The organism is Agrobacterium sp. T29 (genome assembly GCF_006970545.1).
Taxonomy (GTDB): domain Bacteria; phylum Pseudomonadota; class Alphaproteobacteria; order Rhizobiales; family Rhizobiaceae; genus Agrobacterium; species Agrobacterium leguminum.
Genome location: NZ_CP040641.1, coordinates 1,722,274 through 1,779,431, shown reverse-complemented (window position 1 = coordinate 1,779,431; position 57,158 = coordinate 1,722,274). Strand labels below are relative to the sequence as shown.

General features: G+C 61.8%; 54 protein-coding genes (1 of these 54 running past the window's edge). 23 read left to right on the top strand and 31 right to left on the bottom strand.

What is annotated here, in order from left to right:
- Positions 1–1,693 carry the 3' portion of a condensation domain-containing protein gene (locus FGF54_RS23240; RefSeq protein WP_142781301.1) on the top strand. 1,145 nt of this gene lie to the left of the window's left edge, so only the last 1,693 of its 2,838 coding nucleotides appear in the window; its start codon lies beyond the left edge, outside the window; the stop codon is at positions 1,691–1,693.
- 305 nt (positions 1,694–1,998) lie between these two features.
- Here the strand turns inward: FGF54_RS23240 and FGF54_RS23235 are convergent, their stop codons facing one another.
- Both FGF54_RS23235 and FGF54_RS23230 read right to left on the bottom strand, forming a co-directional pair.
- Entirely contained in the window at positions 1,999–3,345 is a 1,347-nt protein-coding gene (locus FGF54_RS23235) for a condensation domain-containing protein (protein ID WP_142781300.1), read from the bottom strand.
- Positions 3,346–3,405: 60 nt separating this feature from the next.
- Positions 3,406–7,854 carry an amino acid adenylation domain-containing protein gene (locus FGF54_RS23230; protein WP_142781299.1) on the bottom strand — a complete coding sequence of 1,483 codons (4,449 nt, stop codon included), beginning with the start codon at positions 7,852–7,854 and terminating at the stop codon, positions 3,406–3,408.
- Between the two features lie 81 nt (positions 7,855–7,935).
- Here FGF54_RS23230 and FGF54_RS23225 point away from each other — a divergent pair, with 81 nt between their 5' ends.
- The 6 genes from FGF54_RS23225 (at position 7,936) to FGF54_RS23200 (ending at position 15,328) form a co-directional block, all read left to right on the top strand.
- The gene (locus tag FGF54_RS23225; protein ID WP_142781298.1) at positions 7,936–9,111 is read left to right on the top strand and encodes an isochorismate synthase MenF; all 1,176 of its coding nucleotides are present in this window, start codon (positions 7,936–7,938) and stop codon (positions 9,109–9,111) included.
- An 18-nt stretch (positions 9,112–9,129) separates the two neighbouring features.
- Positions 9,130–10,755: a (2,3-dihydroxybenzoyl)adenylate synthase gene (locus tag FGF54_RS23220; protein ID WP_142781297.1), complete on the top strand. Its 1,626-nt coding sequence runs from the start codon at positions 9,130–9,132 to the stop codon at positions 10,753–10,755.
- Positions 10,756–10,850: 95 nt separating this feature from the next.
- Positions 10,851–11,720, top strand: a complete 870-nt coding sequence (locus FGF54_RS23215; protein WP_142781296.1) for an isochorismatase — start codon at positions 10,851–10,853, stop codon at positions 11,718–11,720.
- Positions 11,721–11,733: 13 nt separating this feature from the next.
- Positions 11,734–12,489, top strand: coding sequence for a 2,3-dihydro-2,3-dihydroxybenzoate dehydrogenase (dhbA, locus tag FGF54_RS23210; RefSeq protein WP_142781295.1), 756 nt, complete (start codon positions 11,734–11,736; stop codon positions 12,487–12,489).
- 84 nt (positions 12,490–12,573) lie between these two features.
- Positions 12,574–13,287, top strand: coding sequence for a 4'-phosphopantetheinyl transferase (locus FGF54_RS23205; protein WP_142781294.1), 714 nt, complete (start codon positions 12,574–12,576; stop codon positions 13,285–13,287).
- A gap of 127 nt (positions 13,288–13,414) precedes the next feature.
- Entirely contained in the window at positions 13,415–15,328 is a 1,914-nt protein-coding gene (locus FGF54_RS23200) for a PhoX family phosphatase (RefSeq protein ID WP_142781293.1), read from the top strand.
- A gap of 105 nt (positions 15,329–15,433) precedes the next feature.
- Here FGF54_RS23200 and FGF54_RS23195 read toward each other — a convergent pair whose 3' ends face one another.
- The 14 genes from FGF54_RS23195 to FGF54_RS23130 all read right to left on the bottom strand — a co-directional run bounded on the left by FGF54_RS23195 (position 15,434) and on the right by FGF54_RS23130 (position 26,934).
- Entirely contained in the window at positions 15,434–16,129 is a 696-nt protein-coding gene (locus FGF54_RS23195; RefSeq protein ID WP_305765078.1) for a cytochrome c3 family protein, read from the bottom strand.
- A gap of 2 nt (positions 16,130–16,131) precedes the next feature.
- Positions 16,132–16,623: a nitrate reductase cytochrome c-type subunit gene (locus tag FGF54_RS23190; RefSeq protein WP_065655264.1), complete on the bottom strand. Its 492-nt coding sequence runs from the start codon at positions 16,621–16,623 to the stop codon at positions 16,132–16,134.
- Positions 16,593–19,097, bottom strand: coding sequence for a periplasmic nitrate reductase subunit alpha (napA, locus tag FGF54_RS23185; protein ID WP_078053271.1), 2,505 nt, complete (start codon positions 19,095–19,097; stop codon positions 16,593–16,595). The genes FGF54_RS23190 and napA overlap by 31 nt, the downstream gene beginning before the upstream one ends.
- Positions 19,072–19,359 carry a chaperone NapD gene (locus FGF54_RS23180; protein ID WP_003520944.1) on the bottom strand — a complete coding sequence of 96 codons (288 nt, stop codon included), beginning with the start codon at positions 19,357–19,359 and terminating at the stop codon, positions 19,072–19,074. Before FGF54_RS23180 ends, napA begins: the two co-directional genes overlap by 26 nt.
- Positions 19,352–19,852, bottom strand: a complete 501-nt coding sequence (locus FGF54_RS23175; protein ID WP_142781291.1) for a ferredoxin-type protein NapF — start codon at positions 19,850–19,852, stop codon at positions 19,352–19,354. The genes FGF54_RS23180 and FGF54_RS23175 overlap by 8 nt, the downstream gene beginning before the upstream one ends.
- Positions 19,853–19,859: 7 nt before the next feature.
- Entirely contained in the window at positions 19,860–20,045 is a 186-nt protein-coding gene (gene napE / locus FGF54_RS23170) for a periplasmic nitrate reductase, NapE protein (protein WP_031234042.1), read from the bottom strand.
- Positions 20,046–20,246: 201 nt separating this feature from the next.
- Entirely contained in the window at positions 20,247–21,434 is a 1,188-nt protein-coding gene (locus FGF54_RS23165) for an NnrS family protein (protein ID WP_142781290.1), read from the bottom strand.
- Entirely contained in the window at positions 21,431–22,183 is a 753-nt protein-coding gene (locus tag FGF54_RS23160) for an ATP-binding cassette domain-containing protein (protein WP_142781289.1), read from the bottom strand. The genes FGF54_RS23165 and FGF54_RS23160 overlap by 4 nt, the downstream gene beginning before the upstream one ends.
- The gene (locus tag FGF54_RS23155; protein ID WP_125146449.1) at positions 22,180–22,989 is read right to left on the bottom strand and encodes an ABC transporter permease; all 810 of its coding nucleotides are present in this window, start codon (positions 22,987–22,989) and stop codon (positions 22,180–22,182) included. Before FGF54_RS23155 ends, FGF54_RS23160 begins: the two co-directional genes overlap by 4 nt.
- A gap of 5 nt (positions 22,990–22,994) precedes the next feature.
- On the bottom strand, positions 22,995–23,978 hold the full coding sequence (locus FGF54_RS23150; RefSeq protein WP_142781288.1) for an ABC transporter substrate-binding protein: 984 nt from the start codon (positions 23,976–23,978) through the stop codon (positions 22,995–22,997).
- Between the two features lie 148 nt (positions 23,979–24,126).
- Entirely contained in the window at positions 24,127–24,510 is a 384-nt protein-coding gene (locus FGF54_RS23145; RefSeq protein ID WP_142781287.1) for a hypothetical protein, read from the bottom strand.
- The gene (locus FGF54_RS23140) at positions 24,507–25,445 is read right to left on the bottom strand and encodes a U32 family peptidase (protein ID WP_142781286.1); all 939 of its coding nucleotides are present in this window, start codon (positions 25,443–25,445) and stop codon (positions 24,507–24,509) included. The genes FGF54_RS23145 and FGF54_RS23140 overlap by 4 nt, the downstream gene beginning before the upstream one ends.
- A 5-nt stretch (positions 25,446–25,450) precedes the next feature.
- Positions 25,451–26,428 carry a peptidase U32 family protein gene (locus FGF54_RS23135; RefSeq protein WP_065655256.1) on the bottom strand — a complete coding sequence of 326 codons (978 nt, stop codon included), beginning with the start codon at positions 26,426–26,428 and terminating at the stop codon, positions 25,451–25,453.
- Positions 26,419–26,934: an SCP2 domain-containing protein gene (locus tag FGF54_RS23130; protein ID WP_142781285.1), complete on the bottom strand. Its 516-nt coding sequence runs from the start codon at positions 26,932–26,934 to the stop codon at positions 26,419–26,421. The genes FGF54_RS23135 and FGF54_RS23130 overlap by 10 nt, the downstream gene beginning before the upstream one ends.
- Before the next feature lie 149 nt (positions 26,935–27,083).
- Between FGF54_RS23130 and FGF54_RS23125 the strand changes: the two genes are divergently transcribed.
- From FGF54_RS23125 to FGF54_RS23115, 3 genes are read left to right on the top strand one after another with little or no spacing between them, the layout of a single operon-like run.
- Positions 27,084–27,434 (top strand): DUF488 domain-containing protein, encoded by a 351-nt coding sequence (locus FGF54_RS23125; protein ID WP_142781284.1) that lies wholly within the window; start codon positions 27,084–27,086, stop codon positions 27,432–27,434.
- 55 nt (positions 27,435–27,489) lie between these two features.
- The gene (locus tag FGF54_RS23120; protein ID WP_168208222.1) at positions 27,490–29,004 is read left to right on the top strand and encodes a UbiD family decarboxylase; all 1,515 of its coding nucleotides are present in this window, start codon (positions 27,490–27,492) and stop codon (positions 29,002–29,004) included.
- Positions 29,001–29,591, top strand: coding sequence for a UbiX family flavin prenyltransferase (locus tag FGF54_RS23115; RefSeq protein WP_142781282.1), 591 nt, complete (start codon positions 29,001–29,003; stop codon positions 29,589–29,591). The genes FGF54_RS23120 and FGF54_RS23115 overlap by 4 nt, the downstream gene beginning before the upstream one ends.
- Before the next feature lie 4 nt (positions 29,592–29,595).
- On the opposite strand, the gene FGF54_RS23110 is transcribed toward FGF54_RS23115, so the two are convergent.
- The gene (locus FGF54_RS23110; protein WP_142781281.1) at positions 29,596–30,273 is read right to left on the bottom strand and encodes an NnrU family protein; all 678 of its coding nucleotides are present in this window, start codon (positions 30,271–30,273) and stop codon (positions 29,596–29,598) included.
- A gap of 12 nt (positions 30,274–30,285) precedes the next feature.
- On the bottom strand, positions 30,286–30,441 hold the full coding sequence (locus FGF54_RS23105) for a hypothetical protein (protein ID WP_003504656.1): 156 nt from the start codon (positions 30,439–30,441) through the stop codon (positions 30,286–30,288).
- Between the two features lie 137 nt (positions 30,442–30,578).
- On the opposite strand from FGF54_RS23105, the gene FGF54_RS23100 reads away from it, so the two are divergent.
- The 8 genes from FGF54_RS23100 (at position 30,579) to FGF54_RS23065 (ending at position 37,309) form a co-directional block, all read left to right on the top strand.
- The gene (locus FGF54_RS23100) at positions 30,579–31,112 is read left to right on the top strand and encodes a cytochrome c oxidase subunit 3 (protein WP_142781280.1); all 534 of its coding nucleotides are present in this window, start codon (positions 30,579–30,581) and stop codon (positions 31,110–31,112) included.
- 4 nt (positions 31,113–31,116) lie between these two features.
- Positions 31,117–31,407 carry a hypothetical protein gene (locus tag FGF54_RS23095; protein ID WP_142781279.1) on the top strand — a complete coding sequence of 97 codons (291 nt, stop codon included), beginning with the start codon at positions 31,117–31,119 and terminating at the stop codon, positions 31,405–31,407.
- Between the two features lie 165 nt (positions 31,408–31,572).
- Positions 31,573–32,025 (top strand): cytochrome c, encoded by a 453-nt coding sequence (locus FGF54_RS23090; protein ID WP_142781278.1) that lies wholly within the window; start codon positions 31,573–31,575, stop codon positions 32,023–32,025.
- 24 nt (positions 32,026–32,049) lie between these two features.
- The gene (locus FGF54_RS23085) at positions 32,050–33,396 is read left to right on the top strand and encodes a nitric-oxide reductase large subunit (RefSeq protein WP_142781277.1); all 1,347 of its coding nucleotides are present in this window, start codon (positions 32,050–32,052) and stop codon (positions 33,394–33,396) included.
- Positions 33,397–33,462: 66 nt separating this feature from the next.
- Positions 33,463–34,275: a CbbQ/NirQ/NorQ/GpvN family protein gene (locus FGF54_RS23080; protein ID WP_142781276.1), complete on the top strand. Its 813-nt coding sequence runs from the start codon at positions 33,463–33,465 to the stop codon at positions 34,273–34,275.
- Between the two features lie 72 nt (positions 34,276–34,347).
- Positions 34,348–36,246, top strand: coding sequence for a nitric oxide reductase activation protein NorD (locus FGF54_RS23075; RefSeq protein WP_142781275.1), 1,899 nt, complete (start codon positions 34,348–34,350; stop codon positions 36,244–36,246).
- Between the two features lie 145 nt (positions 36,247–36,391).
- On the top strand, positions 36,392–36,697 hold the full coding sequence (locus FGF54_RS23070) for a DUF2249 domain-containing protein (protein ID WP_003504642.1): 306 nt from the start codon (positions 36,392–36,394) through the stop codon (positions 36,695–36,697).
- Positions 36,698–36,775: 78 nt separating this feature from the next.
- Entirely contained in the window at positions 36,776–37,309 is a 534-nt protein-coding gene (locus FGF54_RS23065; protein WP_142781273.1) for a DUF2249 domain-containing protein, read from the top strand.
- 86 nt (positions 37,310–37,395) lie between these two features.
- Here the strand turns inward: FGF54_RS23065 and FGF54_RS23060 are convergent, their stop codons facing one another.
- The gene (locus FGF54_RS23060; RefSeq protein ID WP_142781272.1) at positions 37,396–38,628 is read right to left on the bottom strand and encodes an NnrS family protein; all 1,233 of its coding nucleotides are present in this window, start codon (positions 38,626–38,628) and stop codon (positions 37,396–37,398) included.
- A 236-nt stretch (positions 38,629–38,864) separates the two neighbouring features.
- On the opposite strand from FGF54_RS23060, the gene nirK reads away from it, so the two are divergent.
- The 3 genes from nirK to FGF54_RS23045 all read left to right on the top strand — a co-directional run bounded on the left by nirK (position 38,865) and on the right by FGF54_RS23045 (position 41,883).
- On the top strand, positions 38,865–40,007 hold the full coding sequence (gene nirK, locus FGF54_RS23055; protein ID WP_142781622.1) for a copper-containing nitrite reductase: 1,143 nt from the start codon (positions 38,865–38,867) through the stop codon (positions 40,005–40,007).
- A gap of 107 nt (positions 40,008–40,114) precedes the next feature.
- Positions 40,115–41,032: an SUMF1/EgtB/PvdO family nonheme iron enzyme gene (locus FGF54_RS23050; RefSeq protein ID WP_142781271.1), complete on the top strand. Its 918-nt coding sequence runs from the start codon at positions 40,115–40,117 to the stop codon at positions 41,030–41,032.
- A gap of 149 nt (positions 41,033–41,181) precedes the next feature.
- On the top strand, positions 41,182–41,883 hold the full coding sequence (locus FGF54_RS23045) for a Crp/Fnr family transcriptional regulator (RefSeq protein WP_142781270.1): 702 nt from the start codon (positions 41,182–41,184) through the stop codon (positions 41,881–41,883).
- 58 nt (positions 41,884–41,941) lie between these two features.
- Here FGF54_RS23045 and FGF54_RS23040 read toward each other — a convergent pair whose 3' ends face one another.
- From FGF54_RS23040 to FGF54_RS22990, 11 genes are all read right to left on the bottom strand, one after another.
- Positions 41,942–42,337 (bottom strand): cytochrome c family protein, encoded by a 396-nt coding sequence (locus FGF54_RS23040; protein ID WP_142781269.1) that lies wholly within the window; start codon positions 42,335–42,337, stop codon positions 41,942–41,944.
- A gap of 69 nt (positions 42,338–42,406) precedes the next feature.
- A complete protein-coding gene (locus tag FGF54_RS23035) occupies positions 42,407–42,967 on the bottom strand; it encodes a gluconate 2-dehydrogenase subunit 3 family protein (RefSeq protein ID WP_142781268.1) in 561 nt (186 codons plus the stop codon).
- Positions 42,967–44,652: a GMC oxidoreductase gene (locus tag FGF54_RS23030; protein WP_142781267.1), complete on the bottom strand. Its 1,686-nt coding sequence runs from the start codon at positions 44,650–44,652 to the stop codon at positions 42,967–42,969. The genes FGF54_RS23035 and FGF54_RS23030 overlap by 1 nt, the downstream gene beginning before the upstream one ends.
- Positions 44,653–44,801: 149 nt before the next feature.
- Entirely contained in the window at positions 44,802–45,656 is an 855-nt protein-coding gene (locus FGF54_RS23025; protein WP_168208221.1) for a sugar phosphate isomerase/epimerase, read from the bottom strand.
- Between the two features lie 129 nt (positions 45,657–45,785).
- Complete coding sequence (locus FGF54_RS23020; RefSeq protein WP_142781265.1) at positions 45,786–46,955, bottom strand: Gfo/Idh/MocA family protein; 1,170 nt, start codon at positions 46,953–46,955, stop codon at positions 45,786–45,788.
- A gap of 11 nt (positions 46,956–46,966) precedes the next feature.
- On the bottom strand, positions 46,967–48,016 hold the full coding sequence (locus FGF54_RS23015; protein WP_142781264.1) for a sugar phosphate isomerase/epimerase: 1,050 nt from the start codon (positions 48,014–48,016) through the stop codon (positions 46,967–46,969).
- A 33-nt stretch (positions 48,017–48,049) separates the two neighbouring features.
- Positions 48,050–49,072, bottom strand: a complete 1,023-nt coding sequence (locus FGF54_RS23010; RefSeq protein WP_035226958.1) for a LacI family DNA-binding transcriptional regulator — start codon at positions 49,070–49,072, stop codon at positions 48,050–48,052.
- 3 nt (positions 49,073–49,075) lie between these two features.
- Positions 49,076–50,044 carry an ABC transporter permease gene (locus FGF54_RS23005; protein WP_142781263.1) on the bottom strand — a complete coding sequence of 323 codons (969 nt, stop codon included), beginning with the start codon at positions 50,042–50,044 and terminating at the stop codon, positions 49,076–49,078.
- A gap of 1 nt (position 50,045) precedes the next feature.
- On the bottom strand, positions 50,046–50,990 hold the full coding sequence (locus tag FGF54_RS23000; RefSeq protein WP_046800969.1) for an ABC transporter permease: 945 nt from the start codon (positions 50,988–50,990) through the stop codon (positions 50,046–50,048).
- Entirely contained in the window at positions 50,987–52,480 is a 1,494-nt protein-coding gene (locus tag FGF54_RS22995; protein WP_142781262.1) for a sugar ABC transporter ATP-binding protein, read from the bottom strand. The genes FGF54_RS23000 and FGF54_RS22995 overlap by 4 nt, the downstream gene beginning before the upstream one ends.
- A 103-nt stretch (positions 52,481–52,583) precedes the next feature.
- The gene (locus tag FGF54_RS22990) at positions 52,584–53,606 is read right to left on the bottom strand and encodes a substrate-binding domain-containing protein (protein WP_003522041.1); all 1,023 of its coding nucleotides are present in this window, start codon (positions 53,604–53,606) and stop codon (positions 52,584–52,586) included.
- A 304-nt stretch (positions 53,607–53,910) separates the two neighbouring features.
- On the opposite strand from FGF54_RS22990, the gene FGF54_RS22985 reads away from it, so the two are divergent.
- Together FGF54_RS22985 and FGF54_RS22980 are read left to right on the top strand one after the other, a co-directional pair.
- A complete protein-coding gene (locus FGF54_RS22985; RefSeq protein WP_059761005.1) occupies positions 53,911–54,306 on the top strand; it encodes a cupin domain-containing protein in 396 nt (131 codons plus the stop codon).
- Between the two features lie 157 nt (positions 54,307–54,463).
- Complete coding sequence (locus tag FGF54_RS22980) at positions 54,464–55,423, top strand: LysR family transcriptional regulator (RefSeq protein WP_142781261.1); 960 nt, start codon at positions 54,464–54,466, stop codon at positions 55,421–55,423.
- 142 nt (positions 55,424–55,565) lie between these two features.
- Here FGF54_RS22980 and FGF54_RS22975 read toward each other — a convergent pair whose 3' ends face one another.
- A complete protein-coding gene (locus FGF54_RS22975) occupies positions 55,566–56,816 on the bottom strand; it encodes a Zn-dependent hydrolase (protein WP_080853656.1) in 1,251 nt (416 codons plus the stop codon).
- Positions 56,817–57,158: the final 342 nt, after the last annotated feature.

Genomic DNA, 57,158 nt, shown 5'->3' with positions numbered 1-57,158 from the left:
CAGCCATCTCGAAGGCGGCGCGGATTTTTCCGGCATCGCCCCTCAAAACGCCGCGACAGCACCGCAGCAGGCGGCCCTTTCGCCCGCTGCTTCCGGTGAGAACGACGACGACACCGTCGCAACGATCCTTGCGGAATTCCGTGAAGCGCTCGTCTCGCCCGACATGGGGCCGGATGACGATTTCTTCGATTTCGGCGGCCATTCGCTGATTGCGACGCGTATCATCGGACGTCTTCTCAGCAATCACGGCATCGAGCTGCGCTTCAACGACCTGTTCAGCTACCCGACCGCCGCTTCGCTCGCAAAACAGGCGACCCGGCTCGAAACCGCAGCACCCGCACAGGCCGAAGCGACGGCGAGCGGCTCGCTCACCGCACCGCTTTCGCTGGCGCAGATGTCGCTCTGGAAGGCCTATGCCGCCTTCGGTTTCGGCGAAATCTTCAACATTCCCTTCGCGCTCGATTTCCTCGATCCCGTGGATGAGAATGCCTTCGAATGCGCCTTCCTCGATATCATCGAGCGCCATCCCGGCCTGCGGACCCATTTCTACGTCGAAGACGATACGGTTCTGCAAAAGATCGTGCCGATGCACGATCTGCCCGGTTACAAATGGTTCTGGACCAGCGAAGAAAGCCAAGGTGTGGACCGGCACGCGGAGGCCGGCTGGCGGTTCGATCTTGCGCATGAACTGCCGATGCGGCTGCGCTTCCTTAAGGATGCGCAGACCGGCCGTCAGGTGCTTTCCTTCCTTTTCCATCACATCGTACTCGACGAATGGTCGGTGAACCTGATGATGGACGAGCTGACCGAAGCCTATCGGGCAAGGGCGGCGGGCAAGGCCCCTGTCTTTGCCACCAAGCCGGCGCCCTTCCATGAATTTGCGAGAAAACAGGTCGCGTCAGGCGTCAATGCCGGCCACCTTGCCTATTGGACCGATATGCTGCGGGATGCGCCGAAAGGCCTTACCCTCAACGGACAGGACGGCACGCCGCACGAGGCATCGCAGGACGAAGCACCGGCAGGCGGCTGGATCGAGTTCAAGCTGGAAAAACATGTCAGCGACGGGCTTTACGCCATTGCCAAGCAGAACAGCGCATCGCTGTTCAACGTGGTTTACGCCGCCATTGCCGCATCGCTGCGCCATCTCGGCGGGTTGAGCGATCTCGTGGTCGGCACCTCGGCTTCGGGCCGCACCGATAGCGGTTATTTCGATACGATCGGTTATTTCACTACGGTTGTCGCCCATCGCGTGCGTTTCGGTGAGACCATGACCGTCGGCGACCTGATTTCCTCGGTGAAGAACACCATCAACGGCTCGCTGGAACATAGCGAAATCCCGATCGATCTCGTCGAGGAAGCGCTGGGCATGACGCCCGGCCGCGATCATCTGTTCGAGGTCTTCATCCAGATCCACGCCAAGAACAAGCTGAACGGCACCCTTGCCGGGCCGGATGGCAAGCCGGTGGAGTTCCGCCAGATCGATCCCGACAAGCATGAATCCATGCTCGGGCTGCAATTCGAGGTGATGGAAGAGACGATCGGCGGCGAGCGTTCCATTCGCGTGCTGATGAGCTACCGCTCGGACCGCTACGGACCGCAGGACGTCGAGCGGCTGCGCAACACCACCAGCGGCGTCTTCAGCCGCTTTGCCGAAGCCGGCGCTTCGAGCCGCGTGCTGAAAACGCTCGCCTGAGCTGGAATTGGGCAAGAAAAACCCGGCTTCGCCTTAGCGGAGCCGGGTTATTTTTTTGCCTATGAACGCTGATGAGAATGTATTGGCGCGGCCCCTGCATCCGCACGCAGTCACCCCGGGCTTGGTCCGGGGTCCAGTGCGATCAAGTCCTTGATCGCGAGAGAGGCCTTTCACGGCGCAGACGCGCCGTGGCTGGATGCCGGATCTAGTCCGGCATGACGGAAAAGGGATTGTCCGTCTTTATCGGCAACGTATGCCCGGCCTCACACCCTGAAGCCGGCCTGGCATTCGCCCACAGTCACCCCTCAAACCGCCAGACGGAACGCCGTGGACGCCTCCGCCGCCGCAAGCGTCAGCGCCTCTTCGCGTAGCATGGCATTGAGGAACAATGGCAACTCCTCGCGGTAACGGGCGAAATCCTCCGCTTGCGTCAGCGCTGAATCCGCATCGATATGCAGGTTCAGCTCGCTGCCGTCATCCTCGCCACGGAAGGTCAGGTTGAACCCGTCGCCGGGACCGTTGGCAAGGATGTGCCTGATAACAGTGAGCCCGGTAAAGACCGGCGCGCTGAAGGGCAGGACATTGATGAGCGGCGAGAAGAAGAAGCGCCGGCCCTTCGGGATTTCCCGGTCGGCGGCGATCTGCTCGATGCGGTAGCGGCCATGCAGGCGCTGCTTTCGCAGATTGGCGGCGTTGCGCGTCAGAAATGCGCCGAGGCTCTCTCCCGGCTCGATGGTGAGATGGAAGGGCAAAATATTGACGAGCATGGCCGGCATATGCGCGCCGACGCTGCCCCAGCGGCTCATGAAGGGCAGCCACAAGGTCAGCACATCGCGGTCCGGCCGCGGCAGGACACGGTGGAGATAAAGGCCGGAAAGCAGCACCAGAAGGTCCGGCCAGCCGATTTCCATTGCGCCCGCCACCTGTTGCAACCGCGTGCTGAAACCCTGCGGCAAGGCCGCGTCCGTATGCAGGCCGCCGCCGCCATAATCCTCGCAATCCTTGTCCAGCACCGGCAGATCGGCGGGTGCGGCAAGATAGGCCGCCCAGAAATCGCGGTCCTTTTCAAAACGCCGGCTTTGCTTATAGGCATCCTCTTCGGCAAGGAAATCGCCGAAGGGGTGGAAATCCGGACCCGCTTCGCCCTTGCCGCAATAGTGCCCGTAAAGCTGACCGCAGCGCTGCTCCACCAGCGTCAGGCCATAACCATCAACGACGATATGATGGGCGCGGATATACCAGAGGTAACGATCGTCGGCGATACGGTAGAGCAGCTGCGCCGAAAGCCTGTCGGTTCTGAGATCGAGCCTTGCTTCCACATCCGCGTTCATGCGCCGCAGCGCCTCTTCCAGGGGAGCGGCATCGCCGCGAAGATCGACAAGCTCCACCACCGGGGCATGGCTTGGGTCGCAGCATTGCTGCGGCGTCTCGCCGTCGTCGCCGATGCGGAAACGGATCGACAGGACTTCGGATTCGCGCACGGTGCGTTTGATCGCCTGAAGAAGAGCGCTTTCATTCACCGCGCCGGAAAGATCGATGTAATGGGCGACGGTGGAAACCGGCTCGTCGGGATGGAAGGAAAACTCCTCCCAGAAATCGAGTTGCGGCTGCGTCAGTGGAAGCCAGCCGCCGGCAGGATCGATATGCGCCATCTGTTTTTCCTTGCACAATTTCCGTTATCGGGCGCGAAGTGCCGCCCGAAATGATTGGGTTCACGCCGCCCGGGCGGCCAGGAGCGAAGTCACCTGTCTGGCGTTGCGGCACCGCAGAAGCTGCTGCGGTGTGAGCTCCACGCCGAAGGCAGTGCGGATTTCAGCCGAAACGGTTTTCAGATGCGAAGGCAGAAGACCGAGCGCCAGCAGGTCGCTGTTCGCATCCACATTCGCCGGTTTTTTACCCAGCACGCCGAGATAGATATCCAGCACCCGGCGGTCGCCCTGATCGACGGCGGGAGCAGCAGGGGCGGAGATTTTTGCCGGTTCCGCAGCACCTGTCAGCAATTCGCGGGCGCGACGGCGATCCGGCTTGCCATTGGCCGAGAGCGGCAGATCGTCGACCTTGAGAAACCGGCCGGGCACATGCGATTCCGGCAGATGCTGGCGGGCAAAATTGCGCAGATCGGCGGTCGAGAGTTCAAGGCCCGGCGCAACGACGTACAGCACGCCGATGGCCGCCTCGCCCTTTTGTTCGACGCCGTAATCCACCACCAGAACGCGCTGGATGGAAGGATGGCGGATAAGCTCGTTTTCCACATCCGGCAGCGAAACGCGCACGCCGCGCACCTTGACGTAACCATTGACGCGGCTGGCAAACATGATCTTGCCATCCGGCCGGTAACGGCCCCGGTCTCCGGTGCGGAAGGCGCGCACGGGGTTTCCTTCCGGATCGGCAACCGTCACGAAATCCGTCTGGGTAATCGCGCCATCTTCTAAATAGCCGATTGCCACATTCACGCCGGCCGTATGGATGCGGCCGACGACACCGGCCGGGCAATGGCCGCCCTGATCGTTGAGGACGAAATAACGATTGGCGGGCAGCGGGTGGCCATAGGGCACGGCCGCCACATCTTCGGCAGCGATCTCGTGCCAGATGCTCCAGATCGTGGTTTCCGTCGGCCCGCCGAGCGATATCAGCCGCAGGCCGGGCTTCAGCCGGCGAAGCTCTTCGACGATCATCGGCTTGATGTAATCGCCGCCCTGCGCCACGAGCCGGAGCGAAGCAAGCTGGTCGCCACGGCGGCAGGAGAGAAGCATTTCGAGGATGGCCGGCACCGAGCACCAGAGCGTGACGCCATGTTCGGCCACCAGCTCGTTCCAGCGCACCGCATCCTTTTCCTCTCCCGGTTCCGGCAACACCAGGGTCGCTCCCGCGACGAGCGCGCCGAAAACATCGAAGACGGACATGTCGTGATGCAGCGGCGTGACGGAGATGAACACATCGCCATCCGTCACCGCCCATTCCGCAAGCGTACTGCCAACGACATTGGCCGTGGCGCGGTTGGAAAGCACGACGCATTTCGGTTTGCCCGTCGTGCCGGACGTGTAGAGATAATAAGCAGGCTCCTCGCTTCGGGAAAGCGCCGCCACCTCCGCCATGGTAACGGGTGCGCCGGCCGGTGCGGGCGCGGACAGAAGCGCCGCCGGATCGACAGCGTCGAAACCCTGCGGAACGCTGCGGGCGACGATGATCGCCGGGCGGCAATTGGTCAGCAGGTAGCGCAGGCGATCTTCCGGCGAGCCGGCATCGACCGGCACCCAGACCGCACCCATCAACGCCGCGGCGAGCGTGATGGCCGTATGTTCCGGGCTGCGCGGCAGGCACACGGCCACGACATCGCCACGGCCGATGCCGCGCGCCCTGAGGCCCGCCATCGCCCCTGCCACCATCTGACCGAGTTCGCCATAGGAGATACGTCGCTTGCCGCTGACGAGCGCCGTGCGCGACGGGTCGCCCTCGAAAAGATGGCCGGCGATCCGTTCCAGAAATGGCGGGCAGACGAAGTTTCCTTCGTCGCCGTTCAGCCGGTAGTGAGACAGGTCGACAATATCGCGTGCGTTGAAGGAGAAAGCGCCGCTATCGGCGATCGCGACAATCGCGCGCTCGATGGCCGCGAGAATATCCGCCACCGTCGCCGCATCGATCGCCTGCTCGGCATAATCGATATCGAGCACGAGATCGCCCTGCGGATTCTGCGAAAAGCGGAAATCCAGCGCCACCTGCGGCGTCTGGGTAAGCCCGCCGGTCCATTGCATCGTCGATTCGGATGAAAGCGTCGGCCAGGTCAGACCGTTGGTGATCACCACCGGCAAGGCGAGCCCGCCCGGATTGGCATTGAGAAGCACACGATTGAGATCGATACCCGAAAAGGCGAGATGGTTCAGCCCTTCCAGCACATCCGTCTGGAGGCCCGCCGCCCGCTCCGCAAAGCTATTCTTGGCCGCATCCCATTGGACGGCGATGAAGCTGGAGCGGTTGGCGAAGGCGCCTTCCACCTGCGGCGCGACGGGAATGCCGACGACGAGCGCGCCTTCGTTGAGCCAGAGCGAGAGCACATCGAGGATAACGGCCGTCAGCGCCGAATTTTTGAACAGCCGCTCTTTCGCACCGATGCGTGAAAAGGCGGTGAAACGCTGTTTTTCGACAGTCAGGCTCTGGCGGCTGTAACGCGAGGTGGGAATGGTTTCGAGCGGTGCTTTCCACGGCAGTTGCGAGGGCACCTCGGCATCTTTCAACTTTTCAGCCCAATAGGCGGCATCCCCGGAACGGGCCGCCGAAATATCCTCCTTCGGCGTTCCGACCGTTACGGCGGCTTCCGGCGGCACGACGCCTTCGAAGAGTTCCGCCGCGAGACTGGCAATGGCCCGCCCATCAAGGATAAGCGCGTCGAAACGCAGGAAGACCACGATCTTATGCCCCGTCGGCCCGGCATCCGGCATAAGAAACACCGTGACCTGCCATGGCGAGGCTGCGAGATCGAAATGTGCATGGGAGAAATCCCGTCGCACCGCGTCGATCCTTGCCTCGGCTTGCGGAACAGACAGGGCCGAAAGATCGACGAGATCGAGATTGATCTTCGGCTCATCGGAGACCATCTGCACCAGCCGTCGCTCATCGATGCGAGTGCGCAGGCTTTCATGTCTCGCGACCATCGCGGCAAGCCGCGACCGCAGCAGTTCCGGGTCGATATCGCCGCGATATTCGCGGAACTCCTGCATCGCCACGCCGCTCAGCGGCAGATGGGTGCCGCGCCCGAGCAGATAGGCCTGTTGCAGGGGTGAGAGGGGACGTTCCATGGGTTTTCCTTTTGCCTCGGCTGCCGTTTCCGGCCGCTGCGCGACCAATCGCGCCACGCTTTCGCAAACAAGATCGGGGCTTTCGGCAATCCGGCGAAGAAGAGCGACGTAGGTTTCGAACAAGGCGCGCAGCCAGCGTTCCGGCAGCACATCGAGCCGCACATCCCAGTTGATCAGCAACCCGCCATCCACCGCCGCCACCTGCGCATCCAGCGCCACCCCCGGCCCCTGCGAGACGGTGTGGACCATCGGACCGAACACCCGCCCGATCCTTTCCGAAAACAGCTCCCCACCCGGAAGATCGACCCCAGCGGTGAAAACCACCGGCGAGGTCTGCAAACCACCGCGCTGGCGGGAGAGATCGCGCATGACGCTGACACCCGGATAGGACTGGTGCGCGAGAAGCCCGTTCATCTCATCGAACAGCCGACCAAGCAGCGCCTCGAGCGTTTCTTCAGACCTGATGTCGACGCCGAGCACGAGCACGTTGGAAAATTCGCCGACGATCTCATCGACCCCTTGCACCAGCGGCGCGCGCCAGAAACCCGGCACGGAAAGCCGGAATTTTTCCGCCCCCGACGCCTGCGACAGCGCCAGTGCGAAAACGCCGAGCAGAAGGGTCGATGTCGTCACGGAAAAACGCCGCGCTGTCCGCTCCAGGCTGCTACGCTCGGCCGCAGAAAGCAGCGTGGCGAGCCGGTCCGTGTGAACGGCGCGCGAGGGGTCATCGGACAGAAACGGCAGCGGCGGAGCGTCCGGAACATCGGCAAGCCGTTGCCGCCACCACAGGCGGTCCCTTTCGCGCAAGCCCCTCAAGTCCGGATCGAACATGAGACGTTCCGCCCAGTCGAAAAACGACGGGGTCACTGATTCGAAAGTCCGGGTTTCGTCCGCGCCTGACGCCGTCTCGTAAAAGCGGGCAAGGTCTTCCATCACGATCCGCACGCTGGCCGGATCGACGGCCAGCATGTCTGTGTCCACATGCAGACGGCAACGTCCCTCCGGCAACAGGCTGAGCGAGATCGCCGCCGGTGCGGCAATGCGTAGATCGGCCCAGCGATGGCTCCATTCCTCGCGCTTCGCCTCAAGACGGCGTGCAAGCGCCTCCGAATCGAGCGCGGCCATGTCCTCCACATCGAGGCGGAGCGGCCGGCCGGCAGGATCGACGGACTGATCGCCTTCAGCATCGATCCTGAGGCTCAGCATGGGGTGACGCCGGCAGAGCCTTTCCACGGCAACGGCCAGTTTTTCCGCATCCACCGCCTGCCCGTCGAATTCGAGGTAGAGATGCGGCGTAACTTTCCCGAGTATTCCATCCGCCTCGCGGCCGACCCAATAGGCCACCTGCATGGGGGTTAAATTTAGCATGTGAATTTGAACCGGTTGACAAAACATGATTAGCATACTCAAGTATAAGCCATCGTCAACCACTCGCACAGGAGGCATCCCATGAAAACGGGAGCACTCAGGACGAATGACGTCGAATCCGACGAAATTACTGAATTTAATAGAGAATTTCTGTTTACTTCCGGCAGCGGGCAATTGCGCGCCAAGGGCATTCGCGAAAAGATAGCGATTCCCGCCCGGGGCGGCGAAGACATTGCCAGCCCGCTGCAGCAGGCACTGGCCGTCGCCTTCGAGCGTGCGCAGCGGGAGGGACAGGAGAACCCCATCGCCATCGGCGCGATCCCCTTCGATGTCAGCGAACCTTCATGCCTGTATATTCCATACAACTATGAATGGAATTCCAAGGATGCGGAGCCGATCGTCGCCGATTCGGCCATGCCCGCCCTTGTCGGCCAGAACAGCCTGCCGGACGAGAGCGGTTTCAAGCATGCCGTCGAACATGCCATCGTCAATTTCCGCCATTCCGAAGTCCGCAAGGCGGTGCTTTCCGTCATGCGTGAACTGACTTTCGCCTCCGAGGTCAATGTCGAAAGATTGCTGGCGAGCCTCGCCAAACAGAACCGCGAAGGTTACCAGTTCCGCATTCCGCTGCCCGATGGCGGCGACCTGATCGGCGTCAGCCCGGAACTTCTGATTCGCAAGCAGGGCGAGAAAATCATCTCGAACCCGCTGGCGGGATCGGCAAAACGCATGGTCGATCCGGCGGCGGACAAGGCCAATGCGGATCGGCTTTCGGCTTCGGAAAAAGACCATTACGAGCATAGCCTCGTCATCGAGGATATCCGCTCGCTGCTTTCGCCGGTCTGCGCGGAACTCGATGTTCCCGAAAAACCCTCCCTCATCAACACGGCGGCACTCTGGCATCTTTCGACCCGCATCGAAGGCCGTCTCGCCGATCCGGAAACCAATGCGCTGCAGCTTGCCTGCCTGCTGCACCCGACGCCAGCCGTCTGCGGCTTCCCCACCGAGCGCGCCCATCGCCTCATACGCTTCGTCGAACCTTTCGAGCGTGGCCTCTTCACCGGCATGGTCGGCTGGACGGATTCGCAAGGAAATGGCGAATGGGTGGTGACCATCCGTTGCGGCACCGTGCAGCGGGAAACCGTGCGGCTCTTCGCCGGCGCGGGCATCGTGGAGGCCTCGGAGCCCGAATCCGAATGGGCCGAGGTGCAGACCAAGCTCAAGACCATGCTGAACGCCTGCGGTCTTGCGGCCTAATTTTTCCAGGGACAAACCATGACAATCGAATTCCAACGCTGGCCCGAGGATTTCGTTCGCCGATACCGCGAACGCGGCTACTGGATCGACCGGCCGCTGAGCGGCATTCTCGCCGAACAGGTGGAGCGCCGGCCGGACGCCACAGCGCTGATCTGCGGCGACCGTCGTTTCAGCTATGCCGATCTCGACCGGCAATCCTCCAATCTGGCCGGACATCTCTCCGCCGCAGGCATCGGCAGGGGTGATACGGCGCTGGTGCAGTTGCCGAACATAGCCGAGTTCTATCTCGTCTTTTTCGCGCTCATCAAAATCGGCGCCGCCCCCGTCAACGCGCTTTTCAGCCATCGCCGGCTGGAAATGACATCCTATGCGGAGCAGATCGCGCCGAAGCTGGTGATCGCCTCGCGCAGGCACGAGCTTTTCGCCGATGACACATTTGTGGAGGCGCTGAAGGCGGCCTCTCCAAAGCTTGCCCTGACCCTGCTGCTCGGCGAAACCGATCCGCAGCGCAGCCTGGAGCAGAAGCTGGCCGCCCCGGCCGAAAATCCACCGGCTTACGCCCCTTCCGCCGCCGATGAGGTGGCGCTGTTCCAGCTTTCCGGCGGCAGCACCGGAACGCCGAAACTGATCCCCCGGACGCATAACGACTACGACTACAGCGCCCGGGCCAGCGCGGAGATTTGCGAACTTTCGCCGCAGACCCGCTTCCTCTGCGCCATTCCGGTGGCGCATAACTACCCGATGAGTTCGCCCGGCGCGCTCGGTGTGTTCCACGCCGGCGGTACGGTGGTCATGGCCGCCAATCCGGAGCCGCTTGCCTGCTTCGATCTGATCGAAAAACACGGCGTCGATATCGTGCCGCTGGTGCCGCCGGCGGTGGCGCTGTGGCTGCAGGCAGCTCCCGCCCATCGCGAACGGCTGAAATCGCTCAAACTCCTGCAGGTCGGGGGCGCAAGCTTCGCCGAAGCGCTCGCCCGCCAGGTGCCGGAGGTGCTGGGCTGCGACCTGCAGCAGGTGTTCGGCATGGCGGAAGGTCTGGTGAACTACACCCGCTTCGGTGACCCCGACCATATCGTCTTCACCACGCAAGGCCGGCCGATCAGCCCGGATGACGAAATCCGCATCGTCGACGAGGACGGCAACGACGTGCCCGAGGGCGAAGCCGGCATGCTGGCGACCCGTGGCCCCTATACGTTCCGGGGCTATTACCGCGCGCCCGAACACAGCGCCCGGGTCTTCGACAAGGACGGCTTCTATTATTCCGGCGATGTCGTGCAGCGCACGCCCGAAGGTTATCTGCGGGTCGTTGGCCGGGTGAAGGACCAGATCAATCGCGGCGGCGAAAAGGTCGCTTCGGAGGAGGTCGAAAACCTCATCCTGCGGCATCCGGATGTGACGCATGCGGCGCTGGTGGCGATGCAGGACGAGCTTCTCGGCGAAAAAAGCTGCGTCTTCGTCGTATCCCGCAATCCCGCGCTCAAGGCGCCGGCCATCCGCCAGCATCTCGCCGGTCTCGGCGTCGCGGATTACAAGCTGCCGGACCGCGTGCGCTTCATCGAGGCCATGCCGCTCACCGCCGTCGGCAAGATCGACAAGAAGCGCCTTCGCGACTTGTTGACAGCCCCCGTCGCCATCAGCGCCTGACACGCAGCGCCAATCGAAAGGGACGCTCAAAAGGGCGTCCCCATTCCAAAGATTACGCGCCGCCCGAGCCGGCGCAGCAAAAAACCGAGGTCATCATGACGATCCCCACCATTTCCGACTATCCGATGCCGGTCGCCGCGAGCTTTCCGGCCAACAAGACAAAATGGCAGCCCGATGCGAAACGCGCCGTGCTTCTCATCCACGACATGCAGCGTTATTTCCTGCGGTTCTACGAGGCCGACGGCAAGCTGATGACCACCCTCATCGACAATCTCGCCAAGGTGAAGGCATGGGCCGTAGAGAACGGTGTGCCGGTCATCTATACCGCCCAGCCGCATAACCAGCCGCCCGGCGACCGCGCGCTCCTGAACGACATGTGGGGACCGGGGCTCACCGTCGTCGATCCCGAATTGCAGAAGGTGGTCGACAAGCTCGCGCCGACGCCCGACGACGTGGTGTTGACCAAATGGCGCTACAGCGCCTTCCAGCGTTCCGACCTTGCTGAGCGCATGAAAGGCTGGGGCCGCGACCAGATCATCGTCGGCGGCGTTTACGCCCATATCGGCTGCATGATGACGGCGGTGGAAGCCTTCATGAAGGATATTCAGCCCTTCATGATCGGTGACGGCGTCGCCGATTTTTCCGAGGCCGAACACCGCATGGCGCTGCAATATGTGGCGACGCGCTGCGGCGTGGTGATCGACACCGCAAGCCTTGTCGGTGCAGGCGAGGCCACCGGCACCCGCGAATGGCTGAAAGCCCGCGTCCTGCAGATGGTGGAGGATGAAAGCGATATCGACCCCGATGAAAACCTCATCTTCTACGGGCTGGATTCGCTGCAGGTGATGAAGCTCGCCGGCGAATTGAAGGAACGCGGTGTCACCGTCGGCTTCGATGAGCTGGCCCGTGTGCCGACACTTTCCGCCTGGTGGGCGCTGATCGAAGAAAAGCGGCTCGCAGCCTGAGCGGACGGACAAGATGACGCAACAGAGATTTACCGGGCGGCGTGTGCTGGTGACGGGCACGGCCCAGGGCATCGGCCGCCGCATCGCCGAACGTTTCATCGAGGAAGGGGCCGAGGTCATCGGCCTCGACCTTCTGGCCGACACAGTGGGGGCTCCCTTCCGCCAGATCGCGCTCGACATCACCGACGCGGCGGCAGTGGAGACGGTCTGCAAAGCGATCGAGAGCGAATGGGGCGGCCTCGATATTCTGGTCAATACCGCCGGCATATTGCGGCTCGGCGACAGCGAAAGCCTGACGCCGGCGGACTGGAAAGCCTGCATGGATGTCAATGCCGCCGGACCGTTCTATATGCTGCGGCAATGGAGCAGCACCTTCAAGCGGCAGCGGCGCGGCGCAATCGTCAATGTCGGCTCCAATGCCGCCGTCGTGCCGCGCATCGGCATGATGGCCTATTGCGCTTCCAAGGCGGCGCTGGTCAGCCTCAGCCATTGCGCCGCCCTTGAGCTTGCCCCCTATGGCGTGCGCTGCAACGTCGTTTCACCCGGCTCCACCGATACGCCGATGCTTGCCGGCATGTTGAGCGATCCCGCCGGCAAGGACCGGCTGGTCGCCGGCCTGCCCGAGCAGTTCAAGCTCGGCATTCCGCTCGGCAAGATCGCGAGGCCGGACGATATCGCCGATACGGTGCTGTTCCTCGCCTCCGATCAGGCCGGCCATGTGACGATGCAGCAGATCGTCGTCGATGGCGGCGCAACGCTTGCGGCCTGAACGGGAGCCGGAGAGCGAAAAGCGTGAGCGGTTTCGCCATCCCGCTCTCATCATGATCTAGGCCGCTGGATGAAGGTGACGGACATGGCCATTGCAACGGCGTTTCATCGCAAAGCCGTCTCCGGCGATCCACCGGAGGCCATCTGGCCTTGGCCGGACGACAGCGGCGATTGCCATTGCCTCACCCTTCGTTACAGCGCCGATGAGGGTTGCGGCGGCGAGGTCCCTCCCTTGCCGCCGCAGCTTTTGCGCGCCCTGCCCAAACGCAAGGCGGAGTTCATCGCCGGGCGCAGATGCGCGGCAGAAGCCATCCGCCGCCTCACCGGCCGCTCCACCTTTCCCGGCATGGGTGAGGACCGCGCGCCGATCTGGCCAGAGGGTGTGATCGGCGCGATTTCCCACTGCCATGAGCGGGCGATTGCCCTTGCCGGCTCTTCCGGGCGGTTCCGCGGCATCGGCATCGATATCGAAAGGCTTCTGACCGAGGAGGAGGCCGGCGATATCGCCGCGCAGGCCCTGACGGCAAACGAACGCCACAGCCTCGGGAATGACATCGATCCCTTCATGACTGGCTTGATTTTCTCGGCCAAGGAAAGCCTGTTCAAGGCGCTTTATCCGACAGTGAAACGTTTTTTCTTTTTCGACGCGGCCGAATTATCCGGCTTAGACGACAACGGCTCGGCCTCGCTGCGGCTGACCGCCGACATAGGCGGCGAATGGCGCAGGGGAACGGAGATTCCCTTCCGCTTCTGCCGCCTCGACGGTTTTCTCGTCACCCGCATCCTGATCGGGCGCTGACGAAAAAAGCGGCCCCGGCGCAGGGAAAATGACCGCCGATACTGCCCTTTCCGTCATCCGCATGAAATATTGGGACGGTAGGCACCTTGCTGGAATGATTCCAAACAAGCAACGGTGGAGACAGACTATGACCGACATCGATACGAGCAAATTGTCCTGGGACGAGTGGGACGAACTGCAGAACCCGCCGCCGGCCGAAACCGATTTCGACCGCGTCGTCGAAACCGCGATTTCCCGCCGCGGCTTTCTCGGCGGCGTGCTTGCCTTCGGTTCGGCCGCGGCCGCCATGGGCACGCTCGGCAACCTGATGAGCAGCACCTCGGCCGAAGCGCAGGAAGCCGCCGCCGGCCGTTTCCCCTTCAAGCCGGTTGCCGCCGCCACCGACAACACCATCCATGTCCCGGAAGGTTATAACTGGAAGCCGCTGGCGAAATGGGGCCAGCCGCTGTTCTCCAACGTTCCCGATCTCGACCCCGCCAAGGGCGTCAGCGTTGAAAACTCCGACAAGGTCTTCGGCGAGAACACCGACGGCATGGAACTCTTCGTGGTCGGCAGCCACCAGCTGATCGCCGTCAACCATGAATATGTGAACCCCGAAATCAACCTGCCGCACACTGACAAGGGCAACCCGAAGACGGCCGACGACGTGAAAATCCTGCAGAACATGCAGGGCGTCACCGTCATGGAAGTCGCGGAAGACAAGGACGGCTGGAAGATCGTTCTCGACAGCCCCTTCAACCGCCGTATCCACCACAATACGCCGATGAAGCTTTCCGGCCCGGCCGCAGGCTCCGATCTCGTCAAGACCGCCGCCGACCCGAAGGGTGTCGACTGTCTCGGGACCTTCAACAATTGCGGCGCCGGCCGCACGCCGTGGGGCACCTACCTCACCTGCGAAGAAAACTTCAACGGCTATTTCGGCACCACCGACGCCGCCTTCAAGCTGCCTGACGATTACAAGCGTTACGGCATCGTCGCCGAAACCCGCTACGCCTATGAGAAGTTCGACGCGCGTTTCGACGTCGCCAAGAACCCCAACGAACCGCGCCGCGCCGGTTACGTGGTCGAGATCGACCCTTCGGACGCCTCCTCCACCCCGATCAAGCGCACCGCGCTCGGCCGCATCAAGCACGAAAACGCCGCCGTGGTCATCGCCCGCGATGGCCGTGTCGTCGTTTACATGGGTGACGACGAGCGTGGCGAGTTCCTCTATAAATTCGTCTCCAACGGCATCTACGTGCCGGGCGGCGACACCTCGAAGCTGCTCGACGAAGGCACGCTCTACGTCGCGAAGTTCTCCGATGACGGCGCCGGCGAATGGCTCGCCCTGACGCCTGAAACCACCGGCATGAAGATCGACGAAATCTGCGTCTTCACCCGTCAAGCCGCTTCCAAGGTGGGCGCAACGACCATGGACCGCCCGGAATGGGTCGCCATCAACCCGGTCGCCATCGAAGCCTATTGCGCGCTGACCAACAACAGCCGCCGCGGCGAAATGAAGGACGGCAAGCTGCGCGCCAATGCCGGCGGCGACGCCATGGCGATCAATGCCGCCAACCCGCGCGAAAAGAACGAATACGGCCAGATCGTGCGCTGGTATCCGGAAAATGACGACCATGCGGACGGCAAGTTCAAGTGGGACCTGTTCTGCATGGCCGGCAACCCTTCCGTCCACAAAGACGCCTATGCGGGTTCTTCGAACATCAACGAAGGCAACATGTTCAACTCGCCTGACGGCATGATGTTCGATAGCACCGGTCTGCTCTGGATCCAGACCGATGGCGAGGACACCAATGAAGGCAACTTCGCCGGCCAGGGCAACAACCAGATGCTGGCGGGCGACCCGGCCACCGGCCGTATCGAGCGTTTCCTCACCGCCCCGAAGGGTTCCGAAGTCACCGGCCAGACATGGTCCGGCGACAAGCGCACCCACTTCGTCGGCATCCAGCACCCTGACGCCCCCTTCCCGGATGGCGAAGGCAAGCTGCCACGCTCGGCCCTCATCGCCATCAAGCGCGATGACAATGTGAAGATCGGCTAAGCCACAGACATATTGGCAACCGGATCGTCGCGACAGCCGCGATCCGGTTCTACTGACGAAAACGCCGTGCGCCCGAGGGGATGCACGGCGTTTTTTTTCAGACGATCAGAAAACGTTCCGGTGCACATCCGTCATCGCGCGCCGCAGGTCATCGACGGCAGAGGCCGTCGGCCCCGGTTGATCGTTGAGTGCCGGCGGCATTTTCCAGCCGGGGTCTATGCCTTCCATATTGGGCAATTCATGGGCGATGCCTTTATGGCAATCGATGCAGGTGGCCTTGCCCGTCAGCAGATATTTGGAATGGATATCGGCGGCGCGCTGCGTCTGTTTGGTAAAGTCCATGGCGGCGGCGGAATGGCAGTTGCGGCATTCCAGGCTGTCATTAGCCTTCAGGCGCGACCATTCGTGCTGGGCAAGCTCCAGCCGCTTGTCGAGAAACTTCTTGCGCGTGTCGATGGTGCCGAAAATCTTGCCCCAGACCTCCTTCGAGGCCTGCATCTTGCGGGCGATCTTGTCCGTCCACTCATGCGGCACATGGCAATCCGGGCAGGAGGCGCGCACACCGGAGCGGTTGGAGAAATGCACCGTCCGCGTCAGTTCCTCATAAACATTCGCGCGCATCTCATGGCAGGAAATGCAGAAGGCTTCTTTGTTGGTCATCTCAAGCGCGGTGTTGAAGGCGCCCCAGAACATGACCCCGCCGACGAATCCGCCAAGGGTGAGAAACGCGAGGCTGAGCGTGCCGGCCGGTGTCGTCAGAACCGCCCAGAGCCAGGCGAGAAGTTTTTTCACACGGGCGATCATCATTCGCTACCCGCCGGTTTGACGCCCATCTCGCTCATGTCCTGAAAGGTGTTGGGCACGAGCGGCCGTGTGTCGGCCTGCGGCACGTGGCAGGCCGTGCAGAAATAACGGCGTGGCGAAACATCCGCCAGCATCTGGCCTTCGCGCGTCATGTAATGGGTGACGCTGATCATCGGCGCGCCGGAATCCTGCGTGAATTCGCGCTTGTGACAGGAGAGACAGCGGTTGGCGTTGACCGAAAGCTGGTAACCGTCGATCGAATGCGGGATGACCGGCGGCTGCTCCGGATAGGCGCGCATGCGCCTGAAATCGTCGATCACCCATTTCGGCAGGGGTTTCGCAGGTTCGGTCTGCATGGCATCGCCGCGCGGGCCGGACAATTCCGGCACCATCTGCGCAACGGCCCCCGTCGCCACCGTCGCAACAACGAAAGCGGCGATCATCCATCCGTGTTTCCTGATCATGCGACCGGCTCTATCTTGACTGCGCATTTCTTGAAATCCGTCTGCTTGGAGATGGGATCGGTTGCGTCGAGCGTCACCTTGTTGATGAGCTGGCTGGCATCGAACCAGGGAACGAAGATGACACCGGGCGGCATGCGGTTGCGGCCGCGCGTTTCCACGCGGGAGCGTATTTCGCCACGGCGCGAAACGATGCGGATTTCCGCGCCCTGATTGAGCCCTCGCTTGCGCGCATCGTCGGCATTCATGAAACAGCGGGCGCCGGGGAAAGCCTTGTAGAGTTCCGGCACGCGCATGGTCATGGAGCCGGAATGCCAGTGTTCCAGCACGCGACCCGTCACCAGCCAGGTATCGAATTCCGCATCCGGGGATTCCGCCGGCGGCTCGTAGGGCACGGCGATGATGACCGCCTTGCCGTCCTTGTTGCCGTAGAACTTCACGCCCTCGCCCGGTTTGACATAGGGGTCGTAACCTTCGCGGTAACGCCACAGCGTTTCCTTGCCATCCACCACCGGCCAGCGCATGCCGCGCACCTCGTGATAGGCATCGTAAGGCGCCAGATCATGACCGTGGCCGCGCCCGAAGGCGGCATATTCCTCGAAGAGACCCTTTTGCAGATAGAAGCCGAAGTGTTTTGCTTCCTGGTTTTCGTATTCGCCGTTGATCTCGCTTAACGGGAATTTGCCGACATCGCTGTCCTTGAAGAGCACCTCGTACAGCGTCTTGCCGCGATAGGCGGGATTGGCGTCCAGTATCTCCGCCGGCCACACCTCATCCGTGGTGAAGCGCTTGGAGAACTCCACCAGTTGCCAGAGGTCGGAACGCGCCTCGCCCGAGGCCTCGACAAGCTGGTGCCAGACATGGGTGCGCCGCTCGGCATTGCCATAGGCCCCTTCCTTCTCCACCCACATGGCGGCGGGCAGGATGAGGTCGGCGCTCATGGCCGTGATGGTCGGATAGGCATCCGAAACAACGATGAAGTTTTCCGGGTTGCGATAGCCCTGATAGGTCTCGTTCTTGGTGTTGGGGCCGGCTTGGACGTTATTATTGACCTGCACCCAGTAGAAATTCAGCTTGCCGTCATGCAGCATGCGGTCCTGCTGCACGGCGTGGTAACCCGGCTTTTCCGGGATGATGCCGTGCGGGATGCGCCAGATTTCCTCGGCATGTTTGCGGTGTTCCGGGTTGGTCACCGTCATGTCGGCCGGCAGGCGATGGGCGAAGGTGCCCACCTCGCGCGCCGTGCCGCAGGCCGAGGGCTGGCCGGTGAGCGAGAACGGGCTGTTGCCCGGCTCGGAAATCTTTCCGGTCAAAAGATGGATGTTGTAGACCATCTGGTTGGCCCAGACGCCGCGCACATGCTGGTTGAACCCCATGGTCCACAGCGACATGACCTTGCGGTTCGGGTCCGCATAAAGCTCGGCCAGCTCCTCCAGGAAACCGGCTTCCACGCCGGTCATGGCGGCGGTCTTTTCCAGCGTATATTCGGAGACGAATTCCTTGAAGGTCTCGAAATCGATCGCTTCGGTCTTGGTCGGATCGGCGGAATTGGCGGCATTCACCTCCACTGGATTGTCGGGCCGCAGGCCATAACCGATATCGGTGACACCGCGCACGAATTTCGTGTGGTTCTTCACGAAGTCTTCGTTGACGCGCCCGGTCTTGATGATGTGGTTGGCGATGTAATTGAGGATGACGAGATCCGTGCCCGGCTTGAAGACCATCGGAATATCGGCAAGGTCCATGCTGCGATGGGTGAAGGTCGAAAGCACCGCCACCTTCACATGGTCGAAGCCCAGGCGCCGGTCGGCAATGCGCGTCCACAAAATGGGATGCATCTCCGCCATGTTCGAACCCCAGAGCACGAAGGCATCGGCATGTTCGAAATCATCGTAACAGCCCATCGGCTCGTCCATGCCGAAGGTGCGCATGAAGGCGTAAGCGGCGGACGCCATGCAGTGGCGGGCATTGGGATCGAGATTGTTGGAGCGGAAGCCGGCGCGCATCAGCTTGGTTGCGGCGTAGCCTTCGAAGATCGTCCACTGGCCGGAGCCGAACATGCCCACGGCCGTCGGTCCCTTCTCCTTCAGCACCCGCTTGCACTGCTGCGCCATCACGTCGAAGGCCTCATCCCAGCTCACCGGCTCGAACTCGCCGTCCTTGGCGTAGACGCCGCCTTTTTTGCGCAGAAGCGGGGTTTGCAGGCGGTCCTTGCCATACATGATCTTGGACAGGAAATAGCCCTTGATGCAGTTGAGGCCGCGATTGACCTCCGCCTGCATGTCGCCATGGGTGGCGACGACCTTGCCTTCCTTGACGCCGACCATGACGCCGCAGCCCGTGCCGCAGAAACGACAGGGCGCCTTGGACCACTTGATCTGCAATGCGGAAACCCCGCCCGGCACCGGCTGGGCGGCGGCCGGCAGCGCAATGCCCGCCGTTGCCGCCGCAATGCCGGCGGCATGGGCCTTCAATAGATCACGCCGCGTCAGTTCGCTGCTCATCGCCGCTTGTCTCCTCTGTGTCGACGTGTTCGAAAACCATGTTGGCGGCAATCACACCGTCGAGTGTCGAAATATAAGTGAGCGTATCGCCCAGCATGCCGGTGCTCGTGCCGTCTATGACGATGACGATCTTGCCGTTGCCCTCGCCATGAACCTCGACATTGTCGAGCGTTGAAAGCGTTGCCAGCACGGCGTCCCGCATCTGCGGCATCACCGCCACCACGGCGCTTGAAACATGATACCGGCCTGTATTTTCAGGCATATTGCATCTCCGTGGCTCTCTCTTTGATCTCGATCACACTGGCGGGACAGACGGACACGCAGGCCCCGCAACCGGTGCAGGCATCTTCCAGCAGTTCCGGAACGAAGGGGCCGCCACGGCGGGGCCGAAACCGGATGGCCTCGGTCGGGCAGGCATCGCGGCAGGCCTGACAATCGATATTGCCGAAGGCGAGACACCGCTCACCGATCGCCATGACATGATCGAAGCGCTGCGCCGCGGGGGCGGCAAAGACCGGTTCGGGACAGGCCTCCGCGCATTTGCCGCAGAAGGTGCATTCCCCGACGGAGAAATCCACCGAAGGCAAACCGTCCGCCATGACAATGATGCCGGTGGGACAGGCCTCGACGCATTTTGCGCAACCGCTGCACGCGGCGAGGTCACTCAACGCGACCCCGGGGGGACAGGTGCGTGGTCTATTTTTTTGCCCGCCGCGCAAAAAATCGCGCCGGCTGAGAGAGACTTCCATCATCATCTCGCCCTCAATGTCCGGGCGGCCCCGGCGGGCCGTAAATGATCTGGAACATCCAGACGATAAAGCCATAGGCTCCGACAAATCCGACCGCCAGAATGGGCCAGATTCCGAAGGCCAGAACGGCGAAGGTCACAAGTTCCTTCGTCCGGCTTGGCTTTTCATCTGCGTGTTGAGGCGCGACTATTTTAGGCATATTCGCGTTTCCCTATTCGGTTGGAGTGATAATCGACCAAAAAGAAAATATGTTCAACCATTTGATTTTATTGATTATTTATCAAAACTAACATTCATCAATATCCCTCCTCTAAGTCACTGATTTCACATTATGCTTTTGCCGAAAAAATAAACAAATTCGCCGGAACAGTGATGTCGGCGCAGCGGGGCAAGGTCTCTCTCATCCGCATGCGCCCGCCTCATCGATGCCACGCGCGCACATGAAAGGCAGGAAGCCCTGCAACCAGACCCCGAAGCTCGCCGCCCACAAAACGGCGCTGAGGCCATGGTGATAGGGCGATAATGTTGCGGCAAAATCGAATTCCGGCAGGATGCGGACCAGACCGGCCATCGCCATCAGAACGGCGGCCGCATGCGCCTGCCATGGGAGATGCGTCAGATTGCGGCCCGTATGCCGCAGCCCGGCAATGATGAAGACGGCCATGACGGCGCATCCCAACGCCCCGACCGACAGCAGATGCAGCCCTGCGGCGGGCGTGACGGGAAAACCGAGCCGTGTCGCGCCGAGCGCCAGAAAACCCGCGCCCGCAAAGGCGTTGCCGAGGCCAAGCAACAGCACCTCGGTCTTGAAGACGGCACGCCCGATGAACCATTCGGCCAGCCGGTCAAAAAAGGCGGCGCCGGCCGCAAGCGAAAGCCAGGCGCAGACATCGCTCTGCGGAAAGAAAAGCTTCGCCGCCATGTAAAGCGTCACCATGGCGCCTGCCATATGCTGGCGGCCGGGATGCGGCCGGTAAGGCGTGGTCTCGCCGCCGGGATCGAGCGCCAGATTGATGACGACCACATTGATACGTGCGGCGGAAAGTGAAAACAGCACGGTGAAAATGCACAGCGCCGCTTCCAGAAAGCGGGATGCAAGTTCGAGATCGCCGCTCCACCAGGCATAACGCACACCCGCTTCAGCCGCCGTAAACAGAAGAAGCCAGACGAGGAACGTCAGGTGTTTCACCGTGCGCCGCGCCAGCATCGCCCTGCCGATGAGAATCGAGAGCGCGAGCAGAAAGGCGAGATCGAAAAAACCTGCAAACAGGCTTCCTGCCTCCATCCCGAGAAGGCCGATAAGGCGGCCCGGCAGCCAGAGACCGGCAAGATGAAGCAGCGTTCGTCCCTGCGCCGGCTTCGTATCCGTCCATTCCGGCACCGCCGAGCCAAGGAAACCGGCAAGCGCCATGCCATAGGTGCCGAAGATCATTTCATGGGCGTGCCATTGCGATGCAGGCACCGCATCGGCGAAAGGCAGGGCATAACCACCGATGACGATCCACAGGAAGGGCCAGCCCGCGCCGTGCAGGGCGGCCAGAGGGAAAAACAGCCGCAGGGCTTCGGAAAGGATGGGGGGCTGCCTCATCGTACCCGCTCCTTTGCCGAAAACAGTTCGGCGAAGGCCGGGTTCTCGGACAGGCGTTCCGCTTCGTCGAAAACCGCACGCGCCATGCGCCGGCCCGGAGAACCCGCGGTCTTATGCGCGGCAATGACGCGGCCATCGACGCCGGAGAGCACGATCAGCCTGTCGGCCACCAGCAACGCCTCATGAAGATCATGGGTGACGAGAAGGGTGGAAAAACCGCGCCGGCGGGCGGCGCTCACCAGAAGCTCCTGCAAATGACGGCGCAGGCCGACATCGACGGCGCTGAAGGGCTCGTCCAGAAACAGCATGTCCGGTTCCACGGCGAGCGCCCGCGCCACGCCAGCGCGCTGGCGCATGCCGCCGGAGAGTTCCACCGGATATTTACCGAAATCCGCCGCCTCCAGACCGACCTCCTGCGCAAAAAGGCCCGCCCTTTCGCGCCGCTCCCGTTTCGGCATGCCGGCCGCCGCAAGGCCGTAGGCGATATTGTCGATAAGCGTCATCCACGGCAGCAGCCTCGGTTCCTGAAACACCAGCCCCTGCCGGCGATAATGGCGATGCACGCGGCCGCGAACAGGATCGATGATACCAGCCGCGATCTGCAAAATCGTCGTCTTGCCGCTGCCGGAGGGGCCGAGCAGCGCCACGGTTTCCCCCGGCGCTATGCCGAGATCGAAATTCTCGAACAGGCTGCGGCCGAGAAAGGCGTGGCCGACATGTTCGAAACGCAGGATGGAACGGTCGCTCATCGTTTGACACCCCATGGCAACCCGGCGGCGCGCCAGCGTTCCAGCGCCTCGCGCAGCAGATGCAGCAGGCCGTAATCGGTCAGCAGCGCCAGCGCGACGGTGATGGCGAGCCAGGCGCTGACCTGCGCGATATCGAACAGCGCGCGTGCGGTGGCCAGTTCGCCGCCAATGCCGCCGGAATTCGAAAGGAGCTCGGCCATGACGGTTACTTTCCACGCGCTTCCCGCCGTCGTCGTCCAGGCCGGGAAGAGGTAGGAGAGCACATGCGGCATGGTGACGGTGCGCAGCCGGTAAAACCACGGAGCGCCGAAAGCCTGCGCCATCACCTCCAGCTGACGGTCCCGCTTGGCGACACCTTCCAGCGCACCGGCAAAGGACACGGGGGCCGAGGCGATGATGACGGTCATGACAGCCGTACCGCCGGACGAGCCAAACCAGATGAGCGCCAGCACGATCCAGCCGATGGGCGGCACGCCGAGCAGAACGGTGACGACAGGCTTCATCAACCGCATGGCCGCGAAGGAATAGCCCGCCAGCACGCCCGCTACCGTGCCGATGCCGGCGGCGATGGCAAAGCCGGTCAGGGCCCTGACGGCGCTCTGCGACAGGATGGCGAAGAAATCCGGCCGCGCCGCCAGAAGCCCCATTGCCGCGAAGGTCTCTCCCGGCGAAGGCAGGATGAAGGAGCCATAAATCTCATGCCCGGCCTGCCAGGCGGCGAGAAAACAGAAAATGCCTGAAAGCCCGGCCCAGCCCGCCCACAGATAGCGGCCCATCCAGCCAAGACTTTCGAGAATGCGGTTCATGCCTGCTACACCAGATAAAACCCGTCATCCGGCCGCCGGCCGCCGATGATTGCCGGGTCGGCCTTGGCAAGCTCATCGTAGAACGCCTCGAGATCGGCGCGCGCAGCGCTCGCCTTCAGGGCGCAAAGATGACTTGTCGGGAAGGAGGCCGCGATGATTTCCGGCGGGAAACCCAAGGCATCGGCGGCCGCATCGGCCGCCATCTTCGGATCGGCCATGGCGCTGGCAAGCGCCGTCTCCATGGCGTCCTGCAAAGCCTCGATGCCGGCCCTGCCGAGTTTTTGCTGGACCGGCGAAGTCAAGGCGAGGCCAGCCTGCGGAATTTCAGCCTTGCCCGCCACCTTCGCCCATTCCCGCTGAATATCGATGGTGCGATGGACGGTCATGAAAAACGATTTCGCCTTGATGAGCACGGCGGTCGCGGCCGGCTCGCTCAGCAGGGCGGCATCCACCCGTCCCGTCAGCAGCAATTGCACGGCTTCCGGCGGCGAGGCGGCATATTCCAGCTTGATGTCGCCGGGCTTCAGGCCGTTTTCGGCAACAAGGCGGCGCAGCACGAAATCGGGCATGTCGTTCTTGAACGGCAAAGCGAGGGTCTTGCCGGAAAGGCTTTGCAGGGAGTTCAACGTCCCGTCTTTCGAAACGATATAGAGCAGGCCCGTGGTCAGCACGTTCAACAGCCCAAGGCCGAGACCGCGATTATGGAGATTGGCGACGCCGTAGCTCGGCATCACCACCGCCCCCATGGAGCCGGAGGCGACGGCGGCGCGCATTTCATCCGGCGTTCTCCAGACTTTGAAAACGGCGCCGGGTGCGACATCCTTCAGGAACCCGCCCTTTACCGCATGGGCCAGCACGGCCGACGGTGCGGCCGGAGGGCCATAAAAGGTGAGCGGCGCTTCCGCCTTCGCAACATGCGGTGCGGCAAGTGTCGCGACCGCGAGCCCGGAAAAGGCCGAAAGAGCCTGACGACGGGTGAGATGGGCCATGGTCCTGATCCTTTCGCGCCGGAAGCGCCCTGATGCGCGTGACGCCCGCTCAGACCTGTCTTCCGGTCCCGGCGCGTCACCAACCCGGAAATGACATTTTGCAAGCGCTCGCTCTTTGCGCAGGATCAAACAGGGCCGAAAACAGGGATTATTCACCCTTCTTGAGTGAGAGCGCGTCCCGCAGGAGCCGCGAGCCCTCCTGAGCGGCGGCAGCGATATCGAGAAACATCAGGCTTGCGGTTTCGACCACGCCTTGATCCACCGTGTCGTCTTCGGCGAAATCGCAGAGCATCTCGGTCAGGAGCGCGATCTTGCGACGCTCCTCGCGGGCGGCGGCCAGAAGCTTGACGATATTGCGCTGGCGCTCGAAATCCTCGAGTTCGCGCAGCGCCTCGTGCACCCTGTCGCGGCAGCCGCAATCAAGCGCACTCTGCAAGACAATATCGCGCACCAGATGGATTGCCGCCGCGATATCCGCTCCGCCCGGTGCGGCTGCGGGCAGCTTTTGCTCGCTTTGCCCGTTCGTCGTCATGCATTCACCCCGTGCGCCGTGTTGCGGGCGCGGGCGATCCAGGCCGCCCCTTCCTGCCCGTGGTGAAAACCATTGGAAAAGGGCACGTCCGGATAGATGTGCCCGAGACGTGCAAGACCGTCCTCCGCCTCCCGCCTGCTGGCCAGAACATCGTCATGGATTTGCGCCACCGCAACCATGTCGCAGTCCTGCGGCGACAGCCGGAAGCGGGAAATGCCGGCGGCGGCCAGATCCTGTAATTCGCCAAGCAGCGACTGGCAGGTATGCGACACCGTCTGCACGCCGTTCAGCGCCAGAAACGACTGCCGGTCGAGCGTGCGTACCGGCAATCCATCCGGATCGTCACCGCAGACGAACTGGCAATTATCCTTGATATTGCCCTTGGCGCGGGCATGGGCGCAGCGCGCCGAAATGGCGAGCGGCAGGCGGCCGAAGGCGAAGATTTCGAAGTCCACATCAGGTGTCTCCGCCACGATGCGCTCCACCGAGGTCATCGGTAGTTCCGGCGGCAGGCATATGGCGCTCGCGCCGCGAGACGACAGCAACCGCGCGGTCGCGGCATTATAGACATTCACCATCGGCCCGACGACATGCGGGGTGCCGTGCAGCATGCCGAGCGCGGAAAGATCGTTCGCCTCGACGGGATAGGGACTGTCGACGATCAGGCCGCGCAGGTGGCGGCTTTCCCGCTCCAGCGTCACCAGCGAAAGCGTCGAGAGGATCACCTGTTTTCCGGCACTCTCCAGCCGCTCGATCACCTCTGCCAGATGCGGCTCGGTGAAATGAAACCGTTTGGAGCAGACGGTTTCACCAAGATAGACATGGCTGACGGGCGCTTCATCGGCGATGCGGAAATAGAAATCGCGCCATTTCTCCCCCTGCCAGAGATAGAGGACCGGGCCGAGCGCCAATGTGGCTTTTGCGGGTTTTGCCATCGCCGTCATCTCCAGCGTTTCTCATAAGCGCCGACGGTGGTGCGCTGGCCTTCGCTCAGGAGCCGCAGGCGGGAAAGCAGCCTGCCGCGCTCCTCAGCACCGGCGGCAAGCGCCCGGTGCAGGGTGGAAACCACTTCCGCCACATAGGCCTTGCCGCGCTGGCGGCCCTCGATCTTTAGCGCGCTGACGCCCGCCTCGCGCAAGGCATCGATCTGGTCCATCACGTCAAGCGACACCGGATCCTCGAAGGCATAGGACCTGTCATCCGCGATCTCGAAACGGCCCTTGCACAGCGTGGGGTAACCCGCCGCCTCGCCGGCGGGAAAACGGTTGATGGTGTAATCGCCGAGTTCCGACACCAGCGCCTGCCCGTCCTGCCGGTAGCGGACGTGGCTTGCCGGCGAGCAGACGCCGTTCATGTTGGGTGACTTGCCTGTGGCGTAAGACGAGAGCGAGCAGCGTCCCTCCGCCATGACGCAGAGACCGCCGAACACGAAGATTTCGATCTCACAGCGGATTTGCCGCGCCAGCCGGGCGATGTCGGGGATAGTCAGGGTGCGCGGCAGCACCACGCGTTTCGCGCCGAAGGCATCGACGAGGAAATTCACCGCGTCCGCATTGGAGGCGGAGGCCTGCACGGAGACGTGGATACGCTGCTGCGGATGATGTTCCGCCACATGCGCCATCAGGCCGAAATCGGCAAGGATAAGCGCGTCCGCCCCCGCCTTCACGGCATCGGCCGCGCCGCGATACCAGATATCCTCATGCCCGGCGCGCATGAAGGTGTTGAGCGCCACGAAGGTCTGGACACCGCGCTTTTTCGCGTAAACGATGGCCTCGGCAAGTTCCTCGCGGGAAAAATTAAGGCCGGGGAAATTGCGGGCATTGGTTTCATCGCGAAACCCGCAATAGACGGCATCGGCACCGGCATCCACGGCCTCGCGAAAGGCGGCGGGCGTTCCCGCGGGACAGATCAGTTCCATGCCTCACCTCCCCGTGTTTCGGATAGAACATGGCCGCGCAGGCGGTTCGCAAGGCCCGTTACCATCGGCGCGAAAGGTCCGGCAAATGCACCGAGATCGCGCGGCAGATCGATACCGCTATCATCGAGCGCATTGCGCAGCGCCAGCATCGCCTCCATATCGCCGGTGACGCTGAGATCGCGTGAGAAGAACAGCGCATCGGCATCCTGCCGCCCCTCCATCAGCGCAAGCAGCATGAAGAGCGGTCCCTCGACCGCCGCGTCCGTCTTGGGCAGGCGGGCCTTGCGGCTGACGGTGATGGCAGGACCTGCCGGCTCGACCATGAAGGCGAAGGGGAGATCGACGGGCAGAAAGGCGTAGCGCTTGCCACGATGTTCACCGAGCCGGACGAACATATCCGGATGCCGCTTCATGATCTGCGCCAGCATCGCCGCCGTCGCTCGCTGCACCACGGCAAGAGGCAGGAAATTCATGGGGCGGGCGATGGCGGCGGGAAAAGGTCTCATGAAAGGTCCTGTCGGCTCAGTTGCGGGCGGCAACCTAACCGCAACGCGCGGGTGGCGGTTTGAGCGAACGCAAAGACAGGGAAATTTTCGGGTGCGCCTTCACAAAAGCCGCTATAAATCATTCACTTGCCAAGCGAAGGAGGCCGCCCGTGTCCGATTTAAGGGTCAAACGGATTTACGAACCCGCCAGCGACGATGACGGCGCGCGCATTCTGGTGGACCGGCTCTGGCCGCGCGGCATGAGCAAGGAAAATGCAAAGCTTTCCCTGTGGATGAAGGAAATCGCGCCCAGCAACGAATTGCGCAAGAACTTCTCCCATATGCCGTCTCGCTTTGAGGAATTCACCCGGCATTATCATGAGGAGCTTTCGGTCAATCCCGATGCCGTGGCGCACATGAAGGAGCTGATGGCGAAGGGCCGGGTCACGCTGCTTTATGCCGCCCACGATACCGAACACAACCACGCCCTGGTTCTCGCCGACTATCTTCGTTCGCACTGAGCCGCATTTGCGGCAGCGCAAGGACATGACGCACTGGCGCCTGCAAACAGGCGGCATGAGAGACGAAGCAACAGAAACGAGACCCATCCGCATCGCCGATCTGCGCAGTTTCATCCGGCTGCTGGAAGAACGTGGGCAGCTGCGGCGAATTCGCCAGCCGGTTTCGCTGGTGCACGAGATCACCGAAATCCACCGCCGCGTGCTCGCCGATGGCGGACCCGCGCTGCTGTTCGAGCGACCTGTCGACCATGAGGGCAAGGTGCGGGACATGCCGCTGCTCGCCAATCTTTTCGGCACGCGGCAGCGCATCGAATGGGGACTCAGGCTGGAAACCGGCGGCCTGCCCGCACTTGGACAAAAGCTCGCCGAATTGCGCGAGCCACGGCCACCGAAATCCATAGCCGAGGCATGGGGTAAGCTGCCTTTGCTGAAGGCCGCACTTTCCATGCGGCCACGCAACGTCTCGCGCGCGCCGGTGCAGGAAAAGGTACTGACGGGTGATGCGGTCGATCTTGCCTGCCTGGCGGTGCAATGGTGCTGGCCGGGCGAGCCGGCCCCGCTCATCACCTGGCCGCTGGTCATCACCCGTTCGCCTGACGATCCCGACGATATCAATGTCGGCATCTACCGCATGCAGGTGCTGGGACCGGACAGGGCGATCATGCGCTGGCTGGCGCATCGCGGCGGCGCGCATCACCACCGGTTGTGGCGTGCGCGCGGGCTGGATATGCCCGTTACCGTCGCCATTGGGGCCGATCCTGCCACCATTCTCGCCGCCGTGATGCCGCTTCCCGACCATATCAGCGAGCTTGGCTTCTCCGGCCTGCTGCGCGGCTCGAAAAGCCGCATCGCAAAAGCTTTAACCGTGCCGATGCCGGTGCCGGCCAATGCCGAGATCGTGCTGGAGGGCACCGTTTCGGCAACGGAAACGGCACTCGAAGGCCCCTATGGCGACCATACCGGCTATTATAATTCAGTCGAATCCTTCCCGGTCATGACACTCTCGGCAATCACCATGCGCCGCGATCCGATCTATCTTTCCACCTATACCGGCCGGCCGCCGGATGAGCCTTCGGTTCTCGGTGAAGCCATGCTCGAGATTTTCCTGCCGCTCGTGAAAAAGCAGTTTGCGGAAATCGTCGATCTGTGGATGCCGCCGGAGGCCTGTTCCTACCGCGTCATGGTCGCATCCATCGACAAGCGTTACCCGGGACAGGCAAAGCGGGTGATGATGGGCCTTTGGTCGATGCTGCCGCAGTTCAGCTATGTGAAGCTCATCATTCTGGTCGATCCCGACATTGATGTGCGCAACTGGGCGGATGTCATCTGGGCGCTTTCCACCCGTTTCGATGCTTCGCGCGATACGACGATCATCGACGATACGCCAATCGATTATCTCGACTTCGCCTCTCCTAAAGCCGGTCTCGGCGGCAAGATGGGACTGGACGCCACCCGCAAGCTGCCGCCGGAGACGGAGCGCGAATGGGGCCGCGTGCTATCCATGGCGCCTGACGTGATCGCAAAAGTCGATCTAATGTGGCGCGATCTCGGCCTTGGAGAACGGCCATGACCCCGTGCCGCGTCGTGGTCGGCGTCACCGGCGCCTCGGGCGCCGGCATCGCCCTGCGTATTATCGAGCGCCTTGCCGGGATGAAAAGCGTCGAAATCCATCTCGTCCTGTCGCAATCCGCCAGACGCACCGTGTTGCATGAGAAAGGGGCGCAAGCCATGGGGCGGATGTTTTCGCTCGCCGGCGTCAATCATTCCATCGACGATATCGGCGCGGCGATTGCCAGCGGCTCTTTCCCGACGGCCGCCATGATCGTCGCCCCCTGCTCCATGCGGACGCTCGCGGCCATTGCGACCGGATTTTCGGACAATCTCCTTACCCGCGCCGCCGATGTGCATTTGAAGGAACGTCGGAAACTTGTGCTGATGACGCGCGAGACGCCGCTGCATCTCATCCATTTGCGCAACATGTGTACGGTGACGGAGGCTGGCGCCATCGTCATGCCGCCGGTGCCGGCCTTTTACAACAGGCCGCAAAGCGTCAACGATATTATCGACCAGCTCGCCGCCCGCGCCATCGATCAGCTCGGCATCGCTTCCGCGCCACAGGCGCCGATATGGCAGCCGCATATGGTGAAGGCGCCCTAAGCGATCAGAGATAGGCCATGGGGTCCGCGCCGAAAAGCATGGCATGGCCGCCGGCCAGCAGCCACCACACCGTCAACCCCGTCAGCGCCGCGGCGAGCAGCATCGGCCCATCCACCGCGATGCGGGTTTTGCCTGTGAGAGTCGCCGCGAAGGGAATCGTAGCGCTTCCGGCAGCCGCCACGTTCCACGCATTACCCAGTCTTTTCCGCGCACGTTTTTCGGTCATGGCCATTCCGCCCATCGAGAACAGTGCAAAGCCGCCGAACAGGATGACGGAGCGCAGATCGCCATTCGGCACGACATGGCCAAGCGACCAGAACAGAAAACCGATAAGCACCGGATGGCGGGTGATGCGGACAATGGCCCCCGGCTCCTGCCCCTGCCGTACGGAAATGGAGAGCGGATTGACGCTGAGGAGGCCAGCCAGCACGAAAAACAGGCCAATCGGCCCTGCCAGAAACGTGACATGCGCCTGCCAGGGCGCGACGTCCCAGAGCGGAATATAATCGACCGACAGCGCGGCATAAAATACCCAGCCCAGCGTCAGAAGCGAGACGACGGAATAAGTCCCGAAATAGGCGGGCCTGCCGATGGCCGCAACCAGCCGGCCGCGCACGGCAGGTACGGCGGGAATGGAATGCAGCGCCACGAAAAGCGAAAGAGCGGCGACAAGTTCAAGCATGCGACTGTCTTCTCACTGGTTCAGGAACAGCACCGACGCAATGGCCACGGAGGCAAGCACAGCGGAAACCGCGCCCATGCGCTGCAACACTCCCATACGGTACAACAGCACCGCAAAGCCAATGATAACAGGGGTTGCGACAATCAGCCCGACCTGTGCATCGTTCATGGGAAGCTCCATTTTTGAGAGTTGCGCTTTGTCAGGACAATAGGGCTTTGCGCGCTCCCTTCTTTGACCGACCGCAAAGAAGCGGGGTTTGAGGACGCCTAAGCGTGGCTTGCTGTTTTACAATTACGGACAAGACCATGGCGATAAATACGGAAGAGGAAAGCGGAAACCTGCTCCTGTGGATTCTGGTCTGGAGCGAGCTTGCCGCCTTCGGTGCTTTGACCGGCGCATTCATCATCGCCTTCGCCCTCAATCCCGAGGCCTTCGCCGCCGCGCGTCAGCATCTGCAACCGCAACTTGCCGGTCTCAACACTTTGATTTTGCTGGCAAGCGGTTGGCAGGCGGCCGTTGCGGCCAGCCACCACACCGCACTCCCGGGCAAGCGACGGGCGCTTGTCCTTGCCGGCCTGCTGGGTTTCGTTTTCGTCGGCGTAAAACTCTATGAATACTCCACCGAAATCGCCTTCGCCTCCGATCCCGCCTATGGCGCGTTCTTCGAGCTTTATTTCCTGCTCACCGGCTTCCACCTGCTGCATGTCGTCTTCGTGGCCGTGCTGCTGTTTCTCGTCGCAGTCTTCCCGAAAAACGAGAACGTCACGCTGGTGACGACGCTGTGGCATGTGATCGATCTCGTCTGGATCGTCATTTTCCCCGTTATCTATCTGGTTTGACATCATGATCCACCGCACCTCCCGCCAGCTTGCGAGAAGTTTTGCAGCACTCGCCATTCTCGTCCTCGCCGGTACGGCCGTCGTGACATCGTGGAAAGCGGCGCTTCTGCCGCCGGTCGCCGCCGCCTGCCTGATGCTGCTTTTCGCGCTCCTGAAATCCAGGCGCGTCATCGACGATTTTCTCGGCTTTCGCGAAGAGCGTGGCCTGCTGCGCACAGCGCTTCTGGCATGGCCGGCCATCTTTGCCGCCGCAGCCTTGTTGCGAGCGTTCCTGCAGGGGATTTTGTCGCTCTGAAAGGCGGACCACACCACCTCTCCACTTGTTTGCCAAATGGCAAAGAACGCCGGCGGCCAGCGGCTAGAAAGGGGCGAGACCCGAAGCCTGCCGGCAAATTCCGGCAAGAGGGTTCGATCAAGCCAGTCCGCATAAGCGGTCTTCCGGATGGAAAGGACCATTGGCATGGCAGAACGCCTGACCAAAACAGGAGCGCGAAACGTCTTTTACGGCGGCTCCATCTTCTTCTTCGCCATATTCGTCGGGCTGACGGCCCATAGCCATTATTACATGCGCACCACCTCGACGGATGAAAGCACGCTGACCGAAAGCGTCGCGCGCGGCAAGCATGTGTGGGAGAAAAACTCCTGCATCAACTGTCACACGCTGCTCGGCGAAGGCGCCTATTTCGCACCCGAACTCGGCAATGTCTGGAAGCGCTATGGCGGCGTGGAAGACAAGGAGACGGCGCGCGATTCCATCAAGGCCTGGATGGCCGCCCAGCCCACCGGCATCGAAGGCCGCCGCCAGATGCCGCAGTTCAATCTCACCGAACAGGAACTCGATGATCTCGTCGATTTCCTCGAATGGGCGAGCCGGATCAAGACGCAGAACTGGCCGCCGAACGATGCGGGTTGAGGCTGACGGCAAGGAGATGACGAGATGAAATACCAGACGCAAAAAGTCGCCATGCTGTATTTTTACGGCGCAATCGGGCTGTTCGTGGCGCAGATCCTGTTCGGCGTCGTCGCCGCCACGATCTACGTGCTGCCCAATACGCTTTCCGAGCTTCTGCCCTTCAACATCGTGCGCATGATCCACACCAATGCCCTTGTGGTATGGCTGCTGATGGGCTTCATGGGCTCGACCTTCTATCTTCTGCCGGAAGAAACGGAAACGGAGCTTTACAGCCCCAAACTCGCCATCGCGCAGTTCTGGATCTTCCTGGTGGCCGCCGCCGTCGCCGTGGTCGGTTATATGTTCCGCATCCATGAAGGCCGCGAATTCCTCGAACAGCCCTTCGCCATCAAGGTCGGCATCGTGCTTGTCGTTTTGATGTTCCTGTTCAACATCACCATGACGGCGCTGAAGGGCCGCAAGACCACCGTCATCAACATCCTGCTCTTCGGTCTCTGGGGTCTGGCGATCTTCTTCCTTTTCGCCTTTTACAACCCCATGAACCTCGCGCTCGACAAGATGTACTGGTGGTACGTCATCCATCTTTGGGTGGAAGGCGTGTGGGAACTGATCATGGCCTCGATCCTCGCCTTCCTGATGATCAAGCTCAACGGCATCGACCGCGAAGTGGTGGAAAAATGGCTCTATGTCATCGTCGGTCTTGCCCTCTTCTCGGGCATCCTCGGCACCGGCCACCACTATTACTGGATCGGCGCGCCGGGTTACTGGCAGTGGATCGGTTCGCTGTTCTCGACGCTGGAAGTGGCCCCCTTCTTCACCATGGTCATCTTCACCTTCGTCATGACCTGGAAAGCCGGCCGCAAGCATGAGAACCGCGCAGCGCTGCTCTGGTCGATCGGCTGCTCGGTCATGGCCTTCTTCGGCGCCGGCGTCTGGGGTTTCCTGCATACGCTGTCGTCGGTGAATTACTATAGTCACGGCACGCAGCTCACCGCAGCCCACGGACACCTCGCCTTCTTCGGCGCCTATGTGATGCTGAACCTTGCCATGATGGCCTATGCCGTGCCGGAAATGAAGAAGCGCGCACCTTACAATCAGTGGCTTTCAATGACGAGCTTCTGGGTGATGTGCACGGCCATGTCGGTGATGACCTTCGCGCTGACTTTTGCCGGCGTGGTGCAGATCCAGCTGCAGCGCGTCATGGGCGAAAGCTTCATGGATGTGCAGGACCATCTGGCGATCTTCTACTGGATCCGCCTAGGCTCGGGTTTCGCGGTTCTCATTTCGGCGGCCATGTTCATCTGGGCAGTTCTGGTGCCGGGCAAGCAGAAACAGGGCGACGTCGCCCGCCTCGTGCAGCCCGCCGAATGAGAAAACGGACCGGCTCTCCTTTTCCCCCGGAGAGCCGGTTCCTTACCATCAAAGATGGAGATGACCATGAACACCCTTTTCCGCCCGACACCGCCGCCGCAACCGGACACACCCTTCTACACGCCGCTTGGCAATGAATGCGTGCTGTTCGAAAGCGCCTGGGTGCGGCAATTGCCGCTGCTGCTGAAAGGCCCGACCGGTTGCGGCAAGACCCGTTTCGTCAGCCATATGGCGGCAAAACTCGGCCTGCCGCTTTCGACAGTTTCATGCCACGACGACCTTGCCGCCGCCGACCTGACCGGCCGTTACCTGCTGAAAGGCGGTGAAACCGTGTGGATGGACGGCCCGCTGACACGCTCGGTGCGCCAGGGCGGCATATGTTACCTCGACGAGATCGTCGAGGCGCGCAAGGATGTGGCCGTCGTGCTGCATCCGCTTACCGACGACCGCCGCATCCTGCCGCTGGAGCGCACCGGCGAGGTTCTGGAAGCGCCCTCCGGCTTCATGCTCGTCGTGTCCTACAATCCCGGCTACCAGAACCTTCTGAAAAGCCTGAAGCCCAGCACCCGCCAGCGTTTCGTCGCCATTGAATTCGACTTTCTGCCCAAGGAACAGGAAATCGCCGTCGTTTCGCATGAAAGCGGGCTGGATGCGCGCGATGTCGAGCCGCTCGTCGATCTCGCCCACCGGCTGCGCGGCCTGAAGGGTCACGATCTGGAAGAAGGCGTCTCCACCCGCCTGCTCGTCTATTGCGCCAGCCTCATCGATACCGGCCTTCCCGCCCGCCAGGCCGTGCGCGCGGCGATGATCGAGCCGCTGACCGACGAGCCGGACGTGAAGGCCGCGCTGCATGAAGTCGCGGATGCGATCATCCGATAGGGCGCATTTATATCCATCTCGGAATGCGCGGCGAGGCCCGCGCATTCCGGCTCGATGCCATGAGGATAAACCATGCTGGACTTTCTGGAACTGGAAGAAACCGTCGGCCGCGCCTGGCACAGGCTGATCGGCGAAACCGGCACATGGCTGCGCTTTCCGGATCATGCCGTGAAGCTGGAGGATATGCAGGCCGTGCTGGCCATCTGTTTCCGCGGTTTTGGCGGTGAACATGCGGTGCAGATCGCCCCGGCCCGCGCCCGCACCTCCACGCACCGGCTGAGGCTTCGCCAACGCATGGGCCTTGGCGAAGAAAAATTGGCCCAGCCTGGCCGTGATCATGCCACGCTGATGCTGCCGCCGGTGCTCGATCTGTTTCGCGACCGCCACCTCAATCGCGATCTTTATCTCTGGCTCGCCGCCGCCATGGCGATGATGCCGCTTGAGCCGGTCGTGGCTGCCGACCCACTGCGCAACGATCTTGCCCGGCTCGACCGCGCCGTAGAACTGGCAGAGGCCGTAACCCATGTTTTTCCCGGCATGAAGGCCCGTTATCGCCGGCTATGCGCCGCCATGCTGGCGGTGCGGCAGAAGCGGCCGTTGCCGCAGGCGGAACAGCAGGTAGAACAACGGGTGCTTTCCATGCTGGCCGATGCGGCAGGGATCGAAGGCTATCCGCCGCCCGCCGGTCTTCCGGAAAAAGCACCGCCACGCTACCTGCCGATGCTGCCGGTGCCGCTGTGGCCAGACACGCTGCTGCGCAAAATCTCCGAAGCCCGGCAAGGCGAGGACCAGCCGGCCGCGAGCGCAGCGCCACAGGGGGCGGAGGCCGCCCGTCATATCGCCGTGCGCGAAAAGGCGGAGAACCGGCAGACGGAACGCAGCCCCTTCATCCTCAACCGTTTCGAAAAAATCCTCGCCATGGCGGAGATGGTCAATGTCGACCGGCCGGGCGACGACAGCGACGATGCCGACGGCAGTGCGGCCGACGAGCTGGATGACATGACGCTGGGTGAAAGGAAGGGACGGCCTTCCGCCCGTTTCCGCTTCGATCTGGACCTGCCGCCCGAAGCACTGAACCATACCCCGCTGACGGCGGAGCTCACCTATCCCGAATGGGATTATCGCAGCGGTACCTATCTCGCCCATCATTGCCGGGTGATCGCCGGACCGGCGAATGACGCCGAAACGGCACCGGAACCCGACCCGGGCACCAAGAACCTTATCCGCCGGGTCAGGCGGCAGTTCGAGGTGCTGAGGCCACGTCACGAAATGCTGCGAGCCCAGCTTGACGGCAACGATCTCGATCTTGACGCGGTGGTGCGCGCCAGAAGCGACATCGCCGCCGGCGGACAGGGCAGCGACCGCATTCATATGGCAAGCCGCCCGCAGGCGCATGATCTCGCTGTGACGATCCTCGTCGACGTATCGCTGTCGACCGACGCCTGGTTCGACAATCGCAGAGTGCTTGATGTGGAGAAGGAAGCGCTGCTGGTGCTTGCCCACGGGCTTTCCGCCTGCGGTGACAGTCACTCGATCCTGACCTTCACCTCACGCCGCCGCTCCTGGGTGCGAGTGGAGACGGTGAAGGATTTCGATGAGCCGATGGGCCACGCTGTCGAGCGTCGCATTGCGGCGCTGAAGCCCGGCTTCTACACCCGCATCGGCCCCGCCATCCGCCATGCCAGCACCAGGCTGCATGAAAGACCGGAGCGCCGCAAGCTGCTTCTGTTGCTGACGGATGGCAAGCCGAACGATGTCGATCACTATGAGGGCCGCTTCGCCATCGAGGACAGCCGCCGCGCGGTTTCCGACGCGCGGCGCTCGGGCGTCAGCGTCTTCGGCGTAACGGTCGACAGCAAGGCGCAATCCTATATTCCGGCCATGTTCGGCCAGAACGGTTATGCCATCGTCAGCAGGATCGCCAAGCTGCCATCGGCGTTGCCGGCAATCTATCGCAGCCTTGCCGGCTGAAGCATGTCTCGCAACGGACCTGACGAATCTCAGGTTTGTTTGCGCGGCGACAATGTCTCCCAACGGCACGGCGGATAGGTTTTTCCAGTCCGCCGGCCGGCCGCACCGCCGGACATTTCAGTGTTCGCGGCCGTGGAGCCAGCCTATGTCCGAAGCCCAAACCGCAACCAATATCGATGTACGCATCATTCCGCATCGCGAACGCCATCCGCGCATTTTCGGTGCGCTCGGCGCATTGGCTCAGGGGCAATCGCTGCAGATCACCAGCGATCACGATCCCCGTCCATTGCTTTACCAGCTCGCCACCAATTTCCCCGGCGAATTCGGCTGGGAATATCTCGAACAGGGTCCGGAAGTCTGGCGTCTCGATATCGGCCGGCTTGAAGAACAGGCCGAAGGTTCCGAGGACGATATGTCCGGCTGCGAATGCTGCTGCGGTTCCGAGCATTGACCTCAGCGCCAGCGGCATGGTGAAAAGACCTCTGGCGGCCGGCCTTTGCCGCCGCCAGCCGATAGATGAGGTGATGCAATGACGGAAATGATCAGGGAACTCGATGTCCGGCCGCTTTTGCTGAGCGGCGGCGAGCCCTTTCCGGCCATCATGGAAGCCGTGGCCGGGCTTGCTCCCGGTGAGGCGCTGCGCTTATACGCCACCTTCCGGCCCGTCCCGCTGTTCAAGGTGATGGCCGAACGCGGTTTCGACCATCAGGTGAGGGAAATCGGCGGCGGCGACTGGGAAGTGCTGTTCACGCCGCAATCCACTGAAGCCGAGCAGATTTCCGTTTCGCCAGCGCTTGCGGGCAATGCCGAGGAGCCGCAGATATGGCCCGATCCGGTCATCTATCTCGATCTCAGCGACGAAACGGCCGAAGGCCAGGCGAGCCGCACGCTTGCCGCACTCGACCGTCTTCCACCGGGTGCCGTGATCTTCGTGCTGATGCCGCAGGAGCCGACTTTCCTTTACCCGGAACTTCTGGCCCGGGGCCATCAATGGGCCGGCAATTTCGACGACGCCCGCACCGCGTTCCGCATCTTCATCCGCGCCGGTGCCGGCGCGCATTAAGCCATAAATCAAATCCCCCGAAACCGAACCGCCCCGGAAGTTGCCTCCGGGGCGGTTCGTTTTTGGCAGTATCGCATGCAAGCTCTCTACGCTTTTAGTGGTTTGCGCTCGCGCATCAGGATCGGCCCATATTCAATGCAGAAGAGACCGAAACCTACGATCCAGAAGAGCGCCGAGCAAGCGTAGAGATGCATCATCGCACCGGGGAAGAACTCGGCTGCCGGTCTCAGCAGCGCGCAGGCGATCAGCGCGACATAAGCGGCAATGGTAACCCTGCTCGCCGCAAGCTTGCGTCCGGTGTGGCCAAGGCTCGCTCTTGTCATGACAGCAAGCATCATGCAGCCGATGACGCCGACGGTGAAGACATGCAGGACGGAACGCGTGTCCATGACGTCAAGAGCCGCTAGCGCTATGGTAATGAAACCGACGGGAATGAAGGCATAGGCCACATGCAGCACCACCAGCACCTGCTCCGGCCAGGTCGTCCAGCCACGCCAGCGGATCAGACGCACGGCGTGCATGAATGCCGCCAGAAGCGCCGTTGGTACTGCCACCATGCTCTCGGGTTCTATTGTCCAGACAGCCAGCGCCGCGATGCCGGTGAGGATGGCGGCGGTATCGAAGCCGTTATAGGGCACGGGGAAATCCGTGCGGCCGAAACGGTTCAGCCAGTTGCGGGTAAAACTCGGCACGATGCGGCCGCCGACGATGATAACGAGCACGGTATAGGCCGAGACGGCAAGGCGGGTCGCGATCTGGCTATGATCGCCCCCAATCGCTGCAACGTGGAATACGATGTTGGCGACGGAAAGCGCCAGCAGCCCGCCCAGCACCTTCAGGTCCTTCCATTTGCGCCCGGCAATGACCTCGCGCGCGCAGATCGTGAGAAGCGCAGGCAGGAAAAGCCCGTCGACGGCTGCGGCGGTGACCACGCCCACCTTATCCGGCACAAGCAGCAAAAGCCGGCCCGCGCACCAGAGCGCAAACAACCAGACCAGCGGTTTGCCCGATACCGGCAGTCGTCCCGTCCAGTTCGGCACGGCCGTCAAAAGAAAACCGGCCAGCACCGCCGAAGCGAAACCGAACAGCATCTCATGGGCATGCCAGTTCGGCGCGCCATAATCCCCGCCAAGGTCGATGAAGCCGGAAAGGGCTGCGATCCACAACACCATCGCCACGATGGCCCAGAGGGCGCCGCCGAGGAAAAACGGCCGGAAGCCGTAAGAAAAGATAACCGGGCCGGTGCGCGCCAGCCCTCTTGGAATGCCGCCCTTTGGCCGGCTGCGCCCTTCGGTGAGAACGGTTTGGCTGCCACTCATTATAATGCTCCTTGCTTGGTCTTGACATATGTCTAGACGCAAGCCCGTCCGGCTTCTTTGCGAACAGGCAAAGAGGCGGTGCGACCCTTCCACACCGGCCTTCAGCCACCTGCCAAAATGTCGCAGGGCGCCGAAAGCGAAGTTTGCTCCATCTCAAATTGTATTTCCGCCCTTCCGCTACAAATGCTGTGACAGAGCGAAACATGCTCTGCCCCAAGAGGGATAGGAGAAGAATGATGACGGAAACCTTCCACATCACACGGCGTAATATTCTCGCAGGCGCAGCATTTGCAGGGGCTATAGCTCCCGTCATCATGCCATCGGCAGCGAGCGCGGCAGAGGAAAAGAAAGCCGCAGCCAAGCCATTGACGAGCGCGGAGATTGCAGCGCTGCCTCGCGTAAAGGTTGATCTCGTCAAACCGCCCTTCGTGCATGCCCACACGCAGAAAGCCGAAGGCGGACCGAAGATCGTCGAGTTCACGCTCACAATCAAAGAGCAGAAGATGATCCTCGACGACAAGGGCACCGAGGTCCACGCCATGACCTTCAACGGCTCGGTTCCCGGCCCCTTGATGGTGGTGCATCAGGACGACTATGTCGAACTGACCCTCATCAACCCTGATACCAATGAGTTGCAGCACAATATCGATTTCCACTCGGCCACCGGCGCGCTCGGCGGCGGCGGGCTCACCATCGTCAACCCCGGTGAAAAGGCGATCCTGCGGTTCAAGGCCACCAAGGCCGGCGTCTTCGTCTATCACTGCGCACCTCCCGGCATGGTGCCGTGGCACGTCACCTCGGGCATGAATGGCGCGATCATGGTGTTGCCGCGCGAGGGCCTGACAGACGGCCACGGCAAGGAGCTTGTTTATGACAAGGTCTATTATGTCGGCGAGCAGGACTTCTACATTCCCCGCGACGAGAACGGCAATTTCAAGAAATATGAAAGCGCCGGCGACGCCATGGCCGACACGCTGGAGGTGATGCGCAAGCTGACGCCGACGCACATCGTCTTCAACGGCGCAGTCGGCGCCCTGACAGGGGAACATGCCCTTCAGGCCGCCGTTGGCGAGAAGGTGCTGATCGTCCATTCGCAGGCGAACCGTGATACCCGCCCGCATCTTATCGGCGGCCATGGCGATTATGTCTGGGCGACGGGCAAGTTCCGCAACCCGCCGGATCTCGACCAGGAAACCTGGTTCATTCCCGGCGGCACGGCGGGCGCGGCCTTCTATACCTTCGAGCAGCCCGGCATCTATGCCTATGTCAACCACAACCTCATTGAGGCCTTCGAGCTGGGTGCAGCCGCCCACTTCAAGGTTACGGGCGAGTGGAACAACAGCCTGATGCAGGCGGTGCTTGCCCCATCGAGCATCTGACGCAAACCGGAGCGCGCCGCCAGCAGGTACGGCGCGCTCCCCTTCTACTCTCTGCGGCCTGAAGGCAGGCCCGATGTTTGGCGTCTCCACGACGCAGGCAGGTTCTCATGGGCATTCCCGGCAACAGCCACTTCCCAAATGCCGTCTCGCTTCTTCTCCCGCTCTCGATTGCAACGCTGCTGGCAACGGCCATCGGTTTCCAGTCCGGGATCATCCGCAGCGGCATTGATGACCGCGTGGCCATGATGGCTCCACAGGTCGTTACAGTGCCCGCCGGACATTTCACCTACCGGGCGGAGGGCGAATATTTCCGCAATGGTTATGCCGTCGATGGGCCGATGGTCGACGTGGCGATGCGGCAAAATCTGACGATCATGAAATATCAGGTATCGAGCGCGGATTATGCGCGCTGCGTGGCGGAAGGCGGCTGTCAGCCGCCGGAACCCGGCTTTGCCGCTCCGGTCGGCGGCGCGATACCGGCAACCGGCATCAGCCAGGACGACGCTCGCGCTTATGCGGCGTGGCTGAGCGAACGGACAGGCGCTGTCTGGCGCCTGCCGAGCGATGCTGAACTGGCCTTCGCCGCCGGCTCGCTTTTTCCGGATGAAACGCTCGGTGTGGCTGCCGACAGTGAAAACCCCGCTTTGCGCTGGCTGGCGGATTACGAGCGGCAGACCAGCCGCAAGGCGTCGGGCAATCCCGTTCCGCAATCCTATGGCAGCTTCGGCGAAAACGAATATGGCCTTGCCGATTTCGGCGGCAATGTCTGGGAATGGACATCGAGCTGCAGCCACCGTGTGACGCTCGGCAAGGATGGCGATGTAGTCGATACCGTCGCCTCCTGCGGCATTCCCGTCGCTTCGGGAAAACACCGGGCGGCGATGAGCGCCTTCGTCAAAAACCCGAAAAGCGGCGGCTGCGCCGTCGGCGTGCCGCCGGACAATCTGGGGTTCCGGCTGGTGAGGGATACGCGCTGGTATGCGCCGCTTCTCGAAAAGCTTGGCGCAGCCGCTCCGTCTTCTTGATAATCGTCAATAAAAACAATTGGTTGATTCATATCATTTGATCTTCTTCAGCCCGTGATAGTGCTGTATTGTGAGGATACAGAAGAGGCCGACACCTGGGGCGCCCATTGCGGGAACCAAGGCGGCGGCCAATCACCGGAGAGGTGCAAGTGAAGATTGACCGAAGCGTCATCCGGTCGCTGGCCTTGTTTGCCAAGATGGCCGACGATGAGCTGGACGGACTGCTGACCCACGCCACATCCAGGCTGGTGCCGCCGGGCGAAGCCATTTTCGAGCAGGGCCAGCCGGCCACGCATTTCTTCCTGCTCATCCACGGCCGCCTGAAGGTGACGCAGGTGACCCATGATGGCCAGCAGATCATCGTACGCGTGGTGCATCCCGGCGATCTCTTCGGTTTCGCCCGCGCGCTGCAACGGTCGGATTATCCCGGCACCGCCACGACGGCTGCCGAAAGCGTGATACTCTCCTGGCAGACGGACCTCTGGCCGCAATTCGTCGAACAGAACCCGCATCTCGCCGTTTCCGCCATGCAGACCATCGGCCAGCGTCTCGAGGAAGCCCATACGCGCATCCGCGAAATGTCGACGCAGGAAGTGGAGCGCCGGGTAGCCCACGCCGTGCTGCGCCTTTCGCAGCAGGCGGGACGTAAAGAGGTGGACGGTATCCGCATCGACTTTCCGATCTCGCGACAGGATATAGCCGAAATGACCGGCACGACGCTGCACACCGTTTCCCGCATCCTCAGCAGTTGGGAGAGCAAGGGGCTGGTGCAGGGTGGGCGGCAGAAGCTTCTGGTCTGCAATCTGCCAGGCCTTGCTCAGCTGGCGGAGGGCGAAGCGAGCCAAGTCTAGCGCGCAGGCGCCTGACCTTCGCCAGGAGCTTTACTTCCACCGCGTCGCCGCACTGCTCTCACTCAGCCGGTTTCGAAGCCGCGCTTTCGATATAGGCGATGAGATTGTCCAGATCTTCCGGCTTGCTGATGCCGGCCAGCGCCATCTTGTTGCCGGGTATTTTCTTCTTGGGCGCGCTCAGGAAATCCCGCAATTCTTCCGGTGCCCAGACGAGGCCGTCCTCGCCCGCTTTTTTCATCGCAGCCGAATAAGTATAGTCGGGCACGCCGCCTGCCGCACGGCCAATGATGCCGTTAAGCTGTGGGCCGACCCTGTTTTTCGCGCCCTCGCCTATGGCGTGACAGGCGGAACAGCGCTTGAAGGCTGCCTCCCCCTTGGCAACATTGCCCTCCGAAAGAGCGGGAACGGTGCTTGCGGTCAGCATAGCCGCCGCGATGATGATTGTACTGCGCATCGTGTCATCCTTGTCTTGCCGCTTGAGTGTGGCCCGTCTGCAAATGCGGACGGGCCAACAGTTCTCTCGTCAGGTCGTGCCCCAGGCGGGCGTGCCCTTCTTGTAGGGAAGGCGGTCTTCGAAACCGCCGGGAATCTCGTCGTAGACGAGAACTTCCGTGGCGCCGATCTTCGAGGTGAAGAAGCCGAGCAGCGTCAACTGCTTGACCAGCGTGAAGGCGTGCGGCTTTGCCGGCGTTTGTTCCGCCTTCGCCTGCTTGTCCAGCGCAGCAAGCAGCGCCTGCCGCTGTTCCGCCGTCAGCTCCAGAAAGGCCTTTTTGTGTTCGGCCTGACTGCGTTTCTCGATATCGGAAATCGCCGACAGGAAAAGTGTCCGCTGTTCGTCGGTATAACAATCGGCCGCATAGACGGCCATGAATGCACCCACTTCAGCATCCTTCGCCCCCGGCGTGGAGGTGCGGGGAATGATGGTTTCCGCCACCTCGTCCAGAAAGCGGATCTCCTCCGGGGTGAAGACGTGGGTAGCGCCGGCGGGCTTGGTGGCGTTTTCGGCAGCCGTGAGAACATCCGCGCCGATCAGCGGAAGGCCGGTGGCAATGGCTATCAGTTTCAGCAGTTCGCGTCTGTTCATCACAGGTTCCCCTTCTTGCGTTCGGAAACGGCAAAATCGGCGGCACGCGCCGTCAGCGCCATGTAGGTGAGCGATGGGTTGACGCAGGAGGCCGAGGTCATGCAGGCACCGTCAGTGACAAAGACGTTGGGTGCGTCCCAGACCTGGTTGTTGCCGTTGAGGACGGAGGTTTTCGGGTCGCGCCCCATGCGAGCAGTTCCCATTTCATGGATGCCCATGCCGGGGGCGTAACTGCCCCGCGACGGCTTGACGTTCTTGATGCCAACCGCCTCGAACATCTCGACGGCGTCATTGACCATGTCTTCGCGCATATCGAGTTCGTTCTGCTTCATCTCGACATTCATTGACAGGACCGGAAGGCCCCACTTGTCCTTCTTGTCATGATCCAGCTTCACGCGGTTGTCGTGATAGGGCAGCATTTCGCCGAAGGCGGTCATGCCGATGGTCCAGCCGCCCGGATCGGTCAGTGCCTCCTTGTAGTCGGCGCCGATATTGAGTTCGGCGATCTCCCGCTCCCAGCGCGAACGGCTGGCGGAGCCCTGATACCCAAAACCGCGCAGATATTTCCGCTTGTCGTCACCGGTATTGCGGAAACGCGGAATGTAGAAGCCCGCCGGACGGCGGCCCTTGAAATAGAAGTCCTCGAAGCCTTCCACCTGGCCGGTGGCGCCCATGCGGAAATGGTGGTCCATCACGTTATGGCCGAGTTCGCCGGAGCTGCTGCCGAGACCGCCCTCCCAGACATCGGTGGCCGAATTCATCAGCACCCATGTCGAGTTCAGCGTCGAGGCGTTCAGGAAGATGATGTCGGCGGTATATTCATAGGTCAGGTTGGTTTCTGCATCGATGATCTCGACGCCCCGCGCCTTCTTCTCGTCCTTGTCGTAGAGGATTTCCTTGACGATGGAGAAAGGCCTGAGCGTCAGATTGCCGGTGGCGACCGCCGCAGGCAGGGTCGAGGCCTGCGTGCTGAAATAGCCACCGAAGGGACAGCCCAGCCGACACTTGTTGCGGAACTGACAGCGCGTGCGCTCCTGATCGGGAAGTTCCTGGGTGATGTTGGCGCAGCGTGAATTGATGAGGTGGCGCGTGCCCTTGAACGCCTTCTTCAGCCGGCTGGCCACATCCTGCTCCACGAAATTGAGCGGAATGGGCGGCAGGAATTCGCCATCGGGAAGAATATCCAGCCCCTCGCGGCTGCCGGAAATGCCGGCAAAGCGTTCGACATAGTCATACCATGGAGACACGTCCTCATAGCGGATGGGCCAGTCGACCGCGATACCGTCTTTCGCATTGGCCTCGAAATCGGTCTGCGACCAGCGATAGGTCTGGCGGCCCCAGAGCAGCGAGCGACCGCCGACATGGTAACCACGGAACCAGTCGAAACGTTTTTCCTCGACATAAGGCGTTTCCTGCTCATCGGCCCACATGCCGAGCGTCGCCTCTTCCAGCAGGTAATCGCGGCTGAGAACGGGGTATTTCGCCTTCATCTCCTGCGTGGCACGGTTGCGATGGGGGTAATCCCAGGCTTCCTTGTCGGCATTCTGATAGTCGGTGACGTGCTCGATGTTACGGCCACGCTCCAGCATCAGGACCTTCAGGCCCTTTTGCGTGAGTTCCTTTGCGGCCCAGCCTCCACTGATGCCCGAGCCGACAACAATCGCATCATAATGATTGTTTGCCATGATAACTCCTCCGATGTGAGCTTGGAAAAAACGACAGGACAAAGCGTTTCCCGTCGCGACGCGGCGGAAAATGGATATGCGTCTGTCGAACCTCATGCTCCCCGCCGAAACCGGCCGCCGGGGAGCGGTTCTGGTTTTACTGGCAGTGTTTACTGAATGGTCGGCAGGCGTTCGCTGAGGAACGCGTTGCCCTTGGTCACCACCGCTTCGGCATCGAGCGGAAGATCGTGCTCAAGGATGAACCATTTTGCGCCGGCATGTTTGGCCGCCGGCAGAATTGTCTTCCAGTCGAGAACGCCGGTGCCGAGTGTGGCAAAACCGCGCTCGTTTTCCGCAGTGCCGGCCGGTGCATTGTCCTTGGCGTGGATGGCAAAAACCTTGCCCTTCAAGGTGCCGAGGAATTCTGCCGGGTCATTGCCGCTACGCGCCACCCAGGCGACATCGACTTCGGCCTGCAGCTTCGGGCCTGCCGCGTCGAGCAGCAGTTCGAGCGCCGTCTTGCCGTCGAATTTGACCATCTCGAAGTCGTGGTTGTGATAGGCCATGGAGAGGCCCGCCGCGGAAAGCTTGTCCGCGTAACCGCCAAGCTCCTTGCCGAAGGCGGTCCAGCCGGCGGCGTCCTTCGGGCGGTCTTCCGGCTTCAGGAAAGGCACGGTCACGACAGGATTGCCGACGGCCTTCTGCTCGGTAATGACCTCATCGAGGTTGCCGCGCAGCTTGTCGATCGGCACATGCGAGGAAATGACCTTGATCTTGTGCTTTTCCAAGAGCGCGTTCAGTTCGCCGGCGCTGACCTTCTGCATATCCACCGTTTCCACGGCGGAAACGCCAGCGCGGTTGAGAATGGCAAGCTGTTCTTCCAGCGTTCCGGAATTGCGCAGCGTGTACATCTGCGCGGCAATCGGCAGCACCTTGCTGTCATCGGCAAAAACCGGATTTGCGAAACCGGCCGCCAGTCCAACCACGAATGCCATGCCAGCGAATTTTGACTTGAACGTTTTCAAACGCGTAACTCCCTTTCCGTTTGATCAATATGACGACACGCGTGCCCTCGCCTTTCCCGGCCGTCTGGCCGGGTCATGCCGGGCACCGCCTCCTGTGCCCTGCGTCGTCCGTGCCCGATATTGGGTGAGCTAGATGTCGATCCCGACCCAGGACGAGGTCCGACTGGACCGGACGGCCGCATCGATGAATGCGAGACCCGCAAGGCCGTCCTCTATGCCGGGATAAATCACATCCCCGGCGGCCGTTTTTCCCTCCCTCTTTGCGATGATTGCATCTGCGGCTTCGCGGTAGATCGTCGCAAAACCCTCGAGATATCCTTCCGGGTGCCCTGATGGCACACGGCTGACACGGTTGGCGGCATCGCCTGCACCCGCGCCATTGCGGGTGATCAGCCGCTTCGGTTCGCCGTAAGGCGTGAACCACAGCTCATCCGGCACGCGGTGGTGCCATTCAAGCCCGCCCTTGTCGCCATAGACCCGGAGCGACAGGGCGTTTTCATTGCCAACTGCGATCTGGCTCGCCCAGAGCATTCCCTTGGCGCCGCTTGCATAACGAAGCAGAATATTGGCGCTGTCATCCAACTGCCGGCCCGGAACGAACGAGGTCAGATCGGCATAAAGGCTTGTTGGGATTTCACCCGTCACAAAGGCGGCGGCGTTGAAAGCGTGCGTGCCGATGTCACCGATTGCTCCGCCTGCGCCGGAACGGCTGGGGTCGGTGCGCCATTCAGCACCCTTTGCGCCGGTCTTTTCAACGGCTTCGGTCAGCCAGTCCTGCGCATATTCGGCCTGAACGTGGCGCAGCTTGCCGATGGCTCCATCAGCGATCATCTCGCGCATCTGCCGCAGCATCGCATAGCCGGTGTAATTATGCGTCAGGACGAACAGGCTGTCGGATGCCCTGACGATCTCGGCCAGCGCCTTCGCTTCCTCCAGCGTCGCGGTGACCGGCTTGTCGCAGATGACGTGGATGCCGGCTTCGAGAAAGGCCTTGGAGGGGGCGAAATGCAGGTGGTTCGGGGTGACGATGGCGACTGCCTCGATACCGTCCTCGCGTCCAGCCTCGGCCGCCGCCATGTCCTCGAACGAGGAATAGGACCGCTCCGGTGCAATGCCAAGCAGAGTTGCCGAAGCGGCCGCACGTGCCGGATCGGAGGAAAGCGCGCCGGCCACCAGTTCGTAACGGTCATCCAGCCGGGCCGCGATGCGATGCACCGCACCGATAAAGGCGCCCTGACCGCCGCCGACCATGCCGAGACGGATACGGCGGCTATCGAATTTTGCTATCGTGGAGGACATGAAGTTTCCTTTCAGAGACCGAGAAGGCGACGATTGGCGGCATCATCGACACCACTTTTGGCGAAATCGTCGAAAGCCCGTTCGGTCACGCGGATGATGTGGTTTTCAATGAAGCCAGCGCCTTCGCGCGCGCCGTCTTCCGGGTGCTTCAGCGCGCATTCCCACTCCAGCACCGCCCAGCCGTCGAAGTCATATTGGGTGAGCTTGGAAAACACCGCGCCGAAATCGACATGCCCGTCGCCGAGCGAGCGGAAACGGCCCGGCCGGTCGACCCAGCTTTGATAGCTGCCATAAACGCCTGAGCGACCAGTCGGATTGAACTCGGCATCCTTGACGTGAAAGGCGCGGATACGCTCGTGGTAGATGTCGATGAAATCGAGATAATCCATCGCCTGAAGGACGAAGTGGGAGGGATCGTAGAGGATGTTGGCGCGCGGGTGATTGCCGGTGGCTTCGAGGAAACGCTCGAAGGTGATGCCGTCATGCAGATCCTCACCCGGATGCAGCTCATAGCAGAGATCGACGCCGCTCTCTTCAAAGGCATCGAGAATGGGGGTCCAGCGTTTGCCCAGCTCCGCAAAGGCCAGTTCGACGAGGCCCGCCGGGCGCTGCGGCCATGGGTAAACGAAGGGCCAGGCGAGTGCGCCAGAGAAGGTGGCGTGGCTCTTGAGGCCGAGATGCTGCGAGGCTTTCGCCGCATATTTCAGCTGGTTGACCGCCCATTCCTGCCGCGCGCTTGGTTTGCCGCGCAGTTCGGCGGGTGCAAAACCGTCGAACATTTCGTCATAGGCCGGGTGAACGGCGACGAGCTGGCCCTGAATATGGGTCGAAAGCTCGGTGATCTCGATACCCATTTCCGCCAGACGGCCCTTGATATCGTCGCAATAGGTCTTGGATGCAGCGGCTTTCTCAAGATCGAAGAGCCTGGGATCGGTCGGCACCTGAATGCCCTTGTAACCGAGGGAAGCCGCCCATTGGCCGAGATTGTCGAGCGTGTCGAAGGGGGCCTTGTCCCCGACAAATTGCGCGAGGAAAATCGCCGGGCCTTTGATCGTCTTCATGTCCTTACACTCCTTGCATTCACAGTCTGGCCGCTACCGATGCGGCGGGCGGCAGGGCGCGACCGAGCCGCGCACCACCAGTTCCGTATCCAGCACGATGGTCTCGGCCGTGCGTTTACCGTTCAGCCGGTCGACCATCAGCGCCATGGCCCTGCGGCCCATTTCCTGCCGGGGCTGGCGCACCGTGGTAAGCGGCGGCTCGAAGGCATTGGCGAAAATGATATCGTCGAAGCCGATGACGGAGACATCGGCCGGAACCGAAACGCCGCGCGCACGCAATTCGCTGATCGCGCCAATCGCCATCTGGTCGCTCGAGGCGAAGATCGCGGTGAAGGCAATGCCGCCTTCAAGAAGGCTGCCAATTGCCTGACGTCCGGCCTCGATGCTGTAATCGCCCGTCACGACAAGTTCGTCGGCATAAGCGATGCCGGCTTCGGCAAGTGCCGCGCGATAACCATCGAAACGTTCCTGCGCCAGACTTTCCGGAACCGGACCGGCCAGATGAACAATCCTTTGATGCCCCGCCTCGATGAGGTGGCGCATGGCGTTTTTGGAGGCGGCGCGGTTGTCCACCTTGACGGTCGGCAGCGCGAGGCCCGGCACCGTTTCCGACGCGATGACAATCGGCGGCAGCGCGTCACCCTGTTCGAGAAGCTCGGCGGGAAACTGGCCGGTCATCAGGATCAGGCCGTCGGCATGTTTCTGGCGCACCATGTCAATATGGGTCGCCACGCGGTTCTCGTCGTTGCGGGCATCGCCCATCAGCACCTTGAAGCCCGCTTCGCCCGCCGCTTCCTCAACGCCCTTGTAGATTTCGAGATAAAACGGGTTGCCGATATCGCGAACGAGAAGGATGACAGTGTTGTTGGACTGACGCCGGAAGCTTGCCGCCTGCGCATTGGGAACGAAGTTGGCCTGCCGCACGGCGTCGAAAACCTTCTTTCTGGTTTCCGGGCGAACCTTGTCGGGTTGCTGCAGCGCCCGCGATACGGTCGCGATGGAAACGCCCGCAAGAGCTGCCACTTCCCTGATATTCGAACCTTGGTCTTTGCTCATCTGTCACACACGCAACTGCTTTTGGCGGCCATAAAGCAGCATCAGCGCTAGCAACGTGACACCGAATATGATCTGCCGTGCCCATACATCGAGGTTGAGCGTTATCAGTACGCTTTGCAGAATGGTGAGCGCAACCGCCCCGGCCATGGTTCCGACATATCCGCCCGCACCGCCGGCAAGCGAGGTGCCGCCGATGACGACCGCGATGATCGACGGAAGCACATATTGGTCGCCGACGGAGATGAAGGACGTGCCGGTGTAACCGATCACGCACACCCCGGTCAGCCCGGCAAACAGGCCGGAAAGACCATAAAGCAACGTGCGGATCAAAGAGACGGGTAATCCGGTGAGCGTCGCCGCTCGTTCGTTCGAGCCGATGGCATAGATGGCGAAACCGAAGGCGGTACGGCGCAGCACGAACAACATGATCGCGGCGATGCCGAGCCAGACGAAAAGCACGCCGGGAATGCCGAAGATGAGCGGACGGTTGATGAAACCTGCCAGCAGGGGTGCTGCCGCACCAGAGGGAACGCCCTGCGAATAGACGACCAGCCCGCCCTGAATAACCGCCGTCATGCCAAGCGTCATGACCAGCGGCGGAATGCGCACGAAGGTAATGCCGAGGCCATTGACGAGGCCGATCAGGAAGGGAATGCCGCCAGCAACCAGAATGGCGAGCGGAATGCCCGCATTCTGACCGTTCATCATATTGCCGGCAAGGACGGCGCCGAGCGAGATCATCGCGCCGACGGAAAGGTCGATGCCTTCGCGCCCGCCAAGGATGACGAGGTTCTGGCCCGCCGCGACGATGCCGAGAATGGCGGCAATCGTCAGAAGCCGCACGATCTGCGAGCCCTGTGCGAAGCCGGGCGACAGCAATTCGCCGACCAGCAGCAGGAAGACCGATGCACCAATGGCGATGGTCAGGGGATCGGTGAGGAGGGTTTTGATTTGCAAGCCGGGATTGGTCATATCAACGCCTCGTCACCAGAACGCCGCCGGCCAGCGCCGTCAGCACGATCAAACCCTGCACCAGTGTCTGGTACTCGAAGGGCAGCCCCGCAAAGAAAATCACATTGCCGATCATGCCGAGCACCAGTGCGCCGGCAATCGACCCTGTCGAGCTGCCGAAACCGCCCGAAAGTGCGGTGCCGCCCAGAACCACGGCCGAGATGGAGGACAGCGCCAGACTTGCACCGAGCAGCGGGTCGCCGGAGGCGGTCTCACCCGTCAGGCACAGCGCCGCCAGCGCCGAGAACAGGCCGGAGATCATATATGCGCCGATGCGGATGCCCGAAAGGCGCAGCCCCGTCTGGAAGGCCCCGGTGCGATTACCGCCCACCGCGAGAAGGTGGGTGTGGAAGGGAATGCGCGACACGATGAGGGTGAAGGCGATGCCCCCAATCAGCACCCACAGCACGAAGGGCAAGCCGATGAAGCTGCCGGAATAGGTCTGCCAATAGGCTTCCGGCACCGGAAGACCCGCCTGCGGCAGAACCCAGATCGCCAGCCCGGCGAAGATGATGCCGGTGGCAAAGGTGGTGACGATCGGCTGGAAGCGCAGGCCGGATATGAAGAGACCATTGACCAGTCCGCAGAGCAGCCCGACAGCCGCACCCGCCGCCATGCCGGCGAAGACGGCGCCTGTCGTGCCGCCAAGTGCGGCGATGACGCTGACGGTGACGACATTGGCGAGGGCCACGATGCTACCGACCGACAGATCGATATCGCCCGCCAGAATGACGTAGGTCTGGCCGATGGCCACCAGGATCAGCGGCAGAAACGTCGTCAGGTTCGATTGCAGCACGGAGGGCTGAACGAAGGAGGGTTGCAGAAACGTGTTCACGGCGATGAGAAGCGCCAGTACGACGAGGGTGATGACCCATGGCTGCCTGCGCAGAAAACCGGAGGCGCTCATGCGGCATCTCCATAGGCGGCGCGGGTCATGTTTACGGATGTCATGTCGGCTCCGGTCAGTTCCGCAGAAATGCGTCCACCGTTGAACACAAGAATGCGGTCGGCATATTCGAGGATTTCCGCATCCTCCGAGGAATAAAGAAGGATGGTCGCACCGGCATCGGCCTGCTGGCGCATCAGCGCGAAGAGGTCGGCTTTTGCGCCAAGATCGATGCCCTTGGTCGGGTCGTCGAGCAGCAGCAGTTTCGGCGCGGTGGCGAGCCAGCGGGAGATGAAGATCTTCTGCTGGTTGCCGCCTGAAAGCGTGCCTATCGGCATATCCAGGCCGGCAAACTTCGTCTTCATGTCATCCGTGACCTTCTGCACCCGCGGCTTCAGCGTCGCGGGACGGACCAGCCGCATCTTCTCGCGCACCATCAGCGCCGCGACGAGATTTTCGAAGATCGACCGGCCCTGAAGGGACGCGTCACGGCCACGGTCGCCAGAGACATAAGCAAAACCACTATGAACCGCCTGCGAAGGCTTGCCGATGGTGATTTCACGACCCTCAAACCGGATTTGGCCGGCAGCAAATGGGTTCGCACCGAAAAGACCCTTCAGCAAGGCCGACTGGCCCTGACCCTGCAGACCGGCTAGACCGACGATTTCGCCCGGATAGGCTTCGAGAGAGACACCGCGAACGCCCTCACTCGCCACATCCGTCAGCTTCAGGCTCGGTGCAGCAGCCGAACGCCCGTTCTGACGGGCAGGAGCGGCCCGAACATCGCCGACCATGTCATGCACGACGGCTTCGCGCGTGGTTGCCGCCGTATCGAGTTCGGAAATCGTCGCGCCATTGCGCATGACGGTGATGCGGTCGCAGACGGCAAAAACCTCGTCGAGGCGATGGGAAATCATGATGGTGGAGACACCCTCGGCCTTCTTGGCCCGGAGTATCTCGAAAAAGCGCTGCGACTGGCGGCCATCGAGCGCCGCCGTCGCCTCGTCCATGATCATCAGGCTGGCATTCTGGGCGAAGACCTTGAGGATTTCGACGAGCTGGCGCTGATCGGGCGGCAGATTGCCGACAATCGCATCCGGCTCCAGCCCTTCGCCAGCCACGCCGTCAAACAGCGCGATCAGCCTCGCCGCTTCCGCCTTCAGCGCCTTGCCGTCGACAAAGATGCCACGTTTCGGCTCGCGGCCGAGAAAGATATTATCGGCGACAGAAAGCTGCGGAACGAGGCTGAGTTCCTGATAAAACAGCGCAATACCGGCATTTTCGGCGTCCCGCGGGCTTTTGAAGCGCACGTCTTCGCCATTGAACCTTATCGCGCCGCTGGTCGGTGCAACAGCACCCGCAACGATCTTGCAGAGCGTGCTCTTGCCGCAGCCATTGGCGCCCAGAAGCGCGTGAATTTCACCGCGACCGACGGTCAGCCTACCGTCGGAAAGCGCGCGCACCGCGCCAAAATTCTTCGTTATGCCGGCCGCTTCCAAAGCGTTCGCCATCGCATGTCCCCGAATAATGCTTGTCACAGGCGGCCGGCCAAAGCCCGGTCCGCACTCGAAATTCTGGTTCGGGCCGGCGCTTGTCGCCGACCCGAAACGGCTCTTACTTGAAGAACTCGCCGGCCTGTTCCGGCGTCACGGTTGCCGTGACGGACCAGTAGCCCGGCTTGCCATCGGCGGCCTTGATGTTGTCGGCAAGGTTGTCATTGCTGACGAAGGGGATCGGAATATAGATAGCGTTACCATAGGTGCCGCCGAAAATACCGTCTTTGAATTCCTTGCCCTGCAGCTTCAGGACAGCGACGTTGAGCGCGCTGGCCATGACGCCGGGAGGATTGACCGAAGCGCCGGAATTGAACTTTTCCTTTTCCCAGCGGGTCATGAAGTCCTTGCGGATTTCACCGGTCGCGGCAATGTCCTTGGTCTTGCCGGCGGCTTCGATGGCGCGCCATGCGCCGTCCGCCATGCCGTCCTGCACCCAGACACCGCTAATATCGGGATAGGTGGCGAGCAGGTTCTGCATGGCCTGCTGGCCCTGCGCCTGATCCCAGCTTGCATTGGCTTCGTTCAGCACCTTGATGTCAGGATATTTCTTGAACACTTCGCGGTAACCGGCGACGCGGGCTTCGTTTGCCGGGTTGCCGGCGATGCCGTTGATGGCGACGACGCTTCCCTTGCCCTTCAGCGCATCCGCAAGCCATTGCGCGGATTGCGCCGCCCATGCCTTCTGGTCGATGCCGACATAGAGCGCATCCTTCGAGGACACTTCGGCGTCGGTTGCGATGACGAGAATGTTGCGCGCCTTGGCCTGCGCGAAGATCGGATCAAAGGCCGTCGGGCTGCCGGGGTTGATGAGGATCGCATCGACGCCCTGGTTCATGAAATTGCGGATATGGCCGATCTGCCCCTGCACATCGACGTTGCCGCTCTGAACGACAACCTCAACCTTGACGCCCTTTTCGCCCCACGCTTTGGCGGCGGCCTGAGCCTCTTCGATCATCTGCGTGCGCCATTCGCTGCCGACGAAAGAATTGGAAAGACCGATCTTGAAGCTCTGCTCCTGGGCATGCGCCGACGTGCCCGCCGCCAGCACCATCGCGGCAGCAGCCATCAAATGTCTAAACATGAAATTTGCTCCTCCAAGCACGGTTTTTAACTAATGAAACCGTTTACATCAGCGAATGTAACCGTTTTCATAAATGAGTCAATCCTGAGAATAATTTTTATCGAAGGGCGTGAAACGGCGGCGGATGAGCAGTTCCGACATACGAAAAAGGCTTGAAAAATCGAGACATGCGCCGAGACCGGTGCGGCACGGAGCTTCGGAAAACGTCCTTGGCCGGCAGATCATGTCGGTTTTCATTTCACTGTGGACAATGGGAGGATTCCCGCTTCAAATCGCCTCGAGTCAGCCATCAGGAGAACGACCAATGGAAATATTGCGCGCAGGAACACGGGCATCGGCGAAAGGCCCCGAGGCATGGTTCACGGGGCAGGTCCGCATCGATCCCCTCTTCAACCCCTTTGATGCCGAGCGGGTTCAGGGCGCTCAGGTCACCTTCGAACCCGGCGCCCGCACCGCCTGGCACACCCATCCCCTTGGCCAGACCCTGATTGTGGTTTCCGGCTTTGGCCGGGCGCAGCGCGAAGGCGGCCCGGTGGAGGAAATCCGTCCCGGCGATACCGTCTGGTTCGCACCGGGAGAAAGGCACTGGCACGGGGCCGCACCCGATGTCGCCATGACCCATATTGCACTCCAGGAGGTCAAGGACGGCAAGGTGGTAGACTGGATGGAACAGGTGACGGATGACCAATATCGCGGCTGACGCGGCCGCGCCGACGTGGCGGGCCGCTTTCCGCAGGCCCGCCGGAGAATAAAATCGCGTCCCCGGCCAAAAGCGCCACTCTTTGCAGCCGGTGGACGTTTTTCGCCGGCAAAAATAGCTATAAGATGCAACCGCAATTCATTCGAGGAACGCATCGTTGTCACGTTATGCCCCCCGCATCCAGCATCTGAACTGGAACCTGCTGCGGACCTTTCTGGTCATTGTCGAGGAAGGCAGCATCACGCGGGCGGCCAACCGGCTTTTCGTGCGCCAGCCCTCGGTAACCGCCGCGCTGCAAAAGCTGGAGGAAACGCTGGGGTGCCAGTTGATCCAACGCGACAGCCGCCGTTTCGTGCTGACGGTTCAGGGCGAAATGCTTCGTCAGGAATGTGCCGAAATTTTCCTGCGGGTCGAGCGTATCGGCGAAAAACTCTCGACCGAGGCGGACGATCTGACGGGTCAGGTGCGGGTCCTCATCGTCACCAATCTCGTGCTTCCGCAGCTCGATCAGGCGCTGCGCCAGTTGCGGCGGCGTCATCCATCAGTCACCATCCGCATCGATGTCGCCAATACGCAGGATATCGTTCGCGCCATCGGCCAGAAACAGGCCCCATTCGGCATTTGCCTGCTGCCGAAACCGCTTGCCGGAATGGACTGCAAATTCCTGCTCAGGGAAACATTCGGCATTTATTGCGGTGCTTCCCATCCCTTTTACGGTCGTGGCGACATCACCATGGAGGAATTACGGCAGGAAGCCTTCGTGGCCTTCACCTGCAGCCAGGAAGGCGGCGCGCTTGAACCGATGATCGCCCTTCGCGACGGTGTGGGGCTCGGCAAATGGACCGTCGGCTCCAGCCCGCATATGGAAGAAGTCCGGCGAATGATCATCGCCGGCATCGGCGTGGGCATTCTGCCGCTGGATGCGGCGCGCGGTTTTGAGGAAGACGAGCTTTGGCAAATCCCGCTGCTTCAGGATTCGCTCGGGGCCGACGCCTATTTCCTCCGCAACCCCGATATGGACCTCGGCGGCGCCGAGCGGGCATTTCTGACTATTTTCGAAAACGAGCTTTTCGATGCGCAGGCGGCGGCCGCCCTTGTGGAAACGGGCGGCGAATAGGAAAACGGCGAAAAGCGGTCGCACTTTTCGCCGTTCCCTCTAAATCCAGCAAAAGCGGACCCCGGCGCTGCCGGCCGGGAATACGCTAAAACAGAGTGTTGAGCCTTTTCGCGCTTCGCAAAAAAGCGAAAGCGCTCGAGCATCAGTCCGCGCGGTTCGCGCGCTCCAGAACGGCCTGAACCAGCACGTTAACACCGGGTTCGATGTCGGCAATCGTGACGTTTTCCGCCTCGTTATGGGAAAGACCGCCCTCGCACGGAGTGAAGATCATCGCCGTCGGCAGATATTCGGCGACATGCATGGCGTCATGCCCGGCCTCGGTAAGGAGGTCCATTGAGGAATAGCCGAAAGCATCGGTGGCATTGCGGATGAGTTCGATGCAGCCGGCGTCGAAATGCATGCCGCCATAGGCCCAGCCTTCCTTGACAACGATCTTGCAGCGCGAGCGCTCTTCCAGCTCGGGAAGTCTCGCCTTGAAGGCTTCGAACATGGTGCTGACAACGGCATCGTCGGGGTGGCGCATGTCGCAGGTCATTTCCACGAAATTCGGTAGCGCACCGAGGAGATTGGGTTCCGCCCTGATGCGCATCGTCGTGGACTTGCCGCCGGTCTCGTGATTGGCCCAGCCGATCTCATTGATCGCCAGCGTCACCTCAGCGGCACCCACCAGCGCATTCTTGCGCGCCGGCATCGGCGTCGGGCCGACATGGCCGGTCTCGCCGTGCACTTCCACCACGAAACCGCGCACGCCGAAAGCGCCGGTGACGATGCCGAGTTGTTTGGCCGCTGCCTCCAATCGCGGCCCCTGTTCGATATGCAGCTCGAACAGACTGTCGAAAGCCTCCGCCGAAATCGCGTCTTTACCCTTGAAGCCGATGCGCTCCAACTCGCCGCCAAGCGTAAAGCCATCGCGATCCCTGCGGGAATAGGCGAATTCCGCCGCCTTGGCGCCGGTAAAAACCGCCGAGCCGATCATCGGCGGCTCGAAACGCGCGCCCTCCTCATTGGTCCAGTTCACAAGGGTGATCGGCCGGCGTGTGGCAATCGCATGGTCGTTCAGCGTGCGCACGAGTTCCAGCCCGGCCAGCACACCAAGAATACCGTCGAAGCGGCCGCCATGAACCTGTGTGTCGAGATGGCTGCCAACCAGCACGGGCTTCGCATCCGCATCGGTTCCTGCCCGTTCGGCGAAGATATTGCCCACCGCGTCGATCCTGACCGTCAGGCCCGCCTCCTCGCACCAGTGAATGAACTGGTGCCGCATCGCCGCATCCTCGTCGGAAAGCGCCAGCCGCTTCAGGCCGCCCTTTTCGGTCGCGCCTATTTCGGCGGAACGCATCAGCGTCGCCCAAAGGCGCGACATGTCCGGCCGGATATTGCTCAATCTCTTCATTTCGGTCCCCTGTTATGGTCTCGCGGCAGCAATGCCCCGGCGTAGCCGGCAGCCCGCAGACGACCTCTTTTCACTCCGTGGAATGACAAAGGGGATAAGACCAAACCGGAAAATTCAAAAATAGATAGATTCGATACTTAGAATAAGAGTGGCGGTCTTTGCGGCCGAAAAAGAAATTTCAGCCGGTCAAAAGACAGGCAGGGACTGCGCAGCCGAGCGGCAAAGAAAAACAGCGCCTGCGATATTTCCCTGATTTTATTATCTATTTCAAAATTCATGGACGGTGCCGAGATGCCCGAAAATGCCCAGGATTTGGTCTATAGCGCGGCCCTATGGAAGAAA

Bases quoted from the DNA above. Each gene is read 5' to 3' on its own strand.
- FGF54_RS23035 (WP_142781268.1), bottom strand. From the start codon at position 42,967: ATGAACAGACGCGAACTGCTGAAACTGATAGCCATTGCCACCGGCCTT.
- FGF54_RS22990 (WP_003522041.1), bottom strand. From the start codon at position 53,606: ATGTTTAGACATTTGATGGCTGCTGCCGCGATGGTGCTGGCGGCGGGC.
- FGF54_RS23220 (WP_142781297.1), top strand. From the start codon at position 9,130: ATGACAATCGAATTCCAACGCTGGCCCGAGGATTTCGTTCGCCGATAC.
- FGF54_RS23175 (WP_142781291.1), bottom strand. From the start codon at position 19,852: ATGATGATGGAAGTCTCTCTCAGCCGGCGCGATTTTTTGCGCGGCGGG.
- FGF54_RS23190 (WP_065655264.1), bottom strand. From the start codon at position 16,623: ATGCGCAGTCAAGATAGAGCCGGTCGCATGATCAGGAAACACGGATGG.
- FGF54_RS23005 (WP_142781263.1), bottom strand. From the start codon at position 50,044: ATGACCAATCCCGGCTTGCAAATCAAAACCCTCCTCACCGATCCCCTG.
- FGF54_RS23115 (WP_142781282.1), top strand. From the start codon at position 29,001: ATGACCCCGTGCCGCGTCGTGGTCGGCGTCACCGGCGCCTCGGGCGCC.
- FGF54_RS23150 (WP_142781288.1), bottom strand. From the start codon at position 23,978: ATGGCCCATCTCACCCGTCGTCAGGCTCTTTCGGCCTTTTCCGGGCTC.
- FGF54_RS23050 (WP_142781271.1), top strand. From the start codon at position 40,115: ATGGGCATTCCCGGCAACAGCCACTTCCCAAATGCCGTCTCGCTTCTT.
- FGF54_RS23065 (WP_142781273.1), top strand. From the start codon at position 36,776: ATGACGGAAATGATCAGGGAACTCGATGTCCGGCCGCTTTTGCTGAGC.
- FGF54_RS23235 (WP_142781300.1), bottom strand. From the start codon at position 3,345: ATGGCGCATATCGATCCTGCCGGCGGCTGGCTTCCACTGACGCAGCCG.
- FGF54_RS23105 (WP_003504656.1), bottom strand. From the start codon at position 30,441: ATGAACGATGCACAGGTCGGGCTGATTGTCGCAACCCCTGTTATCATT.
- napA (WP_078053271.1), bottom strand. From the start codon at position 19,097: ATGAGCAGCGAACTGACGCGGCGTGATCTATTGAAGGCCCATGCCGCC.
- FGF54_RS23120 (WP_168208222.1), top strand. From the start codon at position 27,490: ATGAGAGACGAAGCAACAGAAACGAGACCCATCCGCATCGCCGATCTG.
- FGF54_RS23225 (WP_142781298.1), top strand. From the start codon at position 7,936: ATGAAAACGGGAGCACTCAGGACGAATGACGTCGAATCCGACGAAATT.
- FGF54_RS23110 (WP_142781281.1), bottom strand. From the start codon at position 30,273: ATGCTTGAACTTGTCGCCGCTCTTTCGCTTTTCGTGGCGCTGCATTCC.
- FGF54_RS23215 (WP_142781296.1), top strand. From the start codon at position 10,851: ATGACGATCCCCACCATTTCCGACTATCCGATGCCGGTCGCCGCGAGC.
- FGF54_RS23155 (WP_125146449.1), bottom strand. From the start codon at position 22,989: ATGAACCGCATTCTCGAAAGTCTTGGCTGGATGGGCCGCTATCTGTGG.
- FGF54_RS23205 (WP_142781294.1), top strand. From the start codon at position 12,574: ATGGCCATTGCAACGGCGTTTCATCGCAAAGCCGTCTCCGGCGATCCA.
- FGF54_RS23070 (WP_003504642.1), top strand. From the start codon at position 36,392: ATGTCCGAAGCCCAAACCGCAACCAATATCGATGTACGCATCATTCCG.
- FGF54_RS22985 (WP_059761005.1), top strand. From the start codon at position 53,911: ATGGAAATATTGCGCGCAGGAACACGGGCATCGGCGAAAGGCCCCGAG.
- FGF54_RS23085 (WP_142781277.1), top strand. From the start codon at position 32,050: ATGAAATACCAGACGCAAAAAGTCGCCATGCTGTATTTTTACGGCGCA.
- FGF54_RS23145 (WP_142781287.1), bottom strand. From the start codon at position 24,510: ATGACGACGAACGGGCAAAGCGAGCAAAAGCTGCCCGCAGCCGCACCG.
- FGF54_RS23180 (WP_003520944.1), bottom strand. From the start codon at position 19,359: ATGCCTGAAAATACAGGCCGGTATCATGTTTCAAGCGCCGTGGTGGCG.
- FGF54_RS23130 (WP_142781285.1), bottom strand. From the start codon at position 26,934: ATGAGACCTTTTCCCGCCGCCATCGCCCGCCCCATGAATTTCCTGCCT.
- dhbA (WP_142781295.1), top strand. From the start codon at position 11,734: ATGACGCAACAGAGATTTACCGGGCGGCGTGTGCTGGTGACGGGCACG.
- FGF54_RS23090 (WP_142781278.1), top strand. From the start codon at position 31,573: ATGGCAGAACGCCTGACCAAAACAGGAGCGCGAAACGTCTTTTACGGC.
- FGF54_RS23095 (WP_142781279.1), top strand. From the start codon at position 31,117: ATGATCCACCGCACCTCCCGCCAGCTTGCGAGAAGTTTTGCAGCACTC.
- FGF54_RS23135 (WP_065655256.1), bottom strand. From the start codon at position 26,428: ATGGAACTGATCTGTCCCGCGGGAACGCCCGCCGCCTTTCGCGAGGCC.
- FGF54_RS23160 (WP_142781289.1), bottom strand. From the start codon at position 22,183: ATGAGCGACCGTTCCATCCTGCGTTTCGAACATGTCGGCCACGCCTTT.
- FGF54_RS23015 (WP_142781264.1), bottom strand. From the start codon at position 48,016: ATGAAGACGATCAAAGGCCCGGCGATTTTCCTCGCGCAATTTGTCGGG.
- nirK (WP_142781622.1), top strand. From the start codon at position 38,865: ATGACGGAAACCTTCCACATCACACGGCGTAATATTCTCGCAGGCGCA.
- FGF54_RS22995 (WP_142781262.1), bottom strand. From the start codon at position 52,480: ATGGCGAACGCTTTGGAAGCGGCCGGCATAACGAAGAATTTTGGCGCG.
- FGF54_RS23020 (WP_142781265.1), bottom strand. From the start codon at position 46,955: ATGTCCTCCACGATAGCAAAATTCGATAGCCGCCGTATCCGTCTCGGC.
- FGF54_RS23040 (WP_142781269.1), bottom strand. From the start codon at position 42,337: ATGCGCAGTACAATCATCATCGCGGCGGCTATGCTGACCGCAAGCACC.
- FGF54_RS23165 (WP_142781290.1), bottom strand. From the start codon at position 21,434: ATGAGGCAGCCCCCCATCCTTTCCGAAGCCCTGCGGCTGTTTTTCCCT.
- FGF54_RS23030 (WP_142781267.1), bottom strand. From the start codon at position 44,652: ATGGCAAACAATCATTATGATGCGATTGTTGTCGGCTCGGGCATCAGT.
- FGF54_RS23140 (WP_142781286.1), bottom strand. From the start codon at position 25,445: ATGGCAAAACCCGCAAAAGCCACATTGGCGCTCGGCCCGGTCCTCTAT.
- FGF54_RS23000 (WP_046800969.1), bottom strand. From the start codon at position 50,990: ATGAGCGCCTCCGGTTTTCTGCGCAGGCAGCCATGGGTCATCACCCTC.
- FGF54_RS23230 (WP_142781299.1), bottom strand. From the start codon at position 7,854: ATGCTAAATTTAACCCCCATGCAGGTGGCCTATTGGGTCGGCCGCGAG.
- napE (WP_031234042.1), bottom strand. From the start codon at position 20,045: ATGCCTAAAATAGTCGCGCCTCAACACGCAGATGAAAAGCCAAGCCGG.
- FGF54_RS23010 (WP_035226958.1), bottom strand. From the start codon at position 49,072: ATGAGCAAAGACCAAGGTTCGAATATCAGGGAAGTGGCAGCTCTTGCG.
- FGF54_RS23075 (WP_142781275.1), top strand. From the start codon at position 34,348: ATGCTGGACTTTCTGGAACTGGAAGAAACCGTCGGCCGCGCCTGGCAC.
- FGF54_RS23080 (WP_142781276.1), top strand. From the start codon at position 33,463: ATGAACACCCTTTTCCGCCCGACACCGCCGCCGCAACCGGACACACCC.
- FGF54_RS23100 (WP_142781280.1), top strand. From the start codon at position 30,579: ATGGCGATAAATACGGAAGAGGAAAGCGGAAACCTGCTCCTGTGGATT.
- FGF54_RS23060 (WP_142781272.1), bottom strand. From the start codon at position 38,628: ATGAGTGGCAGCCAAACCGTTCTCACCGAAGGGCGCAGCCGGCCAAAG.
- FGF54_RS23200 (WP_142781293.1), top strand. From the start codon at position 13,415: ATGACCGACATCGATACGAGCAAATTGTCCTGGGACGAGTGGGACGAA.
- FGF54_RS22975 (WP_080853656.1), bottom strand. From the start codon at position 56,816: ATGAAGAGATTGAGCAATATCCGGCCGGACATGTCGCGCCTTTGGGCG.